Genomic DNA, 44441 nt, shown 5'->3' with positions numbered 1-44441 from the left:
GGGTGCGGGTGCGTGGGGGGGTTGCTCGCGCAGTTCCCCGCGCCCCTTACGGGGCGCTCCACGCCGTCCCCAGCCACTCCTCCACCACCGCGAAGTCGGCGTCCGTCAGGCCGTACCGGTGGTCGATGCGGTGCAGGAGCGCCGGGGCCGGGTGGTGGGCGGCGGTCCAGGCGCGGTCGGCCTCGGTGATCTCGTCGTCCAGCCAGACGAAGGGCCGGCCCGCCGCCCAGGCGACCAGCGGCCGGGTCTTCCAGTGCGGCGGGCCCGGCGGCTCGTCCTCGTCCGGCCACCGCACCACCGGCAGCGGCGGCAGGCCCAGCCACGGGGCGAGGCAGTCGTTGGCGTCGTCCGTCCACGTCGTGGCCCACACCAGCTCGCAGCCCAGCGCGGTCAGCCGGGGGCCCAGCGCGGGGTCGACCCGGGGCAGCAGCGGGTGGCCGGCCGGGACCGGCGGACCGTCGTACACCGGGTAGGCGCGGTCCGCCGCCCCGAACGGGATGAGGGGGCCGTCGACGTCGAGGAAGAGCAGCATCACGCCAGGATCGTCCATCGGCGCCGGCCGGCGAAAGGGCGGCTAGAAGGGCAGCGGACGCTGGTGGACGACGTCCAGGCGGGAGACCGCGCGGGTCAGGACCACGTACAGGCGGTGGGCTCCGCGCGGTTCCGCCTCGGCCACCGCGGCCGGTTCGACGGCGATGACGTGGTCGTACTCCAGGCCCTTGACCACGCTCGCGGGGACGACGGTCAGCCGGGCGCCGAGCGCGTCGGGGGCGGCCGGGTCGAGGCCCGCCCCGGTGAGCGCCGCCCGTACCCGGTCGGTGTCCCTGTCGGCCGTGACCACCCCGACCGACCCCTCCCGGGCGAGGGCCTCGCGGACGGCGGTCACGGTGGTGCCGAGCAGGTCGTCGGTGGGCCGCAGGGTCAGCTCGCCGTCGGTGCGCAGGGAGGTGGCGGCGGGTACGGCGACGTCGAGGCGGGCGAGCAGCCGGTTGGCCAGCTCCAGGACGGCCGCCGGCACCCGGAACCCGGTGGTCAGCGGCACCACGGCCGCGTCCGGCCGGCCGAGGTGGCGCAGCTGTACGGACCAGTCGCGGGCGGCCCACGGGGTGGTGCCCTGGGCGAGGTCGCCGAGGACGGTGAGCGAGCCGAACGCGGCCCGGCGGGCGATGGCCCGGCACTCCATCGGGGAGAGGTCCTGCGCCTCGTCCACGACGAGGTGGCCGTAGCCCTCGGGGTGTTCGATCAGTCCGGCGAGTTCGTCCAGCAGGACCAGGTCGGCGGCCGACCAGCGGGCCGACTTGAACGAGCGCGGCGGGCGGGTCCACAGCAGCGCCGCCTGCTCGCCGGGGTCCAGCAGGCCGTCGGCGGCCCGGGCCAACGCCCCGGCGTCGGTGAGGAGTTGGGCGAGGATCTCCTCGGGGCGGACCTTCGGCCACACCGCGTCGAGCTGCTCGGTCAGCGGCCGGCAGCGCTCGATGCGGCGCACCCAGGAGGCGGGCAGCACCCCGGAGCGCCGTTCGGCCTGGTCGCGCAGGCGCCGTACCACCCGGGTGCGCACCCGTTCCCGCCCCACGGCGTACGGCGGTTCCTCGGCGCGCACCTCCGCGACGAGGTCGGCGAGTTCGGCGGCGGACACCCGCCAGCGGTACGACCCGTCGGGGACGGCGAGGTCGGTCACGCCGTCGGTGCTCACGCGCGCGTACAGCGCCCGGCGCAGCACCTCGGCCATGCGCGGGTCGTGCTTGACCGTCGCGGCCGGCACCGGATCGGTCCCGGTCACCGGGTGGCGGGCGATCTCGTCCAGCAGGGTGGACTGGCGATAGCCCCCGTCGGTCGCTCCGCGACGGGCGGTCTCGCCGAGGGAGGGCAGCACCTCGGCGATGTACCGGAGGAAGGTGCGGTTGGGGCCGAGGATCAGCAGGCCCGCGCGCTGGAGCCGCTTGGGGTGGGTGTAGAGCAGGTAGGCGGCGCGGTGCAGGCCGACGGCGGTCTTGCCGGTGCCGGGGGCGCCCTGCACGCACACCGAGTCGGTGAGGGCGGCGCGGACGAGGTCGTCCTGCTCGGGCTGGATGGTGGCGACGATGTCCCGCATGGGCCCGACCCGCGGCCGTTCGATCTCGCGGGCCACGATGTCGCTGGTCCGGGACTCGCCCCGGGCCAGGTGCTCGTCCTCCAGGCCGGTGAGGTCGGCGGAGTCGCCCCGGCTGCCGGGGGCCCAGCCGAACCGGCGCCGGACGGCGACGCCCTGCGGGTCGCGGGCGCTCGCCTGGTAGAAGGCGCGGGAGACGGGGGCCCGCCAGTCGACCACGAGCGGCGGGGCGGCCGGGTCCTCGGTGATCCGGACCCGGCCGACGTGGTAGCTCTGCCCGCCGTGCCCGGGGGCGTCGTCGGCGAAGTCGAGGCGGCCGAAGAACAGCGGGCCGGGCGGGAGTTCGCGCATGGCCTTGGCCTGGCTGCGCAGCCGGTAGCCGAGGACCTCGGCGTCGGCTCCGGAGGCGGAGACGTCCTCGCCGGTGACGACCTGTTCGGCGGCGCCCTCGACCATCGCGGCGAGAGCCGTACGGCAGGTGTCGTGGTAGGCGCGCTCGGTGTGCAGGGTGTCCGTGAGGGCGGGTTCGAGTGACGTCATGACGCCAGCGTACCGCCAGAACGTTACCGAGTTACATTTTTAACCGAGTCTCACTGCCGGGCCCCGGCTCCCCGGCTCCTCAGCTCCGGCAGCCCCTCCGCCAGCCGCCGGAACGCCCGCTCGGCCGCCCGTACGGCGTCCGGCGCCACCTGCTCGACCGGCTCCCCGGCCGCGATCCGCCGCCAGTTCTCCTCGGCGAGGATCCGCTGGACGGCGATGATCTGCCCGGCCGCCAGCCGCGCGTCCAGCCCGCCCCCGAGCGCCTCGGCGAGCGCCGTCTCCGACCGCTCCACATGGGCGTACGCCCGCGCCGCCAGGGCCGGGGTGCCGTAGAGCAGCCGGTGGAAGGCGAGCACCTGGGGGTGGTCGTTCAGGCCGGTGACCGGGTCGCGCCGGTCCAGGCCGGCCAGGAAGTTCCGGCGCAGCGCGTCCACCGGGTCGGCCTCCCCCGCGACCACGCGCGCGGCCTCCGTCTCGTGGTCCGCGATCCGGTGCAGGACCAGGTCCTCCTTGGCCGGGAAGTACCGGAAGAGGGTCGGCTTGGAGATCCCGGCCGCGGCGGCGACCTCCGCCACGGACACCGCGTCGAAGCCCCGCTCCAGGAACAGCCGTACGGCGATGTCCGACACGTCCTGGTACATCCGCTGCTTCTTGCGCTCGCGCAGGCCCATCTCACCCATGGGGCGAGCCTACGCAGCCCCGCCCGGCACGGGCGGCCAGGCCGGGTGCGGGCCCCCGTGCCGCCGGGACGACAGGCCCAGCGAGGCGGTCGCCGCGGCCAGCGTCATGGCGTACGACTCCACCGCGCGCCGCACGTTGGGCGCGTCCAGGGCGGCCCCGGTGACCAGGCGGTCGAGGTCGACGTAGGCGGAGCGGACGATCTCGGTCCAGCGGTAGACCCGCCAGTCCTGCTGCCAGCCCCGGGTGAAACGCGGGGCCAGCCGGGACTCCCAGCGGCGGAACATGCGGTCCCGGATCTCCGGGCGGGTCGGGGTGAGGTGCATGTGCCGGACCAGGTCGTACAGCGGGTCGCCGATCAGCGCCATCTCCCAGTCGATCAGGGTGAGCGGCGGGCCGTCGGCGCGGCGCACCAGGTTCCAGGGGTTGAGGTCGCCGTGCAGCAGGGCGGGGGCGCGGTGCGTGACCCGGTGCCGGGCGAGGATCTCGCGCAGCCGGGGCGCGTCGGGCAGGCCGAGGAGGCGGGCCAGCTGCTGGGACTGCCGGGGCAGGCCGGCGACCAGGGCCACGAGCTGGTCGCTGAGCCAGTCGTAGAAGCGGGGCGGTCCGCCGAGCGGGTCCAGCGGGGCGTGGTCGACCAGGGTCAGCGCGGCCAGCTGGTCGACCAGGCAGTCGGCCTCGTGCGGGCGGAGCCCGTGGACCGGGTGCTCGGGGCGGCTGCCGAGGTCGGCGGCGCCCTCGTAGGTGTGGACGGCGAAGCGGTCCCCGCGGTAGCGCAGGCGCGGATCGCTCGCGTGGCTCTCCCCCAGCGCCAGCACCCGGGGAGCAGCCACCGGCACCCCCGACCGCTCGATCGCCCGCAGGACGGCGTGCTCGCTGAGGAAGCCGGTCTCGCGCCGCAGCACCACGGTCGCCTCGCGGCGGACGACGACCGGGAACGGCGTCCCGGGCACCCGGAGCACCGTGTTGACGTGCGCGGCCCCCTTGAACACCCGGCCGGCCGGGGCGGCGCCCTCCAGGAGCAGCGCGTCGGCGACCGCGGAGCGCGGGAAGTCGGGGTGCTCGGCGACGCGCCGGTCCGGGGTCCAGCCGATGAGCCGCCGTCCCGGCCTGCCGGACGCACCGCGCCGGAAGAGGATCCGCTCGATCTCGCCGGTCTCCGGCACCCGGCCGAGCCGCAGCGGCCCGGCGGCGGCGCGCAGGGCGGCGCGGACGCTCGCCGTCGCCGCCGCCAGGCGCTCCGGGGCGAAGGACTCCTCCAGCGAGCGCGCCGCCCGGATCACGTCGGCGTAGAGGGACTGGGCGTGCTCGAAGGCGAGGTAGTGCCGCAGGTCCCGGGACAGGCCCGCGGTGGCGGCGGGCCGTACCCGGTGGACGGCCTCGGCCCAGGCGTCGACGACCTCGCGCCGCTGGTGCTCGGGGTAGCGCATCCGCACCAGGTGGACGGCGAGGTCGTGCAACGGGTCGCCGTACCCGGCCAGTTCCCAGTCCACGCAGTGCAGCGGCGCGGCACCGGCGGCCGGCCGGACCAGGTTGCCGCGGTGCAGGTCGCCGTGGAGCAGGCCGTACGGCCGCCGGGTCATGGCCGGGACCCGGTCGGCGAACCGGGTCAGGGCGTCCTCGGGCACGCCGAGCGCCGTGAACAGGCCGCCGTACCGGTGCCGGTTGGGGCTCCGGATCTGCTGGTCGGCGAGGTGGACCAGGGTGCGCAGGAAGCCCTGGGAGTCGGTGTGGTTGCGGGGCCAGTGGGCGGGCAGGGGCGGCAGGGCGCCGCCGCGGACCTGGACGATCGCGGCGAGCAGCTCCGCCAGGTCGGCGAGCAGCGGCCCCTCGACGGGTTTGCCGGGGCCGCAGACGTCGGCCAGCACCTCGCCGTCCACAAAGCTGTGGACGGCGAAGCCGGGCCCCGCGGCCAGGCACTCCGGCACCCGCGGCAGCACCCTGCGCACGGCCCGCAGGATCTCCGGCTCGCTCGGCCAGGTGCGGATCACCACCGGCACCGCGTCCGGGCGCGGCACCCGCACGAGCACCCGGGTGCCCGGCGCCCGGCCGAGCAGCCCGGCCAGCGGTTCGGTCAGCGGCACGACGTGGTTGCGGTGGTGGTAGCCGGCGGCGGCGGCACGGTGGCCGCTCGCCCGGCCCGTCGCGACGGCGCGGGCCACGAACTCCCGGAGGACGGCGTCCGTCCGGGCGGCAGGGGGAACAGGCGGTGCGCCCACTGGCCGCTCCGGGGTCGATCGCGCGAAAAGGAAGGGTCGGAAGGCCAGTCGAGCAGCCGCGCGGGTGGTCCGCCACTCGTCTGTGCCCGGCGGGCGCCCGAGGACCGGCTCGTTGCCGCGCATGTGCCCGAGCGGTGGCCCGGACGAGCCGAATGCTAGCCGACCGGACGTCCCCTCCGGAGCAGCCGCAACAGCGGCTCCAGCGACCGTACGACGTGTCCGGCGCCCGCCGTGCGCAGGCGTTTCTCCTTGTTCTCGGTGCGGGCGTACCCCAGGAACGGCACCCCGGCCTCGCGGGCGGCCGTCAGGTCCGCGAGGGAGTCGCCGATCATCAGGGCGGCGGCGGGGGCGGCACCCATCGCGTTCAGGGCGCGGTGGAGGCAGTGCGGGTGCGGCTTGAGGTGGTGCAGGTGCTCGGTACGGCCGTACAGGTGAGGGGCGAAGCAGTCGGTGAGGTCCCGGGATTCGAGGTAGGTGCGGGCGGCGCGGGGCGAGTTGTTGGTGGTGACGGCCAGCCTCGCGCCGACGGCCGTCCAGGTGCGGATCAGCGGGTCGGCCCAGGCGGTGGGCAGCGCGGAGGCGGCGGCCCGCAGCTCCTCCTGGGTGAGCCGTTCCTCCAGGCCGGCGACGAGGTCGCTGCCGGGCCGCCGGCGGCCCACGGCACGCAGGACGACCTGCGGGTCCAGCGTCTCCCGCTCGGTCTCGGTGAGCAGCCCGCGCAGGCCCTGCCGCTCCAGCCAGTCCACCAGGTCGGCGGCCACCCGCTCGGCGCGGTGCCGGGCGAAGAGCCGGCAGATCGGCCCGTCGAAGTCCCACAGCACGACCCGGGCCGAGGTGATCAGTTCCCGAAGCTTCTCGTTCTCACTCGCAACAGAAGGCGCATCAGAAGTCGCATCAGAAGTCACTAGGAGAGTGTCAGGTCCGTCGTGATGGTTTCCCAGAGGGCGTCGAACCACATCTGCGACTGCTCCACGAACGCCGCGTCCCGCTGCCCGGCCCGCTTCTCGAAGGAGAAGAGCAGGGATTCGGAGCCGAGGGTGTCGTACATCTCCAGCGTTCCGCTCTCGGTGGGCTCCGCGCGGCGCGTGACCATGTAGTACGCGTACAGCGCCTCCGCGCCGTTGAGCAGATACAGCTTGGCCGGAGGGGTGAACGGCAGCGCCCGGAAGGTGACGTGCACGTCGATGTCGTGGGTGCCGCGCAGGGCCTGGAGGTTGTACTGGAGCACCTGCCCCTGGGCGTTGCGCATCGCCAGCCAGCGCTGGTGGACGGCGTCGTCGGCGCTGCCGGAGTCGACCGGGACCGGGAAGGCGAGGTTGATGTCCCGGGACGGGAGCAGGATCCGCACGTCGATCCGCTCGGGCCGCAGCCGGCCGTCGTGGATCAGGCGCAGCGGCTCGCCGAGGGCGGGGATCAGGCTCTGCGCGGTCAGGCAGACGGCGTCGATGCGCACGTGCGGCACGGAGAACGCCTCGGTCAGCCGGGGGGCGAGGGCCACCATGGTGGGCTGCGGCTCCTCGCGCGCGGGGGCCGGCTCGGCGACCCGGGGCGGGCTGCCCTTGCTGACGTTGCTGAGCAGCCCGTCCTCCTGGAGCGCCCGCAGGGCCTGGCGTACGGCGCCGCGTTCCACGCCGAACTCCTCGGCCAGCTCGGCCTGGGTGGGCAGCCGCTCACCGACGCGGAGGACGCCGGTCCGGATGCGTTCGCGCAGGGTGTCGGCGATCTGCTGGGAGGTGCGCCTGCTGCTGCCGTTCACGGCCACGTTCTCCTGGGTCACGACCAAACGCTACAACCCTGCTCCATCTACAGGGAGTTGTCGGGAAGTTGTTTGTTGATGACGACCAAGTGGGGACAACTTAAACAGAGTTGGTTGCCAACCTGGTCGAGTTGGCAGACCGAAAGGGGGAACGTCCATGCCCGTCCTCGCGCTCCTCTCCGCCCTCCTGGTCGTCGGCTTCGAGCAGCTCGTCGCGTGGCGGTTCGGCGCCGCCGGCATCGTCGGCGTGCTCCTGCTGACCGTCGGCGTCAAGGCCAAGAGCCCGGCCGTCAGCTCGGCCGGCGCGGTACTGCTCGCGGTGCTCCTGGCCGGGCCCGCGCTGTAGCGCCGCCCCGTCGCGCTACGACGTCAGCACCAGGTCCGAGCTGATCGTCTCCCACAGCGCGTCGAACCACAGGCGCGACTGCTCCACGAACGCCGCGTCCCGCTGCCCGGCCCGTTCCTCGAAGGCGAACAGCATGGACCGGGTGCCGTCGGCGTCGTACATCTCCACGTGCTCCTGCCCGATCTCGCGCTCCCGGCGGCCCAGCGTGTAGTACGCGAACAGCGCCTCGGCGCCGTTGAGCAGGTACAGCTTCACCGGCGGGGTGAACGGCAGCGCCCGGAAGGAGACCCGTACGTCGATGCCGTGCGTGGTGCACAGCGCCAGCAGGTTCTGCCGCAGCACCAGGCCCTGGGCGTTGCGCTGGGCCAGCCAGCGCCGGTGCAGCAGACCGCCGTCGTCGGCGGCCACCGGTGTGGGGAAGGCGAGGTCGATGTCCCGGCTGGGCAGCAGCAGCCGTACGTCGATCTTGGCCGGTTTCAGCCGCCCCGCGTGGATCTGTCGCAGCGGCTCGCCGATCGCCAGGGTGAGCGAGACGGAGGTCAGGCAGAGCGCGTCGATCCGCACGTGCGGGACGGCGAAGGCGGCGGCGATGCGCGGGGCGAGCCCCACCATGGTGGGCTGCGGCGGCGCCGCCGGACCGGCCGGGGGACGCGCGGGCCCCGGTACCGCCGCCACGGTGGCGGGGCTGCCCTTGGAAACGTTGGTGAGCAGCCGCTCCGACTGCAGGATGCGCAAGGCCTGCCGGACCGCGCCGCGTTCGACCCCGAACTCGTCGGCCAGCTTGGCCTGCGTGGGCATGCGCTCGCCCGGCCGCAGCACACCGGACCTGATCCGGTTGCGGAGTTCGTCGGCGATCTCGCGATGGGACGAACGGTGCCGCTGGGGCTTCGTCCGCCCACTGGCGGAGGCGTGCTCCGGGTCCACGAACAAACCGTACAACTTCTCGCCAACTTGCGGCAGTTCATCCGCAGCTGGTTATAAGACGCATCCCGACGGAGATAAGTACAGTGAAGTTGGCAGCCAACTTGTACGACATGGTCGAGCTTCCCAGTGGTTGGCCGATCGGGTTCCCTTCCGGAGGGGAGCCGGGAGCCCGGACAGGGGGCGGCCACCGGAGCGCACAGCCACAACTCCACAGCGACATCTGAATACCGACATCGCACAGCCACAACTGAACAGCTCGCTACGGATGAGCAGGGCGCCGGCCTCCCCGCGAGGCGGCGCCCCTTCGTCTGCCCCCGCGGCCGGGGTCACATCAGCAGATCGTCCACCTGCGCCTCGCCCACCCGGTACCGGCGCGCGATCTCCCCGCTGCAGTCGTCGGCCGTCCGCTGCAACCGCTGGCGGCACCGGGACACCTCCTGCTCGTACCGGACCAACCGCCCCATGGCGGCGCTGAGTTCCAGATCGGTCCGGGCCGTCAGATCGGACAGCTCCACCTCGGCGAGCATCTCGGCGGCCAGCCGCCGGTACTCCTCGTTGTGCGGGGTGCCGAGGGTGACATGGCGGGCCGAGGAGCGCTGCCGGGCCGGAGCGTCCTTCAGGATCTCCGGGAGCCGGTCGACCACCGACCCGTCGGCCGGCGCCGGCACGGACGCCCGCCCGCGCCGGCCCAGCTCCGCGCGCAGGATGTCGATCCGCCCCTGGAGCAGCCGCCGCACATAGCTGAGGTCCGCCTCGTCGCGCTGGGCGTCGCGGCGCAGCGCGCGCAGCTCGGGCAGGCTCAGCCGGGACAGGTCGTCCTCGGGCGGCTCGGCGGGCGGCGCCGGGTCCGCGGTGCCGTCGGCGCGCTGTGCGGGCGGCCGGTACGACCCCTGCGTCCCCAGCCGCCCGCTGGTACTCGGTGTGCTCATCTGCTTCTGACCGTCCCCTCGACCGGCGTGTGGGAAGCATCGTGCCACCCCAACTGGCCCCTATGTGACCGAGTGCCCCCGAACGGCCCTAGATGGGCGGTAACAGATCCATATTGGGCCCCGTGCGGACCAGTGCGGGGCACCGGGCATGATGGTCCGCATGCGTGCGGTGGTGCAGAGGGTGGACGGCGCGAGCGTCGTCGTGGACGGCGAGACGGTGGGCGCGATCGAGGGCGAGGGCCTGTGCGTCCTCGTCGGGGTGACCCACGAGGACACCAAGGAGAAGGCGGCCCAGCTCGCCCGCAAGCTGTGGACGATCCGCATGCTCCACGACGAGAAGTCGTGCAGCGACATCTCCGCCCCGCTGCTGGTGATCAGCCAGTTCACCCTCTACGGCGACGCCCGCAAGGGCCGCCGCCCCACCTGGAACGCGGCGGCCCCCGGTGACGTCGCCGAGCCCCTGGTCGACGAGGTGGTGGCCCAGCTCCGCGCCCTGGGCGCCACGGTGGCGACGGGCCGCTTCGGCGCGCAGATGCGGGTGTCCCTGACGAACGACGGCCCGTTCACGGTCCTGATCGAGATCTAGCGCCCCGACAGGGTCAGTTGACGACGCTCCAGGCCTGGTTCTTCCCGCCGACGCAGTCCCACTGCTGGACGTACGTCCCGCGCTCCGGCACCCCCAGGGACGGCTGGTGGGCGTCGAGGCACTTGTCGCTGTGCAGGGAGCGGATCTGCCAGCGGTTGTCGCTGCGCCGCTCCAGGTACCACTTCTGGTTCGCACCGCCGTGACAGGGCCACTGGACGATCCGAGCGCCGTTGTCCTTGCGCCACCCGTCGACGTCCAGGCACTTGTCGCTGTGCGCGGCCACGATCTCGAAGACGTTCTGGTAGGCGAGGCCGTTGCCGGCCCGGCGGAAGACGAAGCGCTGGTTGGCGCCGCCCCAGTAGTCCCAGATCACCGTGCCGGTGCCGTCCCGGGTGCTGCCCTCCCACACGTCGACGTACAGCACCTGCTTGCCTTCCCGCTTCGCCGTGTATGAACTGCGGATCTTGTACTCGTGGCTCGCGTCCGTGAACGGGAAGGGGACGTAGCCGTCCGGGTGCACCCGGTCCCAGGTGGCCTCCCAGTGCATCGCGGCCTGCTCGTTGGCCTTACGGGTCTCGGCGCGCACGTCCTCGGACACGCAAATCTCGTCTCCCGGTACGGCCTCCCGCGCCACGAGGCCGTACCGGCACCGGCCGTTGTCGTCGGTGTTCGCGTTGTTCGCCCTGTTCTGGGCCCAGGTCTGGGAGCGGACCTGGGGGGTCACGCAGACGTGGTCCTCGGGGTGCGACTCCCGCCAGACGTAGCCGCGCTTACAGGTGGACGGCCCGTACGGCCCCGCCTTCGTCACGGAGACCGGAGCGGAGTCCGGCCCCGGAACCGCCTCCGCCGGAAAGACGCCCGGCCCGGTGCCCGCCAGCAGCCCGGCCAGCAGAAGCACTCCCGTGGCGGCCGGCCGCAGCCCTTTGAACGTTCGACTTCTTTCGTGTGTCGCAGACATGGGGGTGCCCCCTGCACGGAAATGGGATATGGCACCGTCAAGTGCCCCGACCCCCGCTTCTCATCGTGCACCCGGGGGCCGGGCCGCGCATGCGGAGTACCGGACACCCGCGTCCGCCGCCCCGACGCCCCTCGCGTCACCTGCGCCAGAACAGGTGGTGCGTCACGCCGCTCGGGCTGGGTACGACCTCCAGGTGGAACCGGTCGAGCAGTTCGTCCGGGGACTCCCAGAGCCGCAGTCCGGAGCCGAGCCGCACCGGTGAGACCGCCACGTGCAGGGTGTCCACGAGGTCGGCGGCGAGGAACTGCCGGATGGTGGTGACCCCGCCGCCGAGCCGGACGTCCTTGCCCCGCGCCGCCTCCCGGGCCCGTTCCAGGACCGAGGCCGGCTCACCTCCGACGAAGTGGAACGTGGTGTCGGAGAGCGTGAACGACGGACGCTCATGGTGGGTCATGACGAACACCGGCGTGCGGAACGGCGGCTCCTCCCCCCACCAGCCGCGCCACTCGTGGTCCTGCCAGGGCCCGCGCTGGGGCCCGAACTTGTTGCGGCCCATGATCTCGGCACCGATGTCGCGGGCGAAGTCCCGCGTGAAGTAGTCGTCCAGGCCCCGGCTCCCCCCGGGATCCGTCCGCATGGGCCAGCTGGCCGTGGCGCCGGCCCAGGCGAACAGCTTCTCCGGGTGGTCGTGGCCGAACGGTCTCTCAAGGCTCTGGTGCTCGCCGGCACCGATGCCGTCGCTGGAGACGTTGAAGTTCATGACTCGCAGCAGTTGATCCACTGTTTCCTCGTCAGGTCCGTCGCGTCGTCGTGCGGCGGGCGCCGCACATCCATACGTCGAACGGGACGTGGCCGGATCGACAGCGGCCGGCGGCTTTTTTCGCCAGGCGCGGACCGAGGGGCGCGTGCCGGGGCTACGGCTCGACCACGGTCTCCTGGGCCGCCGCCGTCTCCCCGGCCAGGAGGCGGGCGTCGACCGGGACGTTGCGCTTGACCAGGGCCAGGGCCACCGGGCCCAGCTCGTGGTGGCGTACCGACGTCGTGACGAAGCCGATCTTGCGGCCCTCCGGGCCCTCGTCCGCGAGGCGGAGCTCGGTGCCCGGTACCGGCAGGTGGACCTCGCTGCCGTCCAGGTGCAGGAAGACCAGCCGGCGCGGCGGCTTGCCCAGGTTCTGCACGCGGGCGACCGTCTCCTGGCCCCGGTAGCAGCCCTTCTGGAGGTGCACGGCCGTGCCGATCCAGCCCAGCTCGTGCGGGATGGTGCGGTGGTCGGTCTCGAAGCCGAGGCGGGGGCGGTGGTGCTCGACGCGCAGCGCCTCGTAGGCGAGGAGGCCGGCGGCGGGCCCGTGCCCGGCGGCGAACTCCTCCAGCTCGGCACGCGGCAGGAACACGTCACGACCGTACGGCGTCTCGCGTACGACGACCCCGTCCGGGACCTCGGCGATCGAGCCGGCGGGCAGGTGCACCACGGCGATGTCACCGGTGCGGTCGGCGACCTCCACCCGGTAGAAGAACTTCATCGACTCCAGGTACGCGATCAGCGCGTCCTGGGTGCCGGGCTCCACGTGCGCCCACACGGTCGTACCGTCGTCCACCAGGTACAGCGCGTGCTCGATGTGCCCGTGCGCGGAGAGGATCAGGGCCTCGGTGGCCTCGCCCGCGGGCAGTTCGCTGACGTGCTGGGTGAGCAGCAGGTGCAGCCAGCTCAGCCGGTCCTCGCCGCTGACGGTGACGACACCGCGGTGGGACAGGTCGACGAAGCCGGTGCCGTCGGCGAGGGCGCGCTGCTCGCGGAACAGGTCGCCGTAGTGGGCGGCGACACCTTCGTCCACGCCCTCGGCGGGGACGGCGCCGGGCAGGGACAACAGGGGGCTCTTCATACGGCAAGCCTACGACGCGGTACTTGAAGCCTTCAGGGAACAGTCCGCGCACCGGCCGAAGATCGCGAAGTGCTTCAGGTCGGTGTCGAACCCGAACTGCTCGCGCAGCTTGGCCGTGAACTCCGCGGCCACCTCCACATCCGCCTCGATGACGTTCTCGCAGTCCCGGCAGACCAGGTGCAGGTGGTGGTGGCGGTCGGCGAGGTGGTAGGTCGGGGCACCGTGCCCGAGGTGGGCGTGGCTGACCAGGCCCAGCTCCTCCAGCAGCTCCAGCGTCCGGTAGACGGTGGAGATGTTGACCCCCGACGCCGTCTTCCTCACTTCCACGAGGATGTCGTCGGGGGTCGCGTGCTCAAGGGTGTCGACGGCTTCGAGGACAAGCTGCCGCTGCGGCGTCAGCCGGTAGCCGCGCTGCCTGAGGTCGCTCTTCCAGTCGGTGCTCACCACACCGACGAGTCTAGGGCTACTTGAAGAAGGCGATCCCGTCGTCCGGCATGTCGTCGGGGAGGGCCTTCGCCCAGCGCTCGACGTCCTCGGGGGTGACGACCTTCTTGAGCTGGGCGGACATGTAGGCGCGCAGCGGGACGTCGGGGGTCTGCTTCTCGCCGACCCACATCAGGTCGCTCTTGACGTAGCCGTACAGCCGCTTGCCGCCGCTGTACGGCCGCGAGCCGGCGGTGCGGGCCATGGCGTCCGTCACCAGGTCGATCTGCGGCTTCTTGTCGGCCATCTCGCCGTACCAGATCTCGATGACACCGTCGTCGCGGGTCATCGTGACCTCGACCTTGCGGTCGGCGTCGATCCGCCAGAAACCGTACTCCGACTCCAGCGGGCGGACCTTGTTGCCGTCCTGGTCGAGCACCCAGGTGCGGGAGTGGTACTCGAGGAAGTCGCGGCCGTCGTGGGTGAAGCTGACCTCCTGCCCGAAGTTGCACTTCTCCGAGCCGGGGAAGTCGTGCACGCCGGCGCCGGCCCAGTTGCCGAGCAGAAAGGCGAGCGGGACGAGGTCCTTGTGCAGGTCGGACGGGATCTCGATCATGACGGCAGCTTTCCTAGAGATGGGTCAGCGCTGGCCCTGGTACAGCTTCTTCACGGTCAGACCGGCGAAGGCGAGCACGCCGACGCAGACCAGGACCAGCAGGGCTTCGAAGAAGATCTCCACGGGTGCTCCTTGAGCGGGGATGAGCGGACGACAGAGCCGCAGCCCAGCTTACGCGGCCCGGGCCGGGCGCACTGTGCGAGGGGCGGCCCGGCCGAGGGCTACGCTTCCCGCATGGCGAAGAAGCTCGTGATCAAGGTGACGGCCGGGGCGGACGCTCCCGAGCGGTGTTCGCAGGCGTTCACGGTGGCCGCGGTGGCCGTGGCCAGCGGGGTCGAGGTCTCGCTGTGGCTGACCGGGGAGTCGTCGTGGTTCGCGCTGCCGGGGCGGGCCGCCGAGTTCGAGCTGCCGCACGCCGCGCCGCTGCCGGACCTGCTCGACTCGGTCCTCGCCGCGGGACGCGTCACGCTGTGCACGCAGTGCGCCGCCCGCCGGGAGATCACGGAGAAGGACGTCGTCGAGGGCGTACGGATCGCCGGCGCGCAGGTCTTCGTGCAGGAGGCGCTGGCGGAGGACACCCAGGCGCTCGTCTACTGAGCCCGGTCCTAGTCGGCGACGAACGGCGCGTACCCGGTCGGGACCTCGCTGACCTCCAGCTCGGAGAAGAGCAGGGTGAGGTCGTGGGCGTCGGTCTCGATGCGGACCTCGTGGACGTCGGTCCCGAGGACCTGCGCCCACCGGCGCGCCTCCGCGGACTCGGGGAGCAGCCCGGTCTCCCACACGCTGTGGCAGCCGACGCCCCAGACGTATCCGTCGAGGCCGTCGGCGGTGTCGAGGTCGAGGAGACGGTCGTCCAGGGAGACCCGCCAGGTGTCGGGCAGCACGGTCGTCTCGCAGCGGGCCCGCACGCAGTGCCGGAAGAGGTAGCGCAGGTGGGCGGGCGGGACGCCGGTGCGGGGGTCGGCCGTCATGTGGACGATGACCTCGTAGTCGCGCATGTACGTCGTATAGCCGTGGTGCACGACGGCCCGGTCGGCGATCTCGTCCAGCCGTTGCTGGAGTTCGGCGGTGTCCATCGGTCCGTTGTAGCCGACGTGAGCCGGACACGTCCTCAGGGCCGCGGGCGCTTCTTGCCGTCCAGCTCGTCCCACCACTCGTCGGACTGCGGGTCCCCGGAGGGGTCGTCCCACCAGCGGTCCTCCGGTCCCCGGCGGTTGGCGATCATCGCGGCGACCGGCGGGATGACCATGGCGACGACGCACAGGCCGACGGCCGCCGGCACGGACCACAGGCGCACCACCCCCCACGCCAGGACGAAGAGCCCGATGCAGGTCCCCATCATGGCGAAGTAGACGTGCCGTCGCCGGGCGTACATAGATACAGGGTAGGACCGGCGGGCCCTGTCACAACTGATCCACAATCCGCCTCCGGCGGCGCCGCGCAGGGTTACCGTGGCGTAGAAGCACCGCGTTCCGCACGCCGGACGTCCGAACCGGATCTCCGAGCGCCGTCGCATCCGCACACCGTCGCCGACCCGGGGGAAACCACCACATGCGCGCCCTGCGAATACTGCTGATCATCGCCGTGATCCTGGGCGGCCTCTTCGTGATCGTGGACCGGGTCGCCGTGCACTTCGCGGAGGGCGAGGCCGCGGACAAGCTGAAGGCGACCGAGAACCTGGCCTCCACCCCGGACGTGAACATCAAGGGCTTCCCGTTCCTCACCCAGGTCGCGGGCGGCTCCCTGGACGACGTCGAGGTGAGCATCGAGGACTACGAGGCGGCCACCGGCAAGGCCGGCCGGACGATCCGGATCGACGACCTGAAGGCCGACATGAAGGGCGTCGAGTTCTCCGGCGACTACAGCTCGGCCACCGCGGCCACCGCGACCGGCACCGCGACGGTCTCCTACGCCGAGCTGCTGAAGACCGCCAAGTCCGAACCGACCGAGGTGGCCCCCGGCGTCACCGCCCGGGTCGTCGGCCTCTCCGACGGCGGCAACGGGAAGATCAAGGTCGCGGTGGAGGGGACCGTCTCCTCCCTCGGCCTCAAGCAGACCGTGTCCGTGCTCAGCTCGGTGAGCGTGGTGAACAACAAGGTCGAGGTGCACGCGGACTCGCTGCCCAAGCTGGGCGCCGCCGCCCTCGCCGAGGACCGCGTCCGCGAGATCACCGACTTCCAGCAGGCCATCGACCAGCTGCCCGGCGGCATCAAGCTGGACAAGGTGCAGGCCGCGCCGGACGGTGTGGAGATCAGCGTGAAGGGTACGGACGTCAAGCTGGCGGGCTAGGCGGGCCGGGCGGCTGGTCCGGCCGGACCTTCCCTCCCTGTCCGACAGGCGAGACGATCACGTCCGTACCGTAGATGCGAGGACGCGCACGAGCGCCCGGGGGCCGTCGGCCGACCACCCCGGGCGCTTTCTTGTGTCACTATCCGGACGATCGCATCTCGCCATATGACACACCGGTGACACGCCCGCCCGGACGTCCCTACGATCGACCACATGAAGCGACAGGCGGATCTCACGAAGCGGCGGGCAGTTGACCTGTGCCGCGTTGCCGCCATGCTCTGTCGCCCCTTCTGAGCGGAAGCCCCCGGCTCCCGCGTCTCACCCGCCCTGCCGTCAGGGCACCCGTGCGCCGCTCGAGCCCCGAGCGCGTGCCCCCCTCGCTACTCGCACGCCCCGCCGCGACTGCCCCGGAGGAGAAAGAGCATGAGCCGCAGCGACGTCCTGGTCGACGCCGACTGGCTCCAGGAGCACCTGGACGACCCGACCATCGCGATCGTCGAGGTGGACGAGGACACGTCCGCCTACGAGAAGAACCACATCAAGAACGCGATCCGCATCGACTGGACCAAGGACCTCCAGGACCCGGTCCGCCGTGACTTCATCGACCAGGAGGGCTTCGAGAAGCTCCTGTCGGAGAAGGGCATCGCCAACGACCACACGGTCGTCCTCTACGGCGGCAACAACAACTGGTTCGCGTCGTACGCCTACTGGTACTTCAAGCTGTACGGCCACGAGAACGTCAAGCTCCTCGACGGCGGCCGCAAGAAGTGGGAGCTGGACGCCCGCGAGCTGGTCCCCGGCGACGAGGTCCCGGAGCGCGCCAAGACCGACTACAAGGCCAAGCCGCAGGACACCTCGATCCGCGCCTTCCGCGACGACGTCGTGGCGGCCATCGGCTCCCAGAACCTGGTCGACGTCCGCTCGCCCGACGAGTTCTCCGGCAAGCTGCTCGCCCCGGCCCACCTCCCGCAGGAGCAGTCGCAGCGCCCGGGCCACGTCCCCACCGCGCGCAACATCCCGTGGTCGAAGAACGCCAACGACGACGGCACCTTCAAGTCGGACGAGGAGCTGAAGGCCCTCTACGCCGAGGAGAACGTCGACCTCGCCAAGGACACGATCGCCTACTGCCGCATCGGTGAGCGCTCGGCCCTGACCTGGTTCGTGCTGCACGAGCTGCTCGGCGTGGAGAACGTCAAGAACTACGACGGTTCCTGGACCGAGTACGGCTCCCTCGTCGGCGTGCCGATCGAGCTCGGCGCCAACAAGTAAGACCTGCCCGACCTTTACCCCTCAAGGAGTTTCAACATGTGCGGAGCGAAGGCCGGCGGCCCCGACGCCTCGACGATCAAGCCCGGTGAGACCACGATCCAGGGCCAGGTGACCCGCGACGGCGAGCCGGTGACGGGCTACGTCCGTCTGCTCGACTCGACCGGCGAGTTCACCGCGGAGGTCCCCACCTCCGCGACCGGCCAGTTCCGCTTCTACGCGGCCGAGGGCACGTGGACCGTGCGCGCGCTGGTGCCGGGCGCCACCGCCGACCGCACGGTCGTCGTGGCGGAGAAGGGCGCGCTGGCCGAGGTCGCCATCGCGGTCTGAGGACGACCGCCTTCACGCGGGCTCTGTGACGGCTGAGGGCCGCACCCCCTGGGTTGGACGCCAGTGGGGGTGCGGCCCTCAGGCTGTGCCCGGCACCCGGTCAGCATCGCGTCCGTACGGCCGCCAGCCCGACCGCCGCGAGCAGCGCGGCGACGCAGAGGGCGGCGAGCAGACCGCTGACGGCCGCCCCGTCGGCCGACCGACGCCTGAGGCGCCGCCTGGGCTGAGCAGTACGGCGAGGAGGGGCGGGGGCGGGTACGGAAGCCTCGGGTGCGCCGCGCGCCCCGGGGTGGTACCCGGGATGGAACGGCGGGAGCGCGTACGCCGGCCACGGGCCCGCCTCCTCCCGCGGCGTCGCGTTCTCCGGAGCCGTCATGCCCGGTGCTCCTTCCGCTGGTGCTGGCGCAGCAGGACGTTCGCGTCGGTCTCGGCGCTGCGGTCGTACGCCGCCCGCGCCGCCTCCCGCCGCTCCGCCAGCGCCAGGCAGGCGGCACAGCCGGGCACGGGCCGCGGTGGCCGGCTGGCCTCGTCCAGCGGCGGCGGCAGCGACGGCAGGCTCCTGGTGCGGTGGTTGGCAGCCCGCACACCCGCCCCGAGCCGCTCCCGGTCCGTGGCCGGACGCACCGCCGCCGGGTCGGCCTGCCACTCCACTCCGCCGCCGACGGGCCGCAACATCACGTAGGGACCGGCTCTGTCCCGGTACTCGCCGACCTGGTCGGTGGCCGGGTCGTAGAGGAGACGTCCCGGCTCGTGGGACTCCGACGTCGACTCCGCTGTCATCGCGGCCAGCTCCTTCCAGAGAACGCCTGTGCGTACCGCAAGCGCAGGACTACGCTGCGTGTTTGCGGCGCTTATGAGCATGGCGCACGGAAAGGGCGTTTTTGCTGTTGAGAGGCCCAACTTCAACGAAGGGCCGCCAAGTTCAACAAATTCAACAGGAGCGGGATGCCACAGCGACTGGTGATCACGGGCCGGAGTCAGGAGCCGAGGGGACGCTTCGCCCAGGAACTACGGCGCCTGAGGATCGAACGCGGCCTGAGCCTGCGGGAACTCGCGAAGGCGGTGGGCTGGGACGCGTCCCTGTTCAGCAAGATGGAGAACGGGCAGACGCTGGGCGGGCCGGAGGTCGTGGGGGCGCTGGATCAGTACTACGGGACGCCGGGGTTACTGGTGACGCTGTGGGAGCTGGCTCTGGCGGACCCGACTCAGTTCAAGGAGCAGTACCGGCGGTACATGGTGCTGGAGTCCGAGGCGGTGAGCCTTTGGCACTACGGCGTGAGCAGGCCACCAGGGCTTCTTCAGACCGACGCGTACGCACGTGAGGCGCTCTTGGCGGGCGGGCTCAAGGGGAAGGAGCTGAACCAGCAGGTGGAAGCGCGCATCGGTCGACGGGAGCTGCTGGAGGGAAGTGAGGCGCCGACGTTCCGCAGCATCCTCTCCGAGGCGGTCCTGCGGACCCAGATGCCTAACCGGGGCGAGTGGCGGGAGCAACTGGAGCACCTGGTCGAGATGTCGGAGCGCCCGAACGTCACACTCCAAGTACTGCCGTTCAGCGCCAGTTTCCATGGTCTGGCGAGCACTGACTTGATGTTCCTGCGGCTGCTGGACACCCGTGCCGTGGCGTACGCCGAAAATGACGTCCACGGTGAACTGATCTCAGAACCAAGTCGGGTTGAGCGTTACCAGCGCACTTATGATGCGATTCGCGATGTGGCCCTGTCCCCGGCCGATTCGCGGAAGTTCATCCTGCGGATGTTGGAGGAAGTGACGTGCGAGCCATCGACCTGAGCAGTGCGAAGTGGCGCAGGAGCAGCTACAGCAACTCGGACGGCGGTCAGTGCGTCGAAGTCGCCGACAACCTCCCCTCCCTCGTCCCCGTCCGCGACAGCAAGGCCCCCTCCCGCGGCGCCCTCGTCTTCGAAGCGGGCGTCTGGACGGCCTTCGTGGACGGAATCAAGTCAGAGTAGCCTCAAACGCCAAACTACCGGCGGAATAGCACTCTTGACGCCGTCAGCGCTCATGGCGAGGCTCGTGCGCATCTGCGGAACCGACTCCGTGAGGAGCGTGCGATGGCGTTGAAGTTCCTCGGGATCTGGCCGAACACCCCGGACGACGGATCACCCACGATCTGGCTGGAGGACACCACGGGCGATCTGATCATCCAGTCCTGGAAAGCTGATGAAGCAACCATCCGTGAGGCGCAGCAAGTCGGATCGGTGCCCGGCCACTCGACGGACATTCCGGAGCACGAGACCGTGATTCGCTTGCCCGCCAACATGCTCCAATTCATCCCACGGCCGGAAGGCAAGGACAACGACGGTGGCCACAGCGGTACGTGAAGCCCTCGCCAAGGCCCAGCGCTCAGCGATGCACCTTGAGATGCGGGACAGCTACATGCGCGACGACCCCGAGTTCATCCGTTGGCAGCAGGGGCACCGGTACGACCCCGCCGACCGGGATTCGTGGTGGCGACCGTGGCTGGACGTGGTGGCCGAGACTACGGGCCGGGGTGTGGTCATGCGCCGTCTGCGCGTGATCTCCGAGCCGCTCAGCGACTACGTCCGGTACGAGTACGACGGCACATTCACCAACGTCGCGGCAGGTGAAGACGTGCGTTGGCTGCCGCGGGCCCGGGCACGCGATCTCCTCTTGCCCGCATTGGACGGGTGGGTCATGGATGAGGAGATCCTGATCCTTCACCACTTCAGCGGTGAGGGCCAGTGGACCGGCCCCCGCATGGAGGTCTGTCACGACTCCGCACTGGCCGCACAGTACGTAAGGGCATACGAGGCGGCCTGGGAACGCGCCATCCCGCACACGGAGTACCAGCCCAGCTGACAGCTACGCACCATGGCCGTTTCTCCGTCGTCCAGTGCCCAGCAGGCCCGGCAGGCCCTCGCATCCCGCCTCAAGGATCTCTGCCGGAATGCCGGCCTGACCGGAGCCGAGCTGGCCGAGCGCTGCGGGTGGAGCCGGTCCAAGTCCTCGCGGATCATGAACGCCCGTACGCCGCCCTCCGCCGACGACATCCGGGCGTGGTGCCGGGCATGTGGAGCGGAGGAACAGACGGAGGATCTGCTCGCGTCACTGCGGACAGCCGAAGGCATGTGGGTGACCTGGCGGCGCATGGAGCGGGCGGGACTGAAACAGGCACAGCAGGCGCGCCTGCCTCTCTACCAGCGGACTCACCGTTTCCGGTCGTACTCCTCTTGGCTCGTCCCCGGCATGATCCAGACACAGCCTTACACGACGGCAGCACTGCGAGCGATCCAGCGCCGACGGGGGCTCGTGGACGACGTGGCCGACGCGGTGGCCGCCCGCATGGAGCGTCAGCGCGTACTCTCCGGACGCGACCGGCAGTTCGCCTTCCTCGTCGAGGAATCGGTGATCCGTTCCGGAATCGGTGGACCCGAGGTGATGTCCGGGCAGCTTGAGCACCTCATTGCGGTGGCCTCACGCCCCAATGTCAGCCTGGGAGTCGTCCCCATGCGACCGGACAGGGAACGCTGGCCGGTCGAAGGGTTCTGGATCTATGACTCGACTCAGGTCAATGTCGAGTTGGTGTCCGGCTACCTCACGATCACGCAGCCGAGCGAAGTGGCCATGTACGCCGACACGTTCGCGGAGCTGTCGCAGCTTGCCGTCTACGGCGCCAAGGCTCGCGCTCTGATCAACGACGCCATGGAACGGCTCAGGTGATTGCCGTGCAACCTCGTGCAATCCGCTGGGAGTTCGGCACCTGCCGATCCTAACGTAACTGGTCGAGGCAACTACCGAGAGCCACTCGCCCGGCACCGACCGGAGTGAAGGAGAGAAGGCCATGAAGGTGAGCATCCACCTGCCCGCCGCCCCTGGGGACGGAGACGACAACGTGCCCGGGCAGCCCTGGACGCCGCCGCAGGAGCCGCCGAGTCCGGACGGGTCCAGCCCTGAGGGGGACGGGAAGCACCGCAAGTGATCTCTGACGCCCTGCGCACGGACCGCCCCGGCCGCACAGCGCTGGGGCGGGTCCTTCTGGAATCCGGTGTGCTGTCCTCGGACTGGGCGCCGACGTTCGCGGCCGTCGACCGGGCCACCTTCCTGCCGGAGCTGATGTGGCCGTACGACATGACGGCCCGCGCAAGCGTGGCCGTCGACCGGCGGGAGGATCCGGACGGCTGGTACGCCGCCGTCGACAGCGACGTCCCGATCGTCACCCAGTGGGACGACGGCGCGCACCGGGGGCCGGGGCCGGGGCGGCTGGCCACCAGTTCCTCGTCCATGCCGTCCGTGGTCTACGCCCTGCTCCGGGACCTGGACCTGGCGGAGGGCATGCGCGTGCTGGACGTGGGCACGGGCACCGGGGAGACGGCCGGCGCGCTGGCGCACCGGCTCGGGTCCGGGAACGTGACGACCGTCGAGGTGGACGGGACGGTTTCCGCGGCGGCGCGTGAGCGGCTGTGCGGGCTCGGGCTGTATCCGGAGGTGGTCGTCGGTGACGGGTTCGAGGGTCACCTCGGCTCCGCTCCGTACGACCGGATCCTGGCCACCGTCGGGATCCGCCGGGTGCCGCCGGCGTGGATCAGGCAGCTGCGGCCCGGCGGCGTGATCCTCGCGCCCTGGGGGACCTCCTTCGGGAACGGGGATGCCATGGTCCGCCTGGAGGTGGAGGGGGAAGCGGCCGTGGGTTCCTTCACCCGGTGCGTGGAGTTCATGAAGCTCCGCGCGCAACGGGGTCCCGCCGTCGACCACGGCGGCTATCTGGCGGCCGGTCCGCTGGAGGACGCCGAGCGGAGCACCACCCCCCTCACCGAGGAGGAGATCGTGACCGGGCCGTTCACCGACCTGCCGTTCGTGCTCGGTCTCCGGGTGCCCCACTGCCGTCAGGCCGTCGCGGACAGGCGGGAGGGGGCGCGGCCCGTGTGGTTCTACGGGCTGACGGACAGGTCCTGGGCGTGCGTGATGTTCCGGGGCGGGGAGCGGCACGCCTCCGTCTGGCAGTCCGGGCCCCGGCGGCTCTGGGACGAGGTGGCCGGCGTCTACCGGTGGTGGAGGGAGCGGGGGTCCCCGGACGTGACCCGGTTCGGGCTGACGGTCGACGCGGACGGACGGCAGCACGCCTGGCTGGACGACCCGGCGCACGAGCGCTGGCCCGTCCAGCACGATGCGTGACGGGCCCCTGCCGCAGGCCTAGCCCAGCGCCCGCCCCAGCACCCACACCGCCGGTGCCGCCGCCGACAGGGGCAGGGCCACGCCGGCCGTGAAGTGGACGAAGCGGGACGGGTAGTCGTAGCTCGCCACGCGGTGGCCGATCAGGGCGCAGGCGCCGGCGGCGGCGCCCAGGAGCGCGCCCTTCGAGCCGAGGTCGGTCATGCCGCCCGCCGCGATGCCCGCGCCCGCCGCCGCCAGCAGGGCGACCACGACCGACGCGGGGGTGGGCAGGGGCAGGGCGCGGGCCAGGACGGCCACCGCGACCGCCGCCGCGCCGACCGACACCGCGTCCGCGTCGGCGGCCAGGTAGCCGGTGGCCAGCACCGCGAGCGCCGCCGAGACGACCGTCGCCATCAGGCCGTACATCCGCTCGTCCGGCGAGGCGTGCGAGCGCAGCTGGAGGACCAGGGAGAGCAGCACCCACAGGCCGAGCGGGCCGAGGATGGCCACCAGGGCGTGGTCGCGGCCGGCCGCCAGCACCGCCACGTCGGCCGTCAGGGCGCCCGCGAAGGCCAGCGCGATGCCCTGCCGGGCGGGCCACATGCCGTTCAGCCGGAACCAGCCCGCCGCCGTCACCGCCTGGAGCACCACCAGGGGCACGACGAGGGCGTACGAGGCGATGGGCGCCGCCGCGGCCAGGAGCAGGCCCAGGACGGCCGTGAGCAGCGCCGGCTGCATGCCGGGCTCGATGATCGGGGAGCGGCCCTCCAGGCGGGCCCGCTGGGCGTCGGTGATCCGCGCGTTGCCGGCGAGGGTGGCGGGGCCGTATTCCGGTTCGGCCTCGGCCGAGGGTCCGGCGGAGGGCTCGGCGGGCGGGGCGGGCGTCGGCTCGTACGCCGCCGGTGCCGGGGCGGGCTCAGGAGCGTACGCCCCCGCGTGCGCGTCCGTGTACGGGCCGGCGTGGGCGTCCGCGTACGGGCCCGCGTGCGGCTGCCCGTACTGCTGCCCGTACTGCTGCGGGTCCTGGTGCGGGTCCTGGTGGTGCGGCTGCTGGTACTGGTGCGGGTACGCCGGCTGCTGGTCCTGCCGCGGGAGGTACGCCGTCTCCGCCGCCTGCACCGGCGCGTGCGTCTGCGTCTCCCAGGTCTGGCCCTGCCACTGCTGGGTGAGTTCCGGGTCGTGGCCGGGCTGCGGGTACTGCGCCTCGTGCGTGGGCCACTGCTGCTGGTAGGGGTCGTAGCCCTCGTGGGGGCCGCCCTGATACGGCTGGTTGGTCATCGCTCACCCTCCTGCGAACGGCGGGAGCACCTCGACCGTGCCGCCCTCGGCCAGCCGTACCGTCTCATGCGCGCGGGTCCCGACGGGGTCGCCGTCGACGAGGAAGGAGCATCGCTGCAGCACGCGGGTGAGTTCGCCGGGGTGTCGCGCACGCACGGCGGCCAGCGCGTCGGCCAGCGTGTCCGCCTCGTACGGCTCCTCGGCGACCTGGGCCGCGGCCTTGGCGGCGGCCCAGTAGCGCACCGTGACCTGGGGCATCTGAATCCTCAATCGACGGCAGGAAACAAGAACAGGGAACAAGAAAAAGATAAGGACAGTGTGCGGCAGGCTAGCCCGCCGCTCGCACCGGTCAGCCCGCCGCCCGCACCACCCAGGCCCCGATCCGGGCCATCAGGGCGTCGTCCGCCGCGTGCTCCGCGTGGCCCATGCCCGGCTCGACCCAGAGTTCGCCGTGGTCACCGGCCGCCTCGGCGAGCATCCGGGGGTGGTCGAGCGGGAAGTAGCCGTCGCGGTCGCCGTGCACGATCAGCAGCGGCGTCGGGGCGATCCGCGGCACGGACTGCACCGGGGAGAGCGGGACGGGGTCCCAGTCCCGGTGGTGGATACGGGTGCGCAGGCCGTAGCGGCCGACCAGGCGGCCCTCGGGGCGGGTGACCAGCCAGTGCAGGCGGCGCATCGGGGCGGTGCCCCGGTAGTACCAGCGGGCCGGGGCGCTGACGGAGACGACGGCGTCCGTGCCGCCGTACAGCGCCGCGTGCCGCAGGACCACCGAGCCGCCCATGGAGAAGCCCACGGTCGCCACGCGCGGGTGCCCGAGGCCGCGGGCCCACTCCACCGCGGCGGCGAGGTCCAGCACCTCCTTGTCGCCGACCGTGGACCGGCCGCCGGAGCGTCCGTGGCCGCGGAAGGAGAAGGTGACCACCGCGCCGTAGCCGCGCAGGACGTCCGCCACCCGGCGCAGGTGCGGGCGGTCCACGTCCCCGGTGAAGCCGTGCGCGATCACGAACACCAGGTCGCGGGAGGGGGAAGAAGGGGTGTCCGGAGCGTCGGAAGGCGTTTCGTATACGGCGGGGGGCGGATCGTATACGGATTCGATCGGAATTCCGTCGGCCGTGCGCAGAAACGTCCGGATAGGGCCCCGTCTGCCTGTCTCGGAATTCGGACGAACGGTGGAACGTGCCACATGACCTGCCGGACGGTTGCTCATGTGGGCTATTCTGCTGGGCAGAGGACTCGGGCAGCGTAGCCCCCGGGTCCTTTTGTGCTTTCGGAAGCGTTGTATACGAAGCGGGAAACCTCAGGTGACCGCCGGTGTACGGGGCCTTCGGGATCGCAGAGCAGTGCCCGTCCGCACACGTCCTCGCAGGGACCGAGGAGGAACACGACGTATGAGTTCTCTGCTGCTGCTGACCAACGCCCTCCAGCCGTCGACGGAGGTGCTTCCGGCCCTCGGCCTGCTCCTGCACAACGTGCGGGTCGCCCCGGCGGAGGGGCCCGCCCTGGTCGACACCCCGGGCGCCGACGTCATCCTCGTCGACGGCCGCCGCGACCTGCCCCAGGTGCGCAGCCTGTGCCAGCTGCTGCGGTCCACCGGACCCGGCTGTCCGCTGCTCCTCGTCGTCACCGAGGGCGGCCTCGCCGCCGTCACCGCCGACTGGGGCATCGACGACGTGCTGCTCGACACCGCCGGTCCCGCCGAGGTCGAGGCCCGGCTGCGGCTCGCCATGGGGCGGCAGCAGATCGTCAACGACGACTCGCCGATGGAGATCCGCAACGGCGATCTGTCCGTGGACGAGGCGACGTACAGCGCCAAGCTCAAGGGGCGGGTCCTCGACCTCACCTTCAAGGAGTTCGAGCTGCTCAAATACCTCGCCCAGCACCCGGGCCGGGTCTTCACCCGCGCCCAGCTGCTGCAGGAGGTGTGGGGCTACGACTACTTCGGCGGCACCCGGACCGTCGACGTGCACGTACGACGGCTGCGCGCCAAGCTCGGCCCCGAGCACGAGTCGCTGATCGGCACCGTCCGGAACGTCGGTTATCGATTCGTGACGCCCGAGAAGACCGACCGGTCCGCCGAGGAGGCCAAGGCCAAGGCCGGCCGGGCAAAGGCGGAGGATGCGGACGCGCCCGCCGTCCTGGACGGCACCGAGGTCCACGCCGAGGCGTAGCGGGCCGCGGCCGACGCATGAGCGGGGCCGGAGCGGGGCACGGTCCTCGCACAGCCGCCATGTGATACGCCCTGCCCAGAGCGGGTCCATCCGCGTAGACTCCGCGCGTGGCCAAGGTGACTCGGGATGACGTGGCACGGCTGGCTGGAACCTCCACCGCCGTCGTCAGTTATGTCATCAACAACGGACCCCGGCCGGTCGCCCCGGCCACGCGCGAGCGTGTCCTCGCCGCGATCAAGGAACTGGGGTACCGGCCCGACCGGGTCGCCCAGGCCATGGCCTCCCGGCGCACCGACCTGATAGGCCTCATCATCCCCGACGCCCGCCAGCCCTTCTTCGGCGAGATGGCGCACGCGGTCGAGCAGGCCGCCTCCGAGCGCGGGAAGATGGTCCTCGTCGGCAACACCGACTACATCGGCGAGCGCGAGGTCCACTATCTGCGCGCCTTCCTCGGCATGCGCGTCTCGGGCCTGATCCTCGTCTCGCACGCCCTGAACGACCTCGCCGCCGCCGAGATCGACGCCTGGGACGCGCGGGTGGTGCTGCTGCACGAGCGTCCGGAGGCCATCGACGACGTCGCCGTGGTGACCGACGACCTCGGCGGCGCCCAGCTCGCCGTGCGCCACCTGCTGGAGCACGGGTACGAGTACGTCGCCTGCATGGGCGGTACGGCGGAGACGCCGGCCGTCGGCGACCCGGTCTCCGACCACGTCGAGGGCTGGAAGCGGGCCATGGCCGAGGCGGGCCTGCCCACCGCGGGCCGGCTGTTCGAGGCGCCGTACAACCGCTACGACGCCTACCGCGTGGCCCTGGACGTCCTGTCCGGCCCCGACCGGCCGCCGGCGATCTTCTGCTCCACCGACGACCAGGCCATCGGCCTGCTGCGGGCCGCGCGCGAGCTGCGCATCGACGTGCCCGGGCAGCTGGCGGTGGCCGGGTTCGACGACATCAAGGAGGCCGCGCTCGCCGACCCGCCGCTGACCACGGTCGCCTCCGACCGCTCGGCGATGGCCCGGGCGGCGGTCGACCTGGTGCTGGACGACGGGCTGCGGATCGCCGGGTCCCGCCGGGAGCGGCTGAAGACGTTCCCGTCGCGGCTGGTGGTGCGGACCAGCTGCGGCTGCGTGTAGCTCCGCCGGTTCGGCCGGGTTGGTGCGGCCGTCGTGCGGCTTGCGCTTGCCGGTGGCCGGTCGCGCCCGCGCGGCGGCAGCCGCACATCGGCAGAGACCCGCGCCCCTTCGGGCGCGGGTCTTTATATCGGGCAAACGAGGTTCTGCCGGGCTTCTCAGGGCACACTCAGGAAGCTCTCATGGTCGCGGGGGACTCTCTTGTCATGACCGAGAGCCAGGGCACCTACGAGCAGCCGTACTCCTCCTCCGCTCCCTCCGCCGCCCCCGTGGACCCCGCGTGGCCGCCCCCGCCGCCGTACGAGCCGGCGGCCCCGGGCGCCGGGCCGGCCAGGAAGCGGACCCGGGGTCCGATGGCCCTGCTCGCCGCGGTCGCGATCGTCGCGGCGGCGGTCGGCGGCGGCACCGCCTACGCCTTCCAGGAGCTGACCGGCAAGGGCACGGCCGCCGTCGCGGGCAGCAGCACCACCGTGGTGCCGTCGAGCAAGAAGGGCGACGTCGCCGCGATCGCCGCCGCGGTCAGCCCGAGCGTGGTCGAGATCAGGGCGACGCTCGCGGGCGGCTCCTCCACCGGCTCCGGCGTGATCATCACGTCGGACGGCGAGATCGTCACCAACAACCACGTCGTCTCCGGGGCCACCTCGATCAAGGTGCGCACCAGCGACGGCAAGAGCTACACCGCGGAGGTGGTCGGCACCGACAGCTCCAAGGACCTGGCGCTGATCAAGCTGAACGGCGCCTCCGGTCTGAAGCCGGCCGCGCTCGGTGACTCCAGCGGCGTCCAGGTCGGCGACACGGTCGTCGCGATCGGCTCCCCCGAGGGCCTGACCGGCACCGTCACCAGCGGCATCGTCTCCGCCCTGAACCGGGACGTCACCGTCTCCACCGACGAGAACCAGGGCCAGGGGCAGGGCGGCGACGGACAGTGGCCGTTCCAGTTCGGCGGCCGTGAGTTCAACGGCGACACCGGCTCGTCCACCACCACCTACAAGGCCATACAGACCGACGCCTCCCTGAACCCCGGCAACTCCGGCGGCGCGCTGATCGACGCGAACGGTCGTGTCATCGGCATCAACTCCGCCATGTACGCCGGCGCGCAGGCCTCCTCGTCCTCGGACGCGGGCAGCATCGGCCTCGGCTTCGCCATCCCCATCGACACCGTCAAGTCCGACCTCGCCAAGCTGCGGGCGGGCTCCCGGAGTTAGCAACAGCGAGTGCAAGGAGCAGGTCATGATCAAGCACGTTCCCCACCGGTTCGCCGAGCGTGGTCCCGCCGGTCTCACCCTGGCCCTGACCATCGCGTCCGAACTGCACGTGCCCGTCCCGGCGCCCCGCGTGCCCCGCGCGCAGCAGCCGGCCGTGACGCCGGTCCCCCAGCTGATGGGCCTGCGCACCTCCGCCGCCCGCCCGCACCGCCGCAAGGTGCCGCTGCACCGTCTGACCACGGTCGCCGCCTGACCGGCGGGCGTGTCCCCGGCGCCTTGGCGTGGCAGGCTGAAGGACACCGACCCGTGGTCGTAAGACACCCACCGCACCCCGAGGAATCGCGAGCGATGAGTCCCGCCGAAGGCGACCGTGACCCCCAGCGCATCCTGATCGTCGACGACGAGCCGGCCGTACGCGAGGCGCTCCAGCGCAGCCTCGCCTTCGAGGGGTACGACACCGAGGTCGCCGTCGACGGCGCGGACGCCCTGGAGAAGGCCACGGCCTACCGGCCGGACCTGGTCGTGCTGGACATCCAGATGCCGCGCATGGACGGCCTGACGGCGGCCCGCCGCATCCGGGGGGCGGGCGACACCACCCCGATCCTGATGCTCACGGCCCGTGACACGGTCGGCGACCGGGTCACCGGCCTGGACGCGGGCGCCGACGACTACCTGGTCAAGCCGTTCGAGCTGGACGAGCTGTTCGCCCGCATCCGCGCCCTGCTGCGGCGCAGCTCGTACGCGGCGGCGGTGTCCGCCGAGGCCCGGCAGGACGAGGCGCTCACCTTCGCCGACCTGCGCATGGACCTCGCGACCCGGGAGGTCACCCGCGGCGGCCGGCCGGTCGAGCTGACCCGCACGGAGTTCACCCTGCTGGAGATGTTCATGGCCCATCCGCGCCAGGTGCTCACCCGGGAGCAGATCCTGAAGGCGGTGTGGGGCTTCGACTTCGAGCCGTCGTCCAACTCCCTCGACGTCTACGTGATGTACCTGCGCCGCAAGACCGAGGCGGGCGGCGAGCCCCGCCTGGTGCACACCGTGCGCGGGGTGGGCTACGTCCTGCGGCAGGGCGGCGCCGAGTGAGGCAGCTGGCGCGCCGCTACCGGGCGCTGCCGCTCCGGGCCCGGCTGGCGATGCTGGTCGCGGCGGCGGTGGCGTTCGCGGTGGCGGCGGTGTCGGTGACGTGCTGGTTCATCGTGGAGCGGAAGCTGTACGACCAGCTCGACCAGGATCTGCAGAAGTCGCTGCGGAGCACGACGCAGACGGAGCAGTTGCAGTTCACCCTCGACCACTGCACGGACACTCCGCAGGCCAACAGCGTCCTCCTCCGGGACCGGTACTCCCAGTTGGTCACGGAGGACGGCAAGGTGTGCCTCTTCGGCGGCGCGTCGGGCAAGATCAAGGTCACGCAGGCCGACAAGACGGAGATCAAGGACCTCGTACCCGACATCCTGTACTTCCGCAACGGCAGCGACGACGAGGGCAACGAGCTGCGGGTGCTCACCAAGCCCGTCGGGTCCACGGCGACCATGAGCGGCGGGCGCGGGCCCAACGTCGGCGTGCTCATCGCCGTACCGCTCAAGACCACGCAGAAGACACTCAACGACCTCGCCCTGGTGCTGCTCCTCGTCTCCGCGGTCGGAGTCGTCGGCGCCGGTGCCGCCGGTCTCGCCGTCGCCCGGGCCGGCCTTCGCCCCGTCGACAAGCTCACCGAGGCCGTGGAGCACGTGGCCCGTACGGAGGACCTGACGATCCGCATCCCGGTGGAGGCCGACAGCGAGGACGAGGTCGCCCGGCTGTCCCGTTCCTTCAACTCGATGACCGCCTCGCTGGCCAGCTCCCGCGACCTCCAGCAGCAGCTGATCGCGGACGCCGGCCATGAACTCCGTACCCCCCTGACCTCGCTGCGGACGAACATCGAACTCCTCACCCGCAGCGAGGAGACCGGCCGGCCGATCCCGCCGGAGGACCGCAAGGCGCTGCTCGCCTCGGTGAAGGCGCAGATGACCGAACTGGGCGCGCTGATCGGCGACTTGCAGGAGCTGTCCCGGTCGGAGGGGCAGCACGGCGAGCGGGTCCAGGTGGTCGCCCTCCAGGACACCGTCGAGGCGGCCCTGCGCCGGGCGCGGCTGCGCGGTCCGGAGCTGTCGATCACCGCGGACCTGGAGCCGTGGTTCGTCCGGGCGGAGCCCTCCGCGCTGGAGCGGGCCGTGGTCAACATCCTGGACAACGCGGTGAAGTTCAGCCCCGAGGGCGGCACGGTCGAGGTGCGGCTGAGCGGGGGCGTGCTGACCGTGCGCGACCACGGTCCCGGCATCCCCGAGGACGAACTCCCGCACGTCTTCGACCGCTTCTGGCGCTCCCCCAGCGCCCGCGCCCTGCCGGGTTCCGGCCTCGGGCTGTCCATCGTCGCCCGTACGGTGCAGCAGGCGGGCGGCCAGGTCGCCCTGGCCCGCGCCGAGGGCGGCGGGACGGTGGCGACGGTCCGGCTGCCGGGTGCTCCGACACCGCCGCCGGAGACGCCCGTGGCCGCCCAGACGGCCGGGACGACCGAAGCCACCGGGGCGCCCGAGACGCCGGGGACGCCGGGGACGCCGGGCGGCTGAAGCCGCGGGGTCAGTCCGGCTTGGGCATGGCGCGTACGCGGCGGATCTGGGTGTGGCTGAAGTCGCTCGCGCGGCGCATGTGGCGGGTGATCGTCCGCAGCTCGGCCTCGGTGTGGTCCTCGAAGACGGTCGCCCAGGTCTCCCCGAGCTCCTCCCACAGCGCGGTGACGCGGGCGACGCGCTCGGGGACCGGGGTGACCAGCACCCGGCGGCGGTCCTGCCGGTCGGGGGTGCGGGTGACGTAGCCGCCGCGCTCCAGGCGGTCCACGAGGCGGGTGGCCGAGCCGGTGGTGAGGCCGGTCAGCTCGGCGATCTGCTTGACGGTGACCGGTTCCGGCTCGGCCGTCAGCAGGCTGAGGCACTGCACGTCGGTCGGGTGCATGCCGAGGTGATCGGCGACGGCCTGGTTGAACAGCACGTAGGCGGCCAGGTAGCGGCGGGACTCCACGGCCAGTTCCTCGTACAGCCGGGCACGGCTCGGGTCTGCCACGGGACACCCTCCTGTCGATAATCGCTGCGCGGTGCAGCGATCTCCCCTGTACTCTGCTGCGTGGCGCAGCTAATGCGTCACACAGCAATGTTATCCGTCAGGGGGACTCCCATGCTCACCATCGCCGTCACCGGCGCCACCGGCACCCAGGGCGGGGCCACCGCCCGCGCCCTGCTGGCCGCCGGCCACCGCGTCCGCGCCCTGACCCGCCGCCCGGACGCACCCACCGCCGCGGCCCTGCGCGCCCTGGGCGCCGAGGTCCGGCACGCCGACTTCGACGACCGCGCCTCCCTCGACGCCGCGCTGGCCGGCGCCGACGCGCTGTTCGCGGTCACCACCCCGTTCGGCACCGACATCGACACCGAGGTCCGGCAGGGCACGGCCCTCGTGGACGCCGCGGCCGGGGCCCGGCTCGGCCATGTCGTCCTCACCTCCGCCGCCCACGCCGACCGCGGCACCGGCATCCCGCACTACGAGAGCAAGTGGGCGGTGGAACAGCACCTGCGCGCCTCCGGCCTGCCCTGGACGGTGATCGCGCCGGCGGCGTTCATGGACAACTACACCGGCGGCTGGAGCCGGGAAGGGCTGGACGGCGGGGTCTTCGCCTGGCCCATGCCCGCCGACCGGCCGCTCGCGCTCATCCCGGCCGCCGACATCGGCGCGTTCGCCGCGCTGGTCCTGCGGCGCCGGGACGACTTCGCGGGCCACCGCGTCGACATCGCCTCCGACACGTGCACCCCCGCGCAGATCGCGGCGGCCCTCACCGCCGCGCTGGGCCGCCCGGTCGTCCACGAGCAGCTGCCCCTGGAGCAGGTCCGCGCCCACTCCGCCGACCTGGCCGCGATGTTCGCCTACTTCGGCGACACCGGTCTCGACGTCGACGTGGCCGGTCTGCGCCGCGCCTACCCCGAGGTCGGCTGGCAGACGTTCGCACAGTGGGCGGGCGGCCAGGAGTGGACCGCGCTGCGGGGCCGGTGAGGGCCGGGGCGGGGCGGCAACCTTCCCGCGCCCCGCGGCGACGTGAGCGCAGCACCCCATCCGCACAGTCGACCGGAGTCGCCCATGAGCCGCCCCACCCCCCGCCACCGCAGGAGCCGTACCGCGTTCGCGTTCGGGCTGCCGCTCGCGCTCGCCGCCGGCGCCCTCGGCTACGGCTTCCTCGCCCCCGGCGCCCAGCCGCGGGCCGCCGCCGCCACCGCCGTACCGGCCTGGGCCACGGCCACCGCCGACGGGTTCGCCTCGGTGAACGCGCTCGGGCAGAACGGTACGTACGGCGGGCGCGGCGGCGAGATCGTCACCGTGAAGACCCTCGCCGACCTGGAGAAGTACGCCACCGCCGAGAAGCCGTACATCATCGTCGTGGCCGCGGCGATCACGATGGACCCGGTCGGCAAGGAGATCAGGGTCCGCTCGGACAAGACCATCATCGGCTCCGGCACCTCGGGGCAGATCGTCGGCGGCGGCTTCTTCCTCGGCCCGGGCGTCCACAACGTGATCATCCGGAACCTGACCATCCGGGACGCGTACCAGGGCGTCTGGAACGACAAGGAGCACGACTACGACGGCATCCAGATGGACGGCGCCCACCATGTGTGGATCGACCACAACGACATCCGGCACATGGCCGACGGCCTCATCGACAGCCGCAAGGACACCACGTACCTGACCGTCTCCTGGAACCGGCTCGGCCAGGAGAACAAGGCGTTCGGCATCGGCTGGACCGAGAACACCACCGCCGACATCACGGTCCACCACAACTGGATCCGCGAGACCGAGCAGCGCAACCCGTCCACGGACAACGTCGCCCACGCGCACCTGTACAACAACTACCTCCAGGACGAGCCGGGTACGGCGATCAGGGCCTCGTACGGCACCTACGCCCGCGGCAGGACCAGCATGCTGCTGGAGAACTCGTACTTCGAGGGCCTGGCCGACCCGGTGATCAAGGACGGCACCGCCACCCTGGTCCAGCGCGGCAACGTCTTCTCCGGCACCGGCGGCCGGAACGAGAGCGGGGGCACGGGCGCCGCCTGGGACCCGAAGAGCTTCTACGGCTACACCCTCGACAAGGCGGCCGACGTGCCGTCGGTCGTCACGTCCGGCGCCGGACCGCGCGGTTCCCTGGGCACGACGGCCACCGCCAGGGCCGCAGCCACCACCCTCACCGTCGCCAAGGACGGCTCGGGGCAGTACACGACCGTGCAGGCCGCGGTGAACGCCGTACCCGCGAACAACCCCTCCCGGGTCGTCATCGCGGTGAAGCCCGGCACCTACCGGGAGACCGTCAAGGTCCCGGCGAACAAGCCGCACGTCACCATCCAGGGCACCGGCGCCAGCCGCAAGGACACGCTGATCGTCTACGACAACGCGGCCGGCACCCGCAAGCCCGACGGTTCGGGGACGTACGGCACCGGCGGCAGCGCCACCGTCGCCGTGGAGGCCGACGACTTCCAGGCCCGCAACCTCAGCATCTCCAACGACTTCGACGAGGGCGCCCACCAGGACATCGCCCAGCAGGCCGTCGCCCTGCGCACGGCCGCCGACAAGGTGTTCCTGGACGGGGTCATCGTCAGCGGCGACCAGGACACACTGCTGCTCGACACCGCCGCCAAGGACCGGCTCGGCCGGGTCTACCTGACCAACTCCTACGTCACCGGCAACGTCGACTTCGTCTTCGGGCGGGCCACCGCCGTCCTCGACAAGTCGGTCATCACCCTGAAGAAACGCTGGGACGGCACCTCCGCCGGCTATGTCACGGCCCCCAGCACCGCGGCCGGCCGCAAGGGCTTCCTGATCGTCAACTCGTCCGTGACCGGCGGCGTCTCCGACCGCTCCTTCTACCTGGGCCGGCCCTGGCACGCGGGCGGCGACGCCACCCTCGACCCGCAGACCACCGTCCGCAACACGTCGTTGAGCGCCGCGATCAGGACCGCTCCGTGGACCGACATGAGCGGCTTCTCCTGGAAGGACGACCGGTTCGCCGAGTACCGGAACACCGGGGCGGGCGCGGGGGCGGCCGGCCCCGACCGGCCGCAGCTGACCGACGCGCAGGCCGCGGACCAGGAGATCGCGGACTGGCTGGGCGACTGGAAGCCGACCGCCTCCTGACGCATGCCGCCGCCCGGCGGGGGCCCGGTCCCGGCCAGGGGCCGGTTCCGTAGGGTGGCGTCATGCCGGAAGACCCTCCCCTGATACAGAGCCTGCGTACGGCAGTTGCCGCCGCGCCTGCCGACGTACCGCTCCGACTGCACCTGGCCGAGCTGCTGCTGAACGCCGGTCAGAGCGAGGCGGCGGTCGCCGAGGCGGCCGTCGCCCTGCAACACGCCCCCGGCGACGCACAGGCCCGGCACCTCATGGCCCGGGCCATGGGCATACCGGGCGCGCCGCAGCAGGCACCGGCCGGACAGCAGCAGCCGACCGGACAGCAGGCACCGGCCGGGCAGCAGCCGTGGGGCGAGCAGCAGACGTCCGCTGGGCAGCAGCCGCCGGCCGGGCAGCAGCCGCCCGGTGGGGAACCCTCCGTGCCCGTCTCCTCCCGCCCCCGTTTCGACTGGCGGGCCGCCGAGGAGCAGGTCGGGGACGTCGTACCGCCCCGGTTCGTCGCGGCCGAGGCGCCGGCGCGGGCCGACGGGGACGGTGATCCCCAGGGCGCCGACGCCTGGGACGTCGAGCGGCCCGGCGGGGTCCGGCTCGCCGACGTGGGCGGGATGCAGGAGGTCAAGGACCGGCTGGAGGCCGCCTTCCTCGCGCCGCTGCGCAACCCCGAACTGCGCCGGCTGTACGGCAAGAGCCTGCGCGGCGGGCTGCTGCTGTACGGTCCGCCGGGCTGCGGCAAGACGTTCATCGCGCGGGCCGTCGCCGGGGAACTCGGCGCCTCCTTCCTGTCGGTGTCCGTCAACGACGTGCTCGACATGTGGATCGGCAACTCCGAGCGCAACATGCACGAGATCTTCCAGACCGCCCGCCGGCAGGCCCCCTGCGTGGTCTTCCTGGACGAGCTGGACGCGCTCGGCGCCAAACGCAGCCGTACCGCCCACAGCGGCATGCGCAACACCGTCAACCAGCTGCTGACCGAGCTGGACGGCATCGACTCCGCCGCCAACGAGGGCGTGTTCGTGCTGGCGGCGACCAATGTGCCGTGGGACGTCGACACCGCCCTGCGCCGCCCCGGCCGACTGGACCGCACCCTGCTCGTGCTGCCCCCGGACACCCCGGCCCGCGAGGCGATCCTCCGCTACCACCTGCGCGAACGCCCCATCGAGAACATCGACCTGGGCCGTCTCGCCAAGGTCACCGAGGGGCTGTCCGGGGCCGACCTGGCCCATGTGTGCGAGGCCGCCGCCGAGCGCGCGCTGCTCGACTCCGCCCGCACGGGCACGGTCCGGATGATCGGGATGAAGGACCTGCTGGCCGCCGCCAAGGACGTCGTGCCCTCCACCGAGCCCTGGTTCGCCGCCGCCCGGAACGTGGCGATGTTCGCCAACGAGGGCGGCATGTACGACGACCTGATCACCTATCTGAAGAAGCGGCGGAAGCTGTGAGCACCGGACTGCACCCGGCCCTGGAGCGAGCGGACGCGCTCTTCGAACTGGGACGCTACGACGAGGTGAAGACGCTGCTCGGGCAGCGGCTCGCCGAGGACCCCGAGGACGTCCGCGCCTGGGTCCGGCTCGCCCGCTGCCATCTGCGCGTCGACGGCGAGGCGGACCGGGCGCTGGAGGCGACCGACCGGGCGCTCGCACTGGACCCCGAGGACACCCCCGCGCTCATCCAGCGCGCCCGCGCCCTGCAGTCGCTCGGCCGGATCGTGGACACCGAGGACGTGCTGCGCGAGGTCATCCGGCTGGACCCCGGCTACTGGTACGGGTACGCGCTGCTCGGCCACTGGCTGTACCGCATCCGGGTGCTGCGCCTCGCCAAGGCGGGCGGCCAGGCGACCCGGGAGGCCATGCTCTCCTTCCTGCGGGAGGCGGACGAACTGGCCCAAGAGGCCGTCCGGCTGGCGCCCGAGGAGGTGTTCCCGTACGAGGTGCGGTGGACGATCGCCGACCTGACGGGCGACCGGGCCCTCGCCGACCAGCTGGACGAGGCCATCCTGCGGCTCGACCCCCAGCACCCGCAGGCCCTGGCCCGGCGCACCCGGCGGGCCGCCGCCGCGCCGGGCGTCAAGGCCGCGCAGGCCGCCACCCTCTACGCCGACGCCCTCGCCGCCGCCCCGGACTCCGAGCAGATGCGGCAGGGCCTGGACGACGCCTCGTACCGGCTGCTGCGCGGGGTGCGGTGGATCGCCCTGCTGTGCGTGGGGCTTGCCGGGGCCATGCTCGACCTGTTCGCCACCGACGGCGACGCGCAGCGCGCGCTGCCGGTCCCCGTCGGCCAACGGCTGTGGACGCTCGTGCCGTTCGCCGCCCTGTGGGCCGTGGGCGCCCTGCTGCGCTACCGCCGGCTGCGCAAGGGCGTCCAGTACAACCTGCGGTCCCTGGTCCGGCGCCGCCGCTGGCCCCGGATCGTGCTCGGCCAGGCCGCCTGGGCCATGCTCTGCGCCCTGCTGCTCACCCAGGTGCCGTGGTCCGAGCGGACCGTGCCGCAGCTGCTGTTCTGGGCGGGGCTGGCGCCGACGGCGGCCACCGTCTGGTTCGACCGCCGCCGGCGGAGCTGACGCCCGGCCCTGCCGAGGGCTTCAGCCCACGACCGTGATCCGGTCGGCCTTCGGCGGGGCGATCGGGTCCGCGGCCGACGAGTTCGCCGTCAGGTACTTCTCCAGCGCGGTCAGGTCGTCCGAGCCGACCAGGTCGTTCGTGCCCTGGCCCAGCGTCGGGAAACCGTCGCCGCCGCCCGCGAGGAAGCTGTTGGTGGCGACCCGGTAGGTGGCCGCGGGGTCGATCGGAGCGCCGTTCAGGCGGATCGAGCCGGTGACCACGCGGTCCGCGCCGGACTTGGTGAGGTCCAGGGTGTAGGTGAGCCCGGCGGACGGCTGGAGGATCTTCGGCGCCTCCGTGTTCGCGCCGCTCACCTGCTCCTTGAGCACCTGGATCAGCTGGGCGCCGGTGAAGTCCTGGAGGTTCACGGTGTTGGCGAACGGCTGGACCGTGAAGCCCTCGGCGTAGGTGACCACGCCGTCGCCCTCGGCGCCCTTGGCCGCGTAGGTCAGACCGGCCCGCACCCCGCCCGGGTTCATCAGGGCCAGGCTGGTCCTCGGGTCCAGCTCCCGGCCGTGCGCGAGCTGCGCGTCGGCGATCAGGTCGCCCATCGGGGACTCGGTGCCGGTGTTGCCGATGTCACCGGAGATGTAGCCGATGGGGCGGTTGCCGATCGGCGCGGCCAGCGCGTTCCAGCGGGAGATCAGGCCGGTCATGTCGGGTGCCTTGGGGACGTCCCGGGTGACCACGTGGTTCGCGGACCGCACCGCCGTACGCGCGATGTCGCCGGTGCGGCGGTCGTACGTCAGCGTGGTGTCGGTGTACAGGCGGCCGAAGGAGGACGCCGAGGTGACCGTGCGGGGGCGGCCCGACGGGTCCGGGACCGTGCAGACGTACGCCTGGTGGGTGTGGCCGGTGACCAGGGCGTCCACCGCCGGGGTGACGCTCTTGGCGATGTCCACGATCGGGCCGGAGATGCCGTCGCCGGCGCCCGGGGAGTCGCAGTCGTAGTTGTAGGAGCCGGAGGCCGGGTAGCCGCCCTCGTGGATCAGGGCCACGATCGACTGCACGCCCTGGCGCTGGAGCACCTTGGCGTACTTGTTGATGGTCTCGGTCTCGTCCTTGAAGGTCAGGCCCTTGACGCCGTCGGCGGAGACGATGCCCGGGGTGCCCTCCAGCGTGACCCCGATGAAGCCGATCCTCACGTCCTCCTTCTGCCAGACCCAGTACGGCTTCAGGATCGGCTTGCCGGTCTTCTCGTCCCGGACGTTCGCGGCCAGGTACGGGAAGTAGGCGCCCTCGAACTCCTGGCCGCCGGCACAGCCGTCGGTGGGGTGGCAGCCGCCGTTCTGCAGGCGGGCCAGCTCCCGGGCGCCCTCGTCGAACTCGTGGTTGCCGACCGAGGTGACGTCCAGGTCCAGCTGGTTCAGCGCCTCGACGGTGGGCTCGTCGTGGAACAGGCCCGACAGCAGCGGGGAGGCGCCGACCAGGTCGCCGCCGGCCGCGGTGACCGAGTACGGGTGGCCCGCGCGGGCCTGGCGCAGGTGGGTGGCGAGGTACTCGACACCGCCCGCGTCGATCGTCTTCGTGGTGCCGTCCGGCTGGAGTTCGGTGACCCGGCCGGAGGAACCGGACGGGGGCTCCAGGTTGCCGTGCAGGTCGTTGAAGGAGAGCAGCTGGACGTCCTGGTAGCGGCCCGGCCGGTGGTGGCTCTCGTGCGCGTCCGCCGGGAGGGCGGCGGTCAGCGCCGCCGCGGTGGCGAGACCGGCTGCGCTCGCGAGAAGAGCGTGCGTACGACGTCTGGTGCGCCGGGGCGCGGCTGGCATGGGACCCCCCTGTGGGTCGGCTGTGGTGGCTCGGCGCAGCCTAAGGTCAACGCGCGTAGCGCGACAGGGGGTTCCTGGTTACATCCTGGTTTCCCTTCGCCGGTGCCTGTGCCGACGGGTTGCCGGGCCGGGGCGCGGCCGGTGTGCCGGGACTTCGCCCCGGCCGCCCCGTACCCTCGTACGCATGAGCAGCGACGACACCGTACGGGGCTTTCCCGCCCGCTCCATCGAGACCTACTCCGCGCTCACCCCGGACCGGGCCGAGGCCGTGCTGCACCTGCTCGGCGAGGCGGCCCGGGTCGACGGGCAGCAGCCGGTGTCCGAGCAGGGCCGGCTGCAACTGCGTGGCGGCAGCCGCGAGGGCGTCTCGCACCTGCTGCTGTCGGTCGACGGCGAACTCGTCGGCTACGCCCAGCTGGAGGACACCGACCCGGTGGAGGCGCCGGCCGCCGAGCTGGTCGTGCACCCCGCGCACCGCGGGCACGGGCACGGCCGGGCGCTCGGCGCGGCCCTGCTCGCCGCCTCCGGCAAGCGGCTGCGGGTGTGGGCGCACGGCGGCCACCCCGCCGCCCGGCACCTGGCCCAGGTGCTGGGTCTGACCCTGTTCCGCGAACTGCGCCAGATGCGGCGCTCGTTGACCGACCTGGAGCTGCCCGAGCCGGCGCTGCCGGAGGGCGTGACCGTGCGCGCCTTCGTGCCCGGCAAGGACGACGCGGCCTGGCTCGCGGTGAACGCCGCCGCCTTCGCCCACCACCCGGAGCAGGGCTCGCTGACCCAGCGGGACCTGGACGACCGCAAGGCGGAGCCGTGGTTCGACCCGGCCGGGTTCTTCCTCGCCGAACGGCGCGGGGAGCTGGTCGGCTTCCACTGGACCAAGGTGCACGCCGAGGAGGGGCTCGGCGAGGTGTACGTCCTCGGTGTGCGGCCCGGCGAGCAGGGCGGCGGCCTGGGCAAGGCCCTCACCACGATCGGGCTGCGCCACCTGGCCGCGCAGCAGCTGCCGACCGCGATGCTCTACGTCGACGCCGACAACAAGGCGGCGGTGTCGGTGTACGAGCGGCTGGGGTTCACGGTGCACGAGACGGATCTGATGTACCGCACGGAGACGTGAGGGGGCTCGGCCGGCTTTCGGGTGCGGGTCGAGTGTGGCTGGTCGCGCCGTTCCCCGCGCCCCTTCAGGTTGGCTGGTCAGCCGTTCGCCGGAAGGGGTGGCCCAGCGGTTCACCGAGGGACGCAACACCTACGGTCACCGCTCCCGCCAGCAGCCACGCCCAGCGGTCGTGGGCCGCTGCCCAGCGGGGGTCCTCGGGGCCGGTGAACAGCGCCCAGCGGGACGGCAGCAGCAGCGGCGCGAGCAGGGCGGTGACCAGGACGGCGGTGGCCGCCGGCCGGCCGGGCCGCGGGTCGTCCGAGTGACGCACGGCGACCGTGGCCGCGGCGAGGGCGAGGGCGCAGGCGGTCCCGGCCTCCAGGGTGACGGCGCCGGCCGGCGGCCGGTGCGCGCCGGGCACCAGCAGCAGGGCGGCCGCCCACCACAGGGCGGCGACCGGTGCCACCAGCGCCACCCGCAGCGCGGTGCGGGCGGCCCGGCCGGTCGGGACCGTCGTCGTGCCGTCCCGGGCGGGGTCGTCCAGCAGGAAGGCCAGGCCCAGGGCGCCGGCGAGGGCGGCGCCCCGCAGCAGGCCGAGGGCGAGCCGGCTGTCGGGCTCGGTGCCCGGCAGCCGGGACAGCCCGGCGGTCAGCAGGCCCGCCGCGCCGGCCGCGCCCAGCGTCCGCCACGGCAGCGTGCGCCAGACGGGCACGGCCAGCGCCGGGATCACTCGCACCGGTCCGCCCCCGCCCCGGCGCGCACACCGAGCAGTTCGGCCGCGCGGGCGGTGCTGATCCTCGGCTTGGTCAGCTCGCTCCAGTGCGCCTTCACCCGGGCGGCGACGCCGTAGAACGGCTGGTGCAGCAGGGCGCGGACCACCTTGGTCTGACCGGCCGTCATGGTCAGCGGCTCGGTCCGGGAGAGGACGACCGCGGGGCCGGTGAGGCTGTCGTCGACGCGGACGTGCCGCAGCTGGGCCTCCGGGTCGGACTGCCAGGCGAGGGAGAGCCACATGACGGTGACCATCCGGCCGTCGCACAGCTCGCCCGCCGTCTTCTCGTCGCCCGCGACCAGCACCGCGGCCACGGCCGTGGAGAACTCCGGGACCCGGTTGCCGCCCCAGGAGGTGCCCACGGTCACCTGGTGGGGCGTGGTGGACGGGCGGAGCGCGGCGTCGTCGTAGAGGCCGTAGCGGGCCTCCACCCGCTGCCGGACGAGCAGCCGCTGCCCGTGCGCGGGCCCGCCCGCGAGGGACTGCACGCGCCGCACGACCCGGGCCCAGTCGCCGATGCGCGGGGTCCACTCGGGGAAGGCGCAGTAGGCCGTGGTGCCCTGGCGTACGCAGGTCTGGTCCTTCTCCGGGGTGAGCGAGGCACGCAGCCGGGCGGCGGTCGTCACCTGGGGGACGCCGCCGGTCTGGACGACCCCGCCCAGCACGGTCAGGGTGAGCGCGGCGGCGAGGCCCGCCCGGACGGTCCGGGTGCGGGTGCCGGAGACCAGGACGGCGAGCAGTGCGGCCGTCAGGGCGAGCCCGGCGAGGTAGAGGGCGTGCCAGCCGGCGGGGCGGCCGAGCAGCGCGGACGGCAGGGGGTGGGTGCCGGGCCCGCCGACCACGGGGGCGAACCAGGCCGCCCCGGTCTCCTGCCCGGAGAACGGGAACGCGGCCCCGACGAACATCAGGAAGAACAGCACGACGAGCAGCGGCGCCGCGACGGCCGACGGCGCCAGCCGGGCCAGCAGCACCCCGATCGCCCCGAACAGCAGCACCGTCAGCGGTCCGACCAGCAGCTCGGCCACCGAACCCCGGCCGACCGCGCCCGGCTTGAGCGCCTCCCAGGTGAACTGGACGGCCACCCCGGCGGCGGTGAGCAGCGCGAGCGGTACGACGGACAGGGCGTGCGCGGCCGTGCGGTGGCCCTGGGGCAGCACCAGCACGGCGAGGTGGCGTTCGGTGTCCCGGCGCCGGGAGCGCAGCACGGCGTGGTTCGCGCACAGCAGCGCGGCCAGGCCGACGAGCAGGGGTCCGCCCTGGGTGGCCCGGTCGGCGTCCTGGAGCACGGGGTAGTCGTCCCAGGGCTGGAGGGTGCGCCACCCGATCCAGGCGGCGTAGCCGGCGAGGGCGAGCAGGACGGGGACGCGCAGCAGCAGCCGGCGGGCCTCGAAGCGGGCGAGCGCCCCCACGGCCGCCAGGGTGGTCCGGGACGCGGACCGGGCGGCGGCCGGCGCGGTCGCCGGCTCCGTCTCGGGTACGAGCGCGGTCACGCGGTCACCTCCGCCGGGTCGCCGTCGAGGGTGAGCAGGTAGCCGTCCTCCAGGGTGGGTTCGAGGAGGTCGGCGCCCTCGGGCGGGTCGCCGACGTTGCGGAAGCCGCCCGCGCCGGTGCGCCAGCCGGCCTTCGCCCCGGGATCGCGCCCGGTGCTGCTCCACACCCGCCCCGCGGCCCGTGCGGTCAGCTCGGCGGGGGTGCCGTCGAAGCGGATCCGGCCGCCCGCCATGACCAGGACCCGGTGGCAGAGCATGGCGACGTCCTCGGTCTGGTGGGTGGACAGCAGCACCGTGCGGTCCTCCCCGGCGCGGGCGATCACCTCCCGGAAGCGCATGCGCTGTTCGGGGTCGAGACCGACGGTCGGCTCGTCCAGCACCAGGAACCCCGGGTCGCCGACGAGGGCGGCGGCCAGCGCGACCCGCTGCCGCATGCCGCCGGAGAGCTTCTTGATGCGGGTGCCGCGCACCTCGGCCAGGTCGGCCTCGTCGAGCACCCGCCGCACCTCCCGGTGCCGGGCGGCGCGGTCGGTCAGCTCCTTGAGGATCGCGACGTAGTCCACGAACGCGAAGGGGGTGAAGTCGGGGTGGAAGCCGGGCGTCTGCGGCAGGTAGCCCAGCTCGCGGCGCAGCTCCTGGCGGCCCCGCGCGGTGGCCGGGTCGTGCCCGAGCACCGTGAAGGCGCCCCGGTCGGCCGGCACGGCGGTGGCCAGCACCCGCAGCAGCGTGGTCTTGCCGGCGCCGTTCGGGCCGAGCAGCCCGGTGACGCCCCGGCTCAGCCGCAGGGACACCTCGTCGAGGGCGCGGGTGCCGCCGTAGCGGAGGCTGAGCCCGGAGGCGGAGACGGTGACGGTCATACGGCACTCCCGTGCGGAAGAGGGACGGAGGGGAACGGGGCGCGGCTCATCGGGCGCCTCCGTGGGACCGGGCCTGGTCGAAGCGGTCGCGGCCGAGGAAGAGCAGGCCGGCGGCGAGCGCCGCGACGCCGGCCGCCACTCCCTGCCCGGCCGCGGTGAACGGGGCGAGCGCGCGGTCGCCGCCCTCCCGGGCCGCGTCGGCCACGAGCAGCAGCGCGATCCAGCCGCCGCCGACCGCGGACGGCGCGACGGCCGGCCCGAGCCGGGGCGTCAGCGCGAGGGCGGTGGCGGTGAGCGCGAGCGCGGGCAGCAGCCAGCCGAACGCGCTCAGGCCGTACCCGGGCAGCGCGAGGCCCGCGAGGCCGTTCAGGGCGAGGCCGGCGGCGAGCACGGCGACCGTGCGGATCATCAGCAGGCGGAAGCCGTGCAGGGGGGCGACGACCGTCATCTCGTACGTCGGGTCGACCGCGGGCCCGTACGACAGGGCGACCCCGGCGAGCGGCAGCAGCGGGGCGACGGCCAGGAAGAGGGTGGCCGAGTGGCCGGTGCGGGCGGTCAGCACGGACATCGCCAGCACCAGCGCCACGGCCGTCAGCCAGGAGCGGCGCAGCACGGGGGTGGCGGCGAGCAGCCGGGCCGTGTGGTCCGCCACCCCGAGCCGCAGCAGCAGCCGCTCGAACGGGCGGGGCCGCGGCGCGTCCAGCTCGGCGTCCAGCCGCTCCCAGCCCGCGTCCAGCGCCCCCGGGTCCCAGGCCGCGGCCAGCACCGCCCGGCACTCGGCGCATCCGGCCAGATGCGTGTCGGCCGACCACACCAGCGGCGGCGCCAGCTCGCCGCGCGCGTACGCCCCGAGGTCCTCCGGGGTGACATGCCAGCTCATGCCGACACCCCCCGCGCCGGAAGGCCGCACGGGTGGTGCGGGCGGGAGTGCGGA

Annotated in this window: 51 protein-coding genes; 25 read left to right on the top strand and 26 right to left on the bottom strand. The window is 72.9% G+C overall.

Features of this window, described 5'->3' with window-relative positions:
- Positions 1-46: 46 nt before the first annotated feature.
- The 6 genes from CCN44_RS09370 to CCN44_RS09345 all read right to left on the bottom strand — a co-directional run bounded on the left by CCN44_RS09370 (position 47) and on the right by CCN44_RS09345 (position 7309).
- On the bottom strand, positions 47-532 hold the full coding sequence (locus tag CCN44_RS09370) for an HAD domain-containing protein (protein ID WP_059251302.1): 486 nt from the start codon (positions 530-532) through the stop codon (positions 47-49).
- A 42-nt stretch (positions 533-574) separates the two neighbouring features.
- Positions 575-2629, bottom strand: a complete 2055-nt coding sequence (locus tag CCN44_RS09365; RefSeq protein ID WP_086697337.1) for a HelD family protein — start codon at positions 2627-2629, stop codon at positions 575-577.
- Between the two features lie 50 nt (positions 2630-2679).
- Positions 2680-3309 (bottom strand): TetR family transcriptional regulator, encoded by a 630-nt coding sequence (locus CCN44_RS09360; RefSeq protein WP_059251298.1) that lies wholly within the window; start codon positions 3307-3309, stop codon positions 2680-2682.
- Between the two features lie 9 nt (positions 3310-3318).
- Complete coding sequence (locus CCN44_RS09355) at positions 3319-5526, bottom strand: aminoglycoside phosphotransferase family protein (protein ID WP_237481381.1); 2208 nt, start codon at positions 5524-5526, stop codon at positions 3319-3321.
- Positions 5527-5681: 155 nt separating this feature from the next.
- Entirely contained in the window at positions 5682-6431 is a 750-nt protein-coding gene (locus CCN44_RS09350; RefSeq protein WP_223283836.1) for an HAD family hydrolase, read from the bottom strand.
- On the bottom strand, positions 6431-7309 hold the full coding sequence (locus CCN44_RS09345) for a FadR/GntR family transcriptional regulator (RefSeq protein WP_189397114.1): 879 nt from the start codon (positions 7307-7309) through the stop codon (positions 6431-6433). The genes CCN44_RS09350 and CCN44_RS09345 overlap by 1 nt, the downstream gene beginning before the upstream one ends.
- 130 nt (positions 7310-7439) lie before the next feature.
- Between CCN44_RS09345 and CCN44_RS09340 the strand changes: the two genes are divergently transcribed.
- Positions 7440-7628 (top strand): hypothetical protein, encoded by a 189-nt coding sequence (locus CCN44_RS09340; RefSeq protein ID WP_086697335.1) that lies wholly within the window; start codon positions 7440-7442, stop codon positions 7626-7628.
- 15 nt (positions 7629-7643) lie between these two features.
- Here CCN44_RS09340 and CCN44_RS09335 read toward each other — a convergent pair whose 3' ends face one another.
- Together CCN44_RS09335 and CCN44_RS09330 are read right to left on the bottom strand one after the other, a co-directional pair.
- The gene (locus CCN44_RS09335) at positions 7644-8558 is read right to left on the bottom strand and encodes a winged helix-turn-helix domain-containing protein (RefSeq protein WP_086697334.1); all 915 of its coding nucleotides are present in this window, start codon (positions 8556-8558) and stop codon (positions 7644-7646) included.
- Positions 8559-8878: 320 nt separating this feature from the next.
- Complete coding sequence (locus CCN44_RS09330) at positions 8879-9481, bottom strand: RsiG family protein (RefSeq protein WP_059251292.1); 603 nt, start codon at positions 9479-9481, stop codon at positions 8879-8881.
- A gap of 160 nt (positions 9482-9641) precedes the next feature.
- Between CCN44_RS09330 and dtd the strand changes: the two genes are divergently transcribed.
- Positions 9642-10067, top strand: coding sequence for a D-aminoacyl-tRNA deacylase (dtd, locus tag CCN44_RS09325; RefSeq protein ID WP_086697333.1), 426 nt, complete (start codon positions 9642-9644; stop codon positions 10065-10067).
- Between the two features lie 13 nt (positions 10068-10080).
- On the opposite strand, the gene CCN44_RS45990 is transcribed toward dtd, so the two are convergent.
- From CCN44_RS45990 to CCN44_RS09300, 5 genes are all read right to left on the bottom strand, one after another.
- Positions 10081-11025: an RICIN domain-containing protein gene (locus CCN44_RS45990; RefSeq protein WP_143649658.1), complete on the bottom strand. Its 945-nt coding sequence runs from the start codon at positions 11023-11025 to the stop codon at positions 10081-10083.
- Positions 11026-11161: 136 nt separating this feature from the next.
- Complete coding sequence (locus tag CCN44_RS09315; protein WP_059251286.1) at positions 11162-11806, bottom strand: dihydrofolate reductase family protein; 645 nt, start codon at positions 11804-11806, stop codon at positions 11162-11164.
- A gap of 133 nt (positions 11807-11939) precedes the next feature.
- The gene (gene ygfZ, locus CCN44_RS09310; protein WP_059251283.1) at positions 11940-12905 is read right to left on the bottom strand and encodes a CAF17-like 4Fe-4S cluster assembly/insertion protein YgfZ; all 966 of its coding nucleotides are present in this window, start codon (positions 12903-12905) and stop codon (positions 11940-11942) included.
- A 9-nt stretch (positions 12906-12914) separates the two neighbouring features.
- The gene (locus CCN44_RS09305) at positions 12915-13352 is read right to left on the bottom strand and encodes a Fur family transcriptional regulator (RefSeq protein ID WP_059251281.1); all 438 of its coding nucleotides are present in this window, start codon (positions 13350-13352) and stop codon (positions 12915-12917) included.
- A gap of 16 nt (positions 13353-13368) precedes the next feature.
- Complete coding sequence (locus tag CCN44_RS09300; RefSeq protein WP_059251279.1) at positions 13369-13944, bottom strand: heme-binding beta-barrel domain-containing protein; 576 nt, start codon at positions 13942-13944, stop codon at positions 13369-13371.
- 234 nt (positions 13945-14178) lie between these two features.
- On the opposite strand from CCN44_RS09300, the gene CCN44_RS09290 reads away from it, so the two are divergent.
- A complete protein-coding gene (locus CCN44_RS09290; protein WP_059251278.1) occupies positions 14179-14541 on the top strand; it encodes a DsrE family protein in 363 nt (120 codons plus the stop codon).
- An 8-nt stretch (positions 14542-14549) separates the two neighbouring features.
- Here CCN44_RS09290 and CCN44_RS09285 read toward each other — a convergent pair whose 3' ends face one another.
- Together CCN44_RS09285 and CCN44_RS09280 are read right to left on the bottom strand one after the other, a co-directional pair.
- Positions 14550-15020, bottom strand: coding sequence for a YxiG-like protein (locus CCN44_RS09285; protein ID WP_059251275.1), 471 nt, complete (start codon positions 15018-15020; stop codon positions 14550-14552).
- 35 nt (positions 15021-15055) lie between these two features.
- Positions 15056-15358 carry a DUF3099 domain-containing protein gene (locus CCN44_RS09280; RefSeq protein ID WP_260336127.1) on the bottom strand — a complete coding sequence of 101 codons (303 nt, stop codon included), beginning with the start codon at positions 15356-15358 and terminating at the stop codon, positions 15056-15058.
- A 137-nt stretch (positions 15359-15495) separates the two neighbouring features.
- On the opposite strand from CCN44_RS09280, the gene CCN44_RS09275 reads away from it, so the two are divergent.
- The 4 genes from CCN44_RS09275 (at position 15496) to CCN44_RS09260 (ending at position 17829) form a co-directional block, all read left to right on the top strand.
- On the top strand, positions 15496-16233 hold the full coding sequence (locus tag CCN44_RS09275; protein ID WP_086697332.1) for an LmeA family phospholipid-binding protein: 738 nt from the start codon (positions 15496-15498) through the stop codon (positions 16231-16233).
- Between the two features lie 213 nt (positions 16234-16446).
- On the top strand, positions 16447-16527 hold the full coding sequence (locus CCN44_RS47770) for an Ms5788A family Cys-rich leader peptide (protein ID WP_350751515.1): 81 nt from the start codon (positions 16447-16449) through the stop codon (positions 16525-16527).
- Positions 16528-16656: 129 nt separating this feature from the next.
- Positions 16657-17502, top strand: a complete 846-nt coding sequence (locus CCN44_RS09265) for a sulfurtransferase (RefSeq protein WP_059251269.1) — start codon at positions 16657-16659, stop codon at positions 17500-17502.
- Positions 17503-17538: 36 nt separating this feature from the next.
- Entirely contained in the window at positions 17539-17829 is a 291-nt protein-coding gene (locus tag CCN44_RS09260; RefSeq protein ID WP_004000115.1) for a DUF1416 domain-containing protein, read from the top strand.
- Between the two features lie 100 nt (positions 17830-17929).
- Here the strand turns inward: CCN44_RS09260 and CCN44_RS09255 are convergent, their stop codons facing one another.
- Together CCN44_RS09255 and CCN44_RS09250 are read right to left on the bottom strand one after the other, a co-directional pair.
- Positions 17930-18205 carry a hypothetical protein gene (locus CCN44_RS09255; RefSeq protein WP_086697331.1) on the bottom strand — a complete coding sequence of 92 codons (276 nt, stop codon included), beginning with the start codon at positions 18203-18205 and terminating at the stop codon, positions 17930-17932.
- Positions 18202-18609, bottom strand: a complete 408-nt coding sequence (locus CCN44_RS09250; protein WP_086697330.1) for a hypothetical protein — start codon at positions 18607-18609, stop codon at positions 18202-18204. Before CCN44_RS09250 ends, CCN44_RS09255 begins: the two co-directional genes overlap by 4 nt.
- Positions 18610-18774: 165 nt before the next feature.
- On the opposite strand from CCN44_RS09250, the gene CCN44_RS09245 reads away from it, so the two are divergent.
- The 7 genes from CCN44_RS09245 (at position 18775) to CCN44_RS09220 (ending at position 22980) form a co-directional block, all read left to right on the top strand.
- A complete protein-coding gene (locus tag CCN44_RS09245) occupies positions 18775-19617 on the top strand; it encodes a helix-turn-helix domain-containing protein (protein WP_086697329.1) in 843 nt (280 codons plus the stop codon).
- On the top strand, positions 19599-19796 hold the full coding sequence (locus tag CCN44_RS09240) for a DUF397 domain-containing protein (protein ID WP_086697328.1): 198 nt from the start codon (positions 19599-19601) through the stop codon (positions 19794-19796). Before CCN44_RS09245 ends, CCN44_RS09240 begins: the two co-directional genes overlap by 19 nt.
- Positions 19797-19898: 102 nt before the next feature.
- A complete protein-coding gene (locus CCN44_RS09235) occupies positions 19899-20168 on the top strand; it encodes a hypothetical protein (protein ID WP_059251261.1) in 270 nt (89 codons plus the stop codon).
- On the top strand, positions 20149-20667 hold the full coding sequence (locus CCN44_RS09230) for a DUF6879 family protein (protein WP_331478608.1): 519 nt from the start codon (positions 20149-20151) through the stop codon (positions 20665-20667). The genes CCN44_RS09235 and CCN44_RS09230 overlap by 20 nt, the downstream gene beginning before the upstream one ends.
- 12 nt (positions 20668-20679) lie before the next feature.
- On the top strand, positions 20680-21528 hold the full coding sequence (locus CCN44_RS09225; protein ID WP_063808569.1) for a helix-turn-helix domain-containing protein: 849 nt from the start codon (positions 20680-20682) through the stop codon (positions 21526-21528).
- Positions 21529-21649: 121 nt separating this feature from the next.
- Positions 21650-21787 (top strand): hypothetical protein, encoded by a 138-nt coding sequence (locus CCN44_RS44960; RefSeq protein WP_167403962.1) that lies wholly within the window; start codon positions 21650-21652, stop codon positions 21785-21787.
- Complete coding sequence (locus CCN44_RS09220; RefSeq protein ID WP_086697327.1) at positions 21784-22980, top strand: methyltransferase domain-containing protein; 1197 nt, start codon at positions 21784-21786, stop codon at positions 22978-22980. The genes CCN44_RS44960 and CCN44_RS09220 overlap by 4 nt, the downstream gene beginning before the upstream one ends.
- An 18-nt stretch (positions 22981-22998) precedes the next feature.
- Here the strand turns inward: CCN44_RS09220 and CCN44_RS09215 are convergent, their stop codons facing one another.
- The 3 genes from CCN44_RS09215 to CCN44_RS09205 form a co-directional block, all read right to left on the bottom strand.
- Positions 22999-24237, bottom strand: a complete 1239-nt coding sequence (locus CCN44_RS09215; RefSeq protein ID WP_086697326.1) for a hypothetical protein — start codon at positions 24235-24237, stop codon at positions 22999-23001.
- Positions 24238-24240: 3 nt separating this feature from the next.
- Positions 24241-24495, bottom strand: coding sequence for a MoaD/ThiS family protein (locus CCN44_RS09210; RefSeq protein ID WP_059251257.1), 255 nt, complete (start codon positions 24493-24495; stop codon positions 24241-24243).
- 91 nt (positions 24496-24586) lie between these two features.
- Positions 24587-25444, bottom strand: a complete 858-nt coding sequence (locus tag CCN44_RS09205) for an alpha/beta hydrolase family protein (protein WP_189397115.1) — start codon at positions 25442-25444, stop codon at positions 24587-24589.
- A 181-nt stretch (positions 25445-25625) separates the two neighbouring features.
- Between CCN44_RS09205 and CCN44_RS09200 the strand changes: the two genes are divergently transcribed.
- From CCN44_RS09200 to CCN44_RS09175, 6 genes are all read left to right on the top strand, one after another.
- Positions 25626-26405: a winged helix-turn-helix transcriptional regulator gene (locus CCN44_RS09200; RefSeq protein WP_059251254.1), complete on the top strand. Its 780-nt coding sequence runs from the start codon at positions 25626-25628 to the stop codon at positions 26403-26405.
- Between the two features lie 107 nt (positions 26406-26512).
- Complete coding sequence (locus CCN44_RS09195; protein ID WP_079081065.1) at positions 26513-27535, top strand: LacI family DNA-binding transcriptional regulator; 1023 nt, start codon at positions 26513-26515, stop codon at positions 27533-27535.
- 203 nt (positions 27536-27738) lie between these two features.
- A complete protein-coding gene (locus CCN44_RS09190; RefSeq protein ID WP_086697324.1) occupies positions 27739-28737 on the top strand; it encodes a S1C family serine protease in 999 nt (332 codons plus the stop codon).
- Between the two features lie 25 nt (positions 28738-28762).
- Positions 28763-28990, top strand: coding sequence for a hypothetical protein (locus CCN44_RS09185; protein ID WP_059251248.1), 228 nt, complete (start codon positions 28763-28765; stop codon positions 28988-28990).
- A gap of 95 nt (positions 28991-29085) precedes the next feature.
- Positions 29086-29820, top strand: coding sequence for a response regulator transcription factor (locus CCN44_RS09180; protein WP_086697323.1), 735 nt, complete (start codon positions 29086-29088; stop codon positions 29818-29820).
- The gene (locus tag CCN44_RS09175; RefSeq protein WP_167403961.1) at positions 29817-31343 is read left to right on the top strand and encodes a HAMP domain-containing sensor histidine kinase; all 1527 of its coding nucleotides are present in this window, start codon (positions 29817-29819) and stop codon (positions 31341-31343) included. The genes CCN44_RS09180 and CCN44_RS09175 overlap by 4 nt, the downstream gene beginning before the upstream one ends.
- A 10-nt stretch (positions 31344-31353) precedes the next feature.
- Here the strand turns inward: CCN44_RS09175 and CCN44_RS09170 are convergent, their stop codons facing one another.
- Positions 31354-31833: a MarR family winged helix-turn-helix transcriptional regulator gene (locus tag CCN44_RS09170; RefSeq protein WP_059251244.1), complete on the bottom strand. Its 480-nt coding sequence runs from the start codon at positions 31831-31833 to the stop codon at positions 31354-31356.
- A gap of 111 nt (positions 31834-31944) precedes the next feature.
- On the opposite strand from CCN44_RS09170, the gene CCN44_RS09165 reads away from it, so the two are divergent.
- The 4 genes from CCN44_RS09165 (at position 31945) to CCN44_RS09150 (ending at position 37492) form a co-directional block, all read left to right on the top strand.
- Positions 31945-32811: an NmrA/HSCARG family protein gene (locus CCN44_RS09165; RefSeq protein ID WP_086697322.1), complete on the top strand. Its 867-nt coding sequence runs from the start codon at positions 31945-31947 to the stop codon at positions 32809-32811.
- Positions 32812-32895: 84 nt separating this feature from the next.
- The gene (locus CCN44_RS09160; protein ID WP_059251241.1) at positions 32896-34941 is read left to right on the top strand and encodes a pectinesterase family protein; all 2046 of its coding nucleotides are present in this window, start codon (positions 32896-32898) and stop codon (positions 34939-34941) included.
- Between the two features lie 62 nt (positions 34942-35003).
- Positions 35004-36374: an ATP-binding protein gene (locus tag CCN44_RS09155; protein ID WP_086697321.1), complete on the top strand. Its 1371-nt coding sequence runs from the start codon at positions 35004-35006 to the stop codon at positions 36372-36374.
- A complete protein-coding gene (locus CCN44_RS09150) occupies positions 36371-37492 on the top strand; it encodes a tetratricopeptide repeat protein (protein WP_059251236.1) in 1122 nt (373 codons plus the stop codon). Before CCN44_RS09155 ends, CCN44_RS09150 begins: the two co-directional genes overlap by 4 nt.
- A gap of 21 nt (positions 37493-37513) precedes the next feature.
- On the opposite strand, the gene CCN44_RS09145 is transcribed toward CCN44_RS09150, so the two are convergent.
- On the bottom strand, positions 37514-39298 hold the full coding sequence (locus CCN44_RS09145; protein ID WP_086697320.1) for a bifunctional metallophosphatase/5'-nucleotidase: 1785 nt from the start codon (positions 39296-39298) through the stop codon (positions 37514-37516).
- 184 nt (positions 39299-39482) lie between these two features.
- Between CCN44_RS09145 and mshD the strand changes: the two genes are divergently transcribed.
- On the top strand, positions 39483-40409 hold the full coding sequence (mshD, locus tag CCN44_RS09140) for a mycothiol synthase (protein ID WP_059251232.1): 927 nt from the start codon (positions 39483-39485) through the stop codon (positions 40407-40409).
- 64 nt (positions 40410-40473) lie between these two features.
- Here mshD and CCN44_RS09135 read toward each other — a convergent pair whose 3' ends face one another.
- Genes CCN44_RS09135 through CCN44_RS09120 form a run of 4 tightly spaced genes read right to left on the bottom strand, consistent with a single transcriptional unit; the run spans position 40474 to position 44387 of the window.
- Positions 40474-41124: an ABC transporter gene (locus tag CCN44_RS09135; protein ID WP_086697319.1), complete on the bottom strand. Its 651-nt coding sequence runs from the start codon at positions 41122-41124 to the stop codon at positions 40474-40476.
- Positions 41115-42650 (bottom strand): ABC transporter permease, encoded by a 1536-nt coding sequence (locus CCN44_RS09130; RefSeq protein WP_414820492.1) that lies wholly within the window; start codon positions 42648-42650, stop codon positions 41115-41117. The genes CCN44_RS09135 and CCN44_RS09130 overlap by 10 nt, the downstream gene beginning before the upstream one ends.
- Positions 42647-43507, bottom strand: coding sequence for an ABC transporter ATP-binding protein (locus CCN44_RS09125; RefSeq protein ID WP_059251226.1), 861 nt, complete (start codon positions 43505-43507; stop codon positions 42647-42649). Before CCN44_RS09125 ends, CCN44_RS09130 begins: the two co-directional genes overlap by 4 nt.
- Before the next feature lie 46 nt (positions 43508-43553).
- On the bottom strand, positions 43554-44387 hold the full coding sequence (locus tag CCN44_RS09120) for a zf-HC2 domain-containing protein (protein WP_086697318.1): 834 nt from the start codon (positions 44385-44387) through the stop codon (positions 43554-43556).
- Positions 44388-44441: the final 54 nt, after the last annotated feature.

The organism is Streptomyces tricolor (assembly GCF_002155905.1).
GTDB classification, from domain to species: Bacteria; Actinomycetota; Actinomycetes; order Streptomycetales; family Streptomycetaceae; genus Streptomyces; species Streptomyces tricolor.
Note: the sequence above shows the minus strand (reverse complement) of the source record. Positions and strands in the feature narration are given on the sequence as shown.

Excerpts from the sequence above, each read along its gene's own strand:
- CCN44_RS09145 (WP_086697320.1), bottom strand. The coding sequence starts at position 39,298 with ATGCCAGCCGCGCCCCGGCGCACCAGACGTCGTACGCACGCTCTTCTC.
- CCN44_RS09330 (WP_059251292.1), bottom strand. The coding sequence starts at position 9,481 with ATGAGCACACCGAGTACCAGCGGGCGGCTGGGGACGCAGGGGTCGTAC.
- CCN44_RS09340 (WP_086697335.1), top strand. The coding sequence starts at position 7,440 with ATGCCCGTCCTCGCGCTCCTCTCCGCCCTCCTGGTCGTCGGCTTCGAG.
- CCN44_RS09370 (WP_059251302.1), bottom strand. The coding sequence starts at position 532 with ATGCTGCTCTTCCTCGACGTCGACGGCCCCCTCATCCCGTTCGGGGCG.
- CCN44_RS09285 (WP_059251275.1), bottom strand. The coding sequence starts at position 15,020 with ATGGACACCGCCGAACTCCAGCAACGGCTGGACGAGATCGCCGACCGG.
- CCN44_RS45990 (WP_143649658.1), bottom strand. The coding sequence starts at position 11,025 with ATGTCTGCGACACACGAAAGAAGTCGAACGTTCAAAGGGCTGCGGCCG.
- dtd (WP_086697333.1), top strand. The coding sequence starts at position 9,642 with ATGCGTGCGGTGGTGCAGAGGGTGGACGGCGCGAGCGTCGTCGTGGAC.
- CCN44_RS09260 (WP_004000115.1), top strand. The coding sequence starts at position 17,539 with ATGTGCGGAGCGAAGGCCGGCGGCCCCGACGCCTCGACGATCAAGCCC.
- CCN44_RS47770 (WP_350751515.1), top strand. The coding sequence starts at position 16,447 with ATGAAGCGACAGGCGGATCTCACGAAGCGGCGGGCAGTTGACCTGTGC.
- CCN44_RS09165 (WP_086697322.1), top strand. The coding sequence starts at position 31,945 with ATGCTCACCATCGCCGTCACCGGCGCCACCGGCACCCAGGGCGGGGCC.
- CCN44_RS09185 (WP_059251248.1), top strand. The coding sequence starts at position 28,763 with ATGATCAAGCACGTTCCCCACCGGTTCGCCGAGCGTGGTCCCGCCGGT.
- CCN44_RS09155 (WP_086697321.1), top strand. The coding sequence starts at position 35,004 with ATGCCGGAAGACCCTCCCCTGATACAGAGCCTGCGTACGGCAGTTGCC.
- CCN44_RS09300 (WP_059251279.1), bottom strand. The coding sequence starts at position 13,944 with ATGATCGAGATCCCGTCCGACCTGCACAAGGACCTCGTCCCGCTCGCC.
- CCN44_RS09190 (WP_086697324.1), top strand. The coding sequence starts at position 27,739 with ATGACCGAGAGCCAGGGCACCTACGAGCAGCCGTACTCCTCCTCCGCT.
- CCN44_RS09210 (WP_059251257.1), bottom strand. The coding sequence starts at position 24,495 with ATGCCCCAGGTCACGGTGCGCTACTGGGCCGCCGCCAAGGCCGCGGCC.
- CCN44_RS09235 (WP_059251261.1), top strand. The coding sequence starts at position 19,899 with ATGGCGTTGAAGTTCCTCGGGATCTGGCCGAACACCCCGGACGACGGA.
- CCN44_RS09215 (WP_086697326.1), bottom strand. The coding sequence starts at position 24,237 with ATGACCAACCAGCCGTATCAGGGCGGCCCCCACGAGGGCTACGACCCC.
- CCN44_RS09365 (WP_086697337.1), bottom strand. The coding sequence starts at position 2,629 with ATGACGTCACTCGAACCCGCCCTCACGGACACCCTGCACACCGAGCGC.
- CCN44_RS09205 (WP_189397115.1), bottom strand. The coding sequence starts at position 25,444 with ATGAGCAACCGTCCGGCAGGTCATGTGGCACGTTCCACCGTTCGTCCG.
- CCN44_RS09160 (WP_059251241.1), top strand. The coding sequence starts at position 32,896 with ATGAGCCGCCCCACCCCCCGCCACCGCAGGAGCCGTACCGCGTTCGCG.
- CCN44_RS09250 (WP_086697330.1), bottom strand. The coding sequence starts at position 18,609 with ATGACAGCGGAGTCGACGTCGGAGTCCCACGAGCCGGGACGTCTCCTC.
- CCN44_RS09225 (WP_063808569.1), top strand. The coding sequence starts at position 20,680 with ATGGCCGTTTCTCCGTCGTCCAGTGCCCAGCAGGCCCGGCAGGCCCTC.
- CCN44_RS09125 (WP_059251226.1), bottom strand. The coding sequence starts at position 43,507 with ATGACCGTCACCGTCTCCGCCTCCGGGCTCAGCCTCCGCTACGGCGGC.
- CCN44_RS09245 (WP_086697329.1), top strand. The coding sequence starts at position 18,775 with ATGCCACAGCGACTGGTGATCACGGGCCGGAGTCAGGAGCCGAGGGGA.
- CCN44_RS09275 (WP_086697332.1), top strand. The coding sequence starts at position 15,496 with ATGCGCGCCCTGCGAATACTGCTGATCATCGCCGTGATCCTGGGCGGC.
- CCN44_RS09180 (WP_086697323.1), top strand. The coding sequence starts at position 29,086 with ATGAGTCCCGCCGAAGGCGACCGTGACCCCCAGCGCATCCTGATCGTC.
- CCN44_RS09120 (WP_086697318.1), bottom strand. The coding sequence starts at position 44,387 with ATGAGCTGGCATGTCACCCCGGAGGACCTCGGGGCGTACGCGCGCGGC.
- CCN44_RS09290 (WP_059251278.1), top strand. The coding sequence starts at position 14,179 with ATGGCGAAGAAGCTCGTGATCAAGGTGACGGCCGGGGCGGACGCTCCC.
- CCN44_RS09265 (WP_059251269.1), top strand. The coding sequence starts at position 16,657 with ATGAGCCGCAGCGACGTCCTGGTCGACGCCGACTGGCTCCAGGAGCAC.
- CCN44_RS09200 (WP_059251254.1), top strand. The coding sequence starts at position 25,626 with ATGAGTTCTCTGCTGCTGCTGACCAACGCCCTCCAGCCGTCGACGGAG.
- CCN44_RS44960 (WP_167403962.1), top strand. The coding sequence starts at position 21,650 with ATGAAGGTGAGCATCCACCTGCCCGCCGCCCCTGGGGACGGAGACGAC.
- CCN44_RS09255 (WP_086697331.1), bottom strand. The coding sequence starts at position 18,205 with ATGACGGCTCCGGAGAACGCGACGCCGCGGGAGGAGGCGGGCCCGTGG.
- CCN44_RS09360 (WP_059251298.1), bottom strand. The coding sequence starts at position 3,309 with ATGGGTGAGATGGGCCTGCGCGAGCGCAAGAAGCAGCGGATGTACCAG.
- ygfZ (WP_059251283.1), bottom strand. The coding sequence starts at position 12,905 with ATGAAGAGCCCCCTGTTGTCCCTGCCCGGCGCCGTCCCCGCCGAGGGC.
- mshD (WP_059251232.1), top strand. The coding sequence starts at position 39,483 with ATGAGCAGCGACGACACCGTACGGGGCTTTCCCGCCCGCTCCATCGAG.